Genomic DNA, 55,803 nt, shown 5'->3' with positions numbered 1-55,803 from the left:
ATGCGTTCAATCACGCCACCGACAGCGTGGAGCGCTGGCAGGCGCCACGCTGCATCGTGGCGCTGCCCGTCTTCGTGGCGGCGCGCGTGGTGCAGAACCCGCCCGCCTTCCTCACCGGGGCGGCCCAGCGTCTGTCGTGGGCGCCCTGGCTGGTGGCCAACATCCACATCCAAAGTCCGCTCACCGACCGCCCCGGCGCCGCGCCGGCCTGGGACAACGTCCTGTATGCCGACCCCACGGCGGGGGGCCTGGGCTATGTGAACGCCGGCCACCAGCGCCTGGACACCCGTGCGACGCTGGCCGGCCCCACCGTGCTCACCTACTACCAGGCGCTGGGCGACCGGGCGGACGGCCGCCAGCAGCTGGCCACCCAGCCCTGGCAGCACTGGGCCGACGCCGCCCTCGCCGCCCTGGCGGTGCCGCACCCCGACCTGCGCCAGCGCGCCACGCGCGTGGACATCACCCGCTACGGGCACGCCATGTCCATCCCCACACCGGGTTTGCAGCAGTTTTTGAGCAAAATCGGCCTGGAGCGCAGGTCTTTCATGCCTAAGGTGCTATCAAATGGTGAGCGTGCCGCCTGGCTGCCCACGCCCACCACCGCACGGCTGGCGTTTGCGCATGCCGACTGGTCGGGGTATTCGGTGTTTGAAGAAGCCTTCACGCGCGGGCACGGCGCAGGGCTGGTGGCCGCCGCCGGTTGATTCCTTGGTGCGGAGGATCCCTAGCCGCGCTGCCCGTCCCACCACATCCCCAGGCACAACGCGACGCCCACGGCGTACAGCAGCCAGGTGGCCGAGACCACGTAGGGATAAAACATCAACGCCACGCCCCACCAGCGGGTGCGCGGCTGCTGCGCACGCTTGCCGTGCCAGTACGCCGCCATGCCGATCAGGCCAAACAGGATGGCGCCCACTATGTAGGCCGGGCTGGGCAGCTCCAGGCCGAGGGATTGCAGTGCAGAGAGGGTTTCCATGGCGGGTGCGCAGGCCGTGCGGGTGGGGTGAGGCGGGTGTGACTCATGCCAGCGGCAAAAGGTCCCTGGCAAGGTCCCTGGTGTGTGCCCGATTCGGCGTTACTTGGTGGGGGGCGTTGGAGAACCGCTTTTCATGGCGGTGTCACAGGGCGGCGGCATCGTTCACGGTTTTGGCTCTCTTCCCCTTGACCACCATGTCCCGACTGTCCCAAATTGCCGCCTGCGCAGCGCTGCTGTGCGCTGCCGCCACCCCCGCCATCGCCCAGCAGGCCTACCCCGCCACCCTGGCCGGCCACGCCGTGCTGCCCGCCCTCACCGTGGTTGCCGCGCCCAAGGACGCGCCGCAAGACCTGCAGGTGGCGGGCAAGTTCACCACCCCCCGCCGTGTGGACGCCGTGGGCAGCGTGATGGGCCAGTCGGGTGGCCGCGACACAGGCGTGTCGCTGCCCTTCCAGGGCCAGCCCCTCCAGGGCCACTCGGGCATCAAGCGCATGGCCGACGGCTCGTTCTGGATCCTGACCGACAACGGCGCGGGCTCCAAGGCCAACTCGCCCGACTTCATGCTGCACCTGAGCCACTACACCGTGGACTTCAAGAGCGGCCAGTTCAACCGCCTCAAGACAGTCTTCCTGCACGACCCCGACAAGAAGGTGCCGTTTCGGATCACCCACGAAGGCACCGACAAGCGCTACCTGACGGGCGCCGACTTCGACCCCGAGAGCTTCCAGTTCGCCGGTGGCGCACTGTGGATCGGCGAAGAGTTTGGCCCCTTCCTCATCAAGGCCGACCTGAACGGCAAGGTGCTGGCCGTGTTCGAAACGCAGGTGGACGGCAAGGTCGTGCGCTCGCCCGATGCGCCCGGTGTGCTGATGCCCGGTGCCCCCGACGCCAAGCCCACGCCCTTTGAAGTCAAGCGCTCCAAGGGCTACGAAGGCATGGCCTCCAGCAAGGACGGCAGCAAGCTCTATGCACTGCTCGAAGGCCCGCTGTGGAACGACAGCGCGAAGGCGTACGAAAACGTGGGCGGCAAGCAGTACCTGCGTGTGCTCGAATTTGACGTGAAGACCGAGCAATGGACCGGCCGCCACTGGAAGTACGTGCTGGAGGCCAACCACCACGCGATTGGCGACTTCAACATGATCGACGGCACCACGGGCCTCATCATCGAGCGCGACAACGGCGAAGGCACGGCCGACAAAGCCTGCCCCGAGGGCCAGAAGCGCACGGACTGCTTCCACGACCTGGCCAAGTTCAAGCGCGTCTACAAGGTGGAGATGAGCGACGCCAACGTGGGCGGCGAGATCCGCAAGGTGGGCTACATCGACCTCATGAACATCCAGGACCCGCAGCGCCTGGCGCGCAAGCCGCTGAACAACGGCGTGCTCACCTTCCCGTTCTTCACCATCGAGAACGTGGACATCGTAGACAGCACCCACATCGTGGTGGGCAACGACAACAACCTGCCCTTCAGCAGCAGCCGCGAGCCGAACAAGGCGGATGACAACGAGCTGGTGCTGTTGGAAGTGGGTGGGCTACTGCAAGCCAAGTAACCCGGCGCCAGCGCGCGGTGGGGGCCGGGTGGCAAAATTCCCGGTTCCCGTTCCAACGTACCCGGAAGCCGCGCCACCATGTTCACAGGCATCGTCCAAGCCACGGCAGGCATTGCCGCCATCCACGACCGCGCAGGGCTGCGCACCTTCACGCTCGATTTCCCCGAGGGCTTCTGCCAGGACCTGGCCATTGGCGCCAGTGTGGCCACCGATGGCGTGTGCCTCACGGTCACCGAGATCCTGTCGCCCACGCAGGCCAACTTCGACGTGATGCTGCAGAGCCTGAACATCACCACGCTGGGCAGCTACGGCCAGGGCGACCGCGTGAACGTGGAGCGCGCGGCCAAGGACGGTGCCGAGATCGGCGGCCATCCGCTGTCGGGCCATGTGGACTTCACTGGCACGCTCATCGAGCGGCGCGAGTTTGACAACAACCTGGTGTGGCGCGTGGCCGTGCCCGAGGCGTTTCGCCGCTACATCTTTGCCAAGGGCTACATCGCCATTCACGGCGCCAGCCTCACGGTGGCCGAGGTGAACCGGCAAGAGGGCTGGTTCGAGATCTGGATGATCCCCGAGACCCGCCGCGCCACCGTGTTCGAGAACAAGCAGGTGGGCGACCGCCTGAACATCGAGATCGAGCGCAGCACCCAGGTGGTGGTGGACACCGTGCGCGAGGCCGTGCAGGAGAGCCTGGGCCGCCTGCAGCCGGTGCTGGAGGCGCTGCTGAAGGAAAAGGGCCTGTCGCTGGACGACTTCGTGCAGGCGCCCGTGCTGCCGCACTGATCGAACCAAGCTCACTCATGTCCGTGGTGGTGCGCCCGCTGGCGCTGAGCGACCTGTCCGATCTGCTGGCCGTGCAACTGGCCTGCTATGGCGAGGGGTTTGTGGAGAGCGGCGAGGTGTTTGCCCGCCGCCTCGCCAGCCCCGCCAATTGTTCGCTGGTGCTGGAGCAGGGCGGCACGGTGTGTGCCTACCTGGCGGCTTACCGCAGCGTGCGCGGCAAGGTCACCCCGCTGCATGGCGACTTTGAAGCCACTGCCCAGCCCGACACGCTGTACCTGCACGACATGGCCGTGCTGCCTGCCCATGCGGGGCAAGGCCTGGCCCACGCGCTGCTGCAGCCCCTGTGGGCGCAGGCCCGCGCCGAAGGGCTGCGGCACAGTGGACTGGTCTCGGTGCAGGGCTCGCAGGCCTACTGGCAGCGGCAGGGCTATGCGCTGCACCCCTTGCAGGACGCCACCCAGCAGGCCCGCCTGGCCAGCTATGGCGAAGGCGCGGTGTACATGGCGCGAGCGCTGTAGACCTTGTAGGCGCAGTGTCACCCGCCCTCGTCATAATGCCCGCCATGCCCCACCGCTGGAAACCCAACGTCACCGTGGCCGCCCTCATCGAGCGCGATGGCCGCTTTCTGCTGGTCGAGGAAGAAACCACCGACGGCCTCAAGCTCAACAACCCTGCCGGCCACCTGGACCCGGGCGAGTCGCCCATCCAGGCCTGCGCGCGCGAGGTGCTGGAAGAAACCGCCCACGACTTCGAGCCCACAGCGTTGATTGGCGTGTACCTCAACCGCTTCACCAAGACGCGCACGGGGGACGACATCACCTACATGCGTTTTGCGTTTGCGGGCACGCTGGGCACGCACCATGACTGGCGCACGCTCGACACCGGCATCGTGCGCACGCTGTGGCTCACGGCCGACGAGATCCGTGCCTGCCCCGAGCGCCATCGCAGCCCCCTGCTGCTGCGCTGCCTGGAGGACTACCTGGCGGGCCAGCGTTTTCCGCTGACGCTGGTGCACACTGACATTTCGGTGACGGAACCCTCTGCGCAATAGCGCCAGGCGGCAACGCGAAAAAGTTTTTGGACGGCATGTAACCCGCAGTACGCGGGGGACGAATTACCAGGCAGAGAGCGCTCAGTTGTGCAGCGTGATCTACCCGCTTCATTCATCCCTCAACGTTTACGGAGTTACTCACCATGCTGTCTACCCAAGCCAAGTCCACCGCCTCCTTTGCCCTGTCTGCCGCCCTGCTGGCACTGGCATCCACCAGCTTCGCAGCGGATCTGCCCAAGGGTGCCAAAGGCGCGGCCATTGGCGCCAACGACACCGTGCACTGCTACAACGTGCACGACTGCAAGGGCAACAGCGACTGCTCTACCGCAGAGCACAGCTGCAAAGGCCAGAACGCCTGCAAGGGCCACGGCTTCAAGGCCAAGACCGCAGCCCAGTGCCTGATGGAGAAGGGCACCATCGGCGATATCAAGGGATAAGGCAACAAGCCCCCTGAGGCGCTGCGCGCCATCCCCCCAGGGGGACACCGCCAGCGCGGCGGGGCGGCCCTTGCGCGGCGGTGCTGGCATCAGGGCGTGCCAGTCTCGGCGATCATGCCCAGTGCCCGCACTTTGATACCTTGATTTCGCCATGGCACATGACCTCATAGCTACGCGCGGCACCGGCTTTGGCCTGGGGCTGCGCACGCAGCACTACGCCGATTTCCTCGCGCGCAAGCAGCCGCTCGACTGGCTGGAAATCATCACCGACAACTACCTCATCGATGGCGGCAAGCCGCTGGCGGTGCTTGATGCCATCCGGCGCGACTACCCCGTGGCCATGCATGGCGTTGCGATGTCCATCGGTGCGTCGCAGGGCGTGGACGTGCCGTATCTGCAGCGCGTGAAGGCGCTGGCCGACCGCATCGAGCCGTTGTGGGTGTCCGACCACCTGTGCTGGACGGGCCCGGGCCCCGAGCAGTTGCACGACCTGTACCCGCTGCCTTACACCGACGAGTCTGCACGCCACGTGATCGCGCAGATCCGCCATGCGCAAGACGTGTTGGGCCGCAGGCTGGTGCTGGAGAACGTGTCGAGCTACGTCCGCTACCGGCAAGACAGCGCGAGCGAGTGGCAGTTTCTGGCCCACATTGCTGAGGAGGCCGACTGCCTGCTGCTGGTCGATGTGAACAACATCTACGTGAGCAGCGTGAACCATGGCTTTGACCCGCTGACGTACCTGCAGGCACTGCCCGCGCATCGCGTGCAGCAGATTCATCTGGCTGGGCACAGCGACAACGGCGACCACATCATCGACACGCACGACTACCCGGTAGCGCAACCGGTGTGGGATCTTTACGCCCAGGCCTGCCAGCGCTTTGGCGCCGTGGCCGCGATGATCGAGCGCGACGACCACATTCCGCCGCTGGCCGACCTGCTCGATGAGTTGGCGACGGCGCGGCGCATAGCGGCAGAGACCTTGGCCTCGCCCGAACCCGCAACTGCTGCAGTCATGCCTTTAGCCCCCGCAGTGGACCCGCTGCCACTGGCTGCTGTACAGCGCCACTTCGCCGACCAGGTGCTGGCCGGCGCGCTGCCGCAAGCCACACCCGATGACCCTGTCACCGGCCGCCTGCCCATCTACCACCATGCCTACCGCGCACGGCTGGCCGAGGTGCTGGCGGACACTTACGCCAAGACGTTTCTCTACATGGGGTCAGACAGTTTCGATGTGCATGCCCGCGCTTTTGCGGTGGCCCATCCGCCGCAGACACGCAGCCTGAATCGCTACGGTGAAGGACTGGTGGAAGCGCTGCGAGTGCAATACCCCGACAACCCCGAGCTGCATGAACTGGCCCAGCTCGACTGGGATTTGCGCACCCGCTTTGACAGTGCCGATGTGCCAACCCTGGAGACTGCGGCAGCTCAGGCATCGGTCACCTGGACCACCCGCCCCGGTGTGCTGCACCCCAGCGCCTTGCTGCGAACGATCACGACGAACGTCGTGGGCGTGTGGAAAGCCATCCACACGGATGACGACGTGCCCGAGGCCGTGGCTCTGTCCGCACCAGCCACGCTGCTGGTCTGGCGCAAAGGCCACCAGCCGCACTTTCGCACGCTCGACACGGCCGAGTCTGCCTGGGTGCAAGCGATGCACGCCGGTGCCTCGGTCCACGACGCCTGCGCGGCGCTGCTGGGCAGCGGCCTGTGGAAGGGCGACCCCACCGTGCTCGGCGGCTGGCTCGCGCAGCTGCTGGACGATGGGTTGGTGCAGGCGGATGGTGCTGTGGAGGCATCGCGCGGTGCCGGCCCTTGCTAGTCCGCCGTCAGCTTGCGTTCCTTGATGATGGTGGCCCACTGGGTCGATTCCTTTTTCATGAAGGCCGTCAGCTCGGCGCGTGTGGTGGGCTGCGGCGTGAGGCCGTGCTTGTTCAGCGCCTCTTTCACGCCCGGGTCGTTCAGCACCTTCACGATCTCCTGGTTCCAGCGGTCCAGCAGCGGCGCGGGCGTTTTGCCCGGCGCCACAAAGGCGTACCAGTTGAGCGCCTCAAAGCCCGGATAGCCCGACTCCGCCACGGTAGGGATGTTGGGCAGGTAGGCCGGACGCGTGAGGCCGGTGGTGGCCAGCGGTATGAGCTTGCCCGTCTCCACATGCGGCAGCGCAGTGGGGGGCGCGGCAAAGTACGAGGTCACGCGCTCGCCCAGCAGGTCCTGCAGCGCGGGGGCGCCGCCCTTGTAGGGCACATGGGTCATGTCGATGCCGGCTCGCTGGTTGAACAGTTCACCCGCCAGGTGCGATGCCGAGCCCGCGCCGGTGGAGGCAAAGTCCACGCTGCCGGGCTTCTTCTTGGACAGCTGCACAAACTCGGCCAGCGTCTTCACGCCCGCGCCCTTGTGCACCACCAGCACGTTCGGAAAGTTCACCCCGCCCGACACGGCGGCCAGGTCCTTGAAGGGGTCGTAGGCCACCTTCATCAGGTGGGGCGCAATGGTGAGCGGTCCCACCGACCCGAGCAGCAGCACCGAGCCATCGGCGGGCGCATTGGCCACAAACTGGTGCGCGATGTTGCCGCCTGCGCCACCCTTGTTGTCCACCACCACCGACTGGCCGATGTTCTCGCCCAGCTTCTTGGCGATGAGCCGTGCCGCCGCATCGGCCGCGCCGCCTGCGGCAAAGCCCACGACCAGCGTGACGGGCTTCTTGGGCGGAAAGTCTTGCGCCGCAGCGCCCAAGGCGAGAGGCAGGGTGGCCAGCGCCAAGGCGCAACGCAGCAGGGTTCTTTTGGGGTTCATGGGGGTCTCCTTCATTGTGGGTTGTTGGGGGGCTGGGGATCAGTCGGCGCCCAGGCCGATGGGGTTGGGCTGTCGCTTCTCCACGGCATGGCGCAGCAGCGACGCGGTGCGGAAGATGCCGTGCGCAAACTTGCCGTAGGGCATGGTGGCGAACAGCGCCATCACCGCGCCCAGGTGCAGGCACAGCAGCAGCGGCAGGCCTGCGGTGCCACGCACCGCCCACAGCGCCAGGCCGCTGGTGGCGGTGAGGAACAGCAGGGCGATGAAGGCGCGGTCCATGGGCTTTTGTGCGGCATCGCCGTGTTGCGGGTGGCGGCGCAGGTTCAGCCGCCACAGGCCGGCCGTGCCAACGGCCAGGCTGACACCGCCAATGCCGCCCAGCAGCTTGGGCAGGCTGGGCAGGTCGTACGGTGCAGGCAAGGCCAGCAGGTAGTGGTACAGCGTCGCCACGCTGGTGGCCGCAAAACACAGCATGAAGCCGTAGAACGTGAGGTGGTGCATGCGCCTGCGCGACAGGGTGTAGGCATCGTCCTCGTTGTGGCAGCCATCGCCATGGCCGCCGTCCAGGTACTTGAGGCGCAGCACGGCATCGGTGGCCTCGGCCGTGGCGGGCGCGCTCAGCGGCGCGCCGCTGGTAGCGGGCGTCACGTCGCGCCAGAAGCGGCGCACGCCGAGGCCCAGCGCCAGCACGGCGAACAGGAACACGGGCGCAAACAGGCCCACCAGCAGGTTGTGCGGGAAGATGCCGTAGAAGCCGCCCACAGGGGCCTGCCACAGCGCGGCGATGCCCTGGCCATGCAGCACCACGGCCAGCAGCAGGAACAGCGTGAGCCCGGCCACCAGTGCCAGGGCCAGGGTCAGGCCGTTGCGCTGGTACAGCTGGCCCAGCGCGGGTGGCCAGGCGTAGTCGGCATAGGTCTGGCCGCGCACCTGGGCCATGGCCTGCGGAATGTTCACCGCAAACTCGTGCGGCGGCGCGTACTGGCAGGCGTGCAGGCAGGCACCACAGTTGTGACACAGGTTGGCGATGAAGTGGATGTCGGCCTTGCCAAACTCCAGCCGCCGCGTCATGGCCGGGAACACGGCGCAAAAGCCTTCGCAGTAGCGGCAGGCGTTGCAGATCTGCAGCTGGCGCGCCACCTCGGTCTCGGGCGCAGACAGCACGATGTCGCCATTTGCCAGCGCCCGGGCGTCGCGCGTCAGGGCCTCAAGCGTTTGCATGGTTTGCTCCTTGTTTTGTAGCGTTTGAGGCATGTTCGACTAGCGCTACCGGGCGTTTGGAGGCCAAAGCTGCCTGCGTGCCCGCAATGCGGCCAAACGCAGTGCCAATGCTCATGCCCACGCCGGCGGTGTAGCCTTTGCCCAGCACGTTGCCGGCCATCATTTCGCCGGCCACAAACAGGTTGGGGCTGGGCTGGTTGTTAAAGCGCACCGCAGCCGTGTCGTCGGTGTGCAGACCCAGGTAGGTAAAGGTGACGCCAGGCTTGAGCGCATAGCCGTAGAACGGGCCGGTGTCGATGGGCCGGGCCCAGTGTGTCTTGGCGGGTGCCACGCCTTCGGTATGGCAGTCGTCCAGCGTGGTGTGGTCGAACTGGCCCACGCGGCAGGCGGCGTTGTAGGTATCGAGCGTGCGGGTGAAGGTGTCCACGGGCAGGCCGAGCTTTTGCGCCAGCTCGGGCAGCGTGTCGGCCTTTACGCCCGGGAACACGGGCGGCATGAAGCGGCCAATGGCCTTGCTGTCGATGATGGAGTAGCCGATCTGCCCCGGCTGCTGCGCCACCAGGCGGCCCCAGATGGCATAGCGCTTGGGCCAGAAGTCCTCGCCCTCGTCGTAGAAGCGTTCGCCCGCGCGGTTGACCACCACGCCCAGCGACACGCAGTCGATGCGCGTGCAGATGCCGCCGTCGTACAGCGGCGCGCGCGCGTCGATGGCCACCATGTGCGCCTGCGTGGGGTCGCCGATGCGGTCGGCGCCGTGGTCGTCGAGCAGGTGCTTGAGCAGCACGCCCTTGTTGTAGGCCGTGCCGCGGATCAGGAAGTTGTCGGCCGGCCACTCGCCGCGCTCGTTCTGGCCCCAGGCTTCGCGCAGCCATTCGCGGTTCGATTCAAAGCCGCCCGCGGCCAGCACGCAGCTCTTGGCGGCAATGCGCTCGCCGTTGGCCAGGTGGGCTGCGACGAAGCGGGGGCCCTCCATCTCGATGCGCTCCACGGGCGCTTCGTAGCGGATCTGCACGCCCAGCTGCTCCGCGCTGCGGTAGTAGGCATTGACCAGCGCCTTGCCGCCGCCCATGAAGAACGCGTTGGTGCGCGCCACATGCAGCGTGCCCGCCAGCGCGGGCTGGAAGTGCACGCCGTGGCGGCGCATCCAGGGCCGGCAGGTGCTCGACTCGCGGATCACCAGGCGCGCCAGGTGTTCGTTGGTCAGCCCGCCCGTCACCTTGAGCAGGTCTTGCCAGAACTCTTCCTCGGGGTAGGCATCGACCAGCACGTCCTGCGGCGCATCGTGCATGCAGCGCAGGTTGCGCGTGTGGGCCGAGTTGCCGCCGCGCCAGGCGCGTGGGGCGGATTCAAGCAGCAGCACGCTGGCGCCCGCCTCGCGCGCCATCAGGGCGGCGCACAGGGCAGCGTTGCCGCCACCGATGACCAGCACATCGACCACAGCATCGCCGCTCATGGCCGGTGGCTCCAGGCGGTGCGTTGCGCGCGGGGGTATGAAGAAGGGGGTGTGGGGCCCATGGGGTGTCTCCTGGCGCGGTCGCCGTGTCGTTCATCGGGGTGATGGCGACTGTAGGGAGACGCAGGCCCGCTGTGCAGCGGGTTCAGGTCATGGGGGTATCACGGATCGTGATGGCTGCGGGGTGGCCGCTCAGGCGCTGGTGTCTTGTCCGCCGATCCATGTCGTGCCAAACCACTGGCCGCTCGTTACCAATTCGCGCACGCAATCCGTCAGCACCACGCGTGCGGCCAGCGCGGCGGGCGAGAGTTCTTCGTCGGGCAGGCTGCACAGCAGGTTGACGCGGCGCGCGGGCGCGTCGGTGAGGCGCGCGCACTGAAAGCGCTCGGCCGCATCCGGGTAGCGGCCCATGGCGGCCCAGGGCTGCACGGTGGAGCCCAGGCCCGCATCCACGGCGGCCATCACCATGGCAAGCGAGTCCACCTCCAGCACCACGTGCGGTGCCACGCGGTCGCGGGCAAAGGCCGTGTCCAGGGTGCTGCGCAGGCCGTGTGGGCCGGTAGGCAGGATCAGCGGCTCCTGCCCCAGCTCGGCGACGGTGATGGTTTCCGGCAGCTGCCGGCCACAGGGGTTGCCGGGACCGCTGCGGGCACAGATGAGGAACAGGTCTTCCTCCAGCAGCGGCGCCATGTCCCAGCGACGCGCGCCCGTGGCCTGTTGCGCCTGGTGCAGGCGGGTGTCGAACAGCACGGCCAGGTCCAGCTCGCGCGCATGCAGCATGGCCGTGAGGTGGCCCGACATGCTCTCCACCATGTGCAGCCGCACGTCGGGGTAGCGTGTGCGCATGGCCTGCATCAGCGGCAGGCCCAGCACGCCCGAGGTGGTGGGCGCCAGCCCCACGGTGACGGTGCCCGACAGCCGCGCCTGCTGCGCCGCGCGCACGGCCTGGTCGGCATGGCGCAGGGTGAGCTGCGCCTCGCGAAAGAACGCCAGCCCTGCCTCGGTGGGGGTCACGCCGCGCGGCGTGCGCTGCAGCAGGCGCGTGGACAGCTCGCTCTCCAGCCGCGTGATCTGCTGGCTGAGTGCGGACTGCACCACGTCGAGGTCCAGCGCGGCGCGGCTCATAGAGCCTTGCTCCACCACGCGCACGAAATAGCGCAGTTGTCTCAGTTCCATAGCGCCCTTTTTGCCATGCGGAACTGTACCCCGGAGCGTCCGTTGCTCCCCCCGGGGGCGCGAATACACCGGTGCTGCCGCGCCGCCCTGACTCGTTGGCGACTGCGTGCTGAGCGCGCAACGCGCCACTTGCAGCAGGCTGACGCCGTTGCTCCGGGTAAACGCGCAGTCCGAGCCCCGGTGACCCGTCAATTCCCTATGGAGGCTGGGGACTTGAAATTAATTACACCGCCAGTGGACCGCATTTCAAGAGAGACACAGGCGCTTTCCCGAAGAATCCGGTGGCGAACCAGGCACTGGCGACTGCTGCGCCAGCATTTTTTCACTTCAACCCTTTCCGAACGGAGACAGGCCATGATCTGGCAACAAATCTACAACCCGGCGGGCAATATGGTTGCGTCCACCGCGCTGGCCGCGATCCCGGTGATCATCATGCTGGCCGCCCTGGGGTTCTTTCACATCAAAGCCCACATCGCTGCCGGCATGGGGCTCATCGCAGCGCTGGTGGTGGCCATATTCGCTTATGGCATGCCCGCCGAGATGGCGGGTCGCGCCGCCTTGTATGGCGGTTTTGTGGGGCTGCTGCCAATCGGCTGGATCGTGCTGAACATCATTTTTCTGCACCAGCTGACTGAGCAGAACGGTAGCTTCAAGGTGCTGCAGGACTCGCTGTCCAACATCACGGAAGACCGCCGCATCCAGCTGCTGCTGATCGCATTTTGCTTTGGCGCATTCTTTGAAGGGGCCGCCGGTTTTGGCACGCCCGTGGCAGTCACTGCCGCGATCCTGATCGGGTTGGGCTTCTCGCCACTCGCTGCCTCGGGGCTGTCGTTGATCGCCAATACCGCCCCCGTGGCGTTTGGTGCACTGGGCACGCCAGTGATCACGCTGGCCAAGGTGCACGGCTACGACCTGATGGAGGTGACGGCCATGATCGGCCGCCAGCTGCCCTTCTTCTCGGTGCTGGTGCCGTTCTGGCTGATCTGGGCGTTTGCCGGGCGCAAGGCGATGTGGGAAATCTGGCCCGCCATTCTGGTCGCCGGTGTGTCGTTTGCCATTCCGCAGTTCCTGGTCTCCAACTACATCGGCCCTGAGCTGGTGGACATCATTGCGGCCATCGTCTCCATGGCGAGCCTGATCGCGTTCCTGCGCGTGTGGCAGCCCAAGAAGATCTGGACCTCGCCCTCGATGCGCGGCCACGACCCCAGTGCCGGTGAAACCAAGCCCGCCCAGGCCCCGGTGCGCTATTCACGCGCCCAGCTGATCAATGCCTGGATGCCCTGGGTGATCCTGTCGGTGTGTGTGTTTGTCTGGGGGCTGCCATCGGTCAAGGCATGGCTCAATGGCATTTTCTCGCCAGCCTTCCCGATGGACGGGCTGCACAACCTCATCGAGAAGATGCCGCCTGTGGTGCCCAAGCCCACCAAGGAAGGTGCGGTCTACACGCTGAACCTGCTGTCGGCCACCGGCACGGGCATCTTGCTGTCTGCACTGGTCAGCGCCCTGCTCATGCGCTACAGCCCCGTCGCTATCGTTGGTACGTTCTTCCGCACCGTCTGGCTGGTGCGCTATTCGCTGCTGACCATCGTGCTCATGCTGGCACTGGGCACGCTCACCCGCTACTCGGGCACGGACACCACCCTGGGTCTGGCGTTTGCCAACACCGGTGTGCTGTACCCCTTCTTTGGCACCCTCATGGGGTGGCTGGGTGTGGCGCTGACCGGCTCGGACACGGCCTCCAACGTGCTGTTCGGGGGCATGCAGAAGGTGGCGGCCGAACAGCTGGGCCTTTCGCCCAACCTCATGGGCGCCGCCAACAGCTCGGGCGGCGTGATGGGCAAGATGATCGATGCGCAGTCGATTGTTGTGGCCTCTACCGCCACCCGCTGGTTCAACCATGAAGGGGACATCCTGCGCTTCGTCTTCTTCCACTCGATCGCGCTGGCCTGCCTGGTGGGGCTGTTGGTGAGCCTGCAGGCTTATGTGTGGCCCTTCACGTCCATGGTGGTGCGATAGCGGGTCGACAGAGTCTCCCTTCCGGCCCCCTGCGGCGGGTGTGCGCCGCGCCACCGGGGGCTTTGGGGCATAAGCCTCCAAGAGACCTGTGCCCAGCGCCCGCCGTATCGGCCTACAGGGCTCAGAACGTGTGCACCACACCGGCCGAGATGCCGGTGGCCGTGGCCTTGTTCGCCGCGCCCTGGAAGCCGTTGCGCCAGCGGGTGTTGTCCAGCTCGGCATACACCTTGGTGCGGCGCGAGAGCTTGTATTCGGCAAACGCCACCAGGCGGCCGTAGCCGTCGTCGGCGGCGCCGGTGCGCGAGCGGTCCACCTTGTAGTAGGCCGCTGTGAGGTCCACCCACGGGGTGGCCGCCCAGGTGCCACCGGCGGACAACACGCGCTGCACGGTGAAGCGGCCTGCCGCCGTTTCGGCCTTGTTGCGGCCGGCATTGGCGGCCAAGCGCACGTTGCCCCACTGGTACGCGGCGCCCAGCGTGGTGGCGTCCAGTGCGCGTTTGTTGGTGTCGTTGAAGCTCTGGTAGGCGCCGGATACCACGAAGCCATCCGCAGCCCAGGCCAGGCCCACGCCGCGTGACGACAGGGCCGAGGCCTGCGATGCGACCTCGCCAACGCCCCACATGGCACGCGCCGTGAAGCCGCCGAAGCGGCCCGTGTACTTCAGTGAATTGTCCAGCCGGTACGAGCCCGAGTTGGCGCCTGCGCTGCCGTACTCGATGCCCAGGCCATGCTGGCTCAGCGCCGTCACGCCGATGTTGGGGTTGAAGCTGGCAAAGCGCATGGCCAGCGGGTCCACGGGCGAGATGGCGTCGGCCAGCGTCGTGGTCTGGCGGCCCAGGGCCAGCGTGCCCCAGCCGCCCTGCAGGCCCACCCAGGATGCGCGGTCGAAGTATTTGGTGGCGTTGGCCGGGGCACCCGAGTCGGCGTTGAGGCCGCTCTCCAGGTTGAACAGCGCCTTGGCGCCGCCGCCCAGGTCTTCACTGCCCCGCAGGCCCCAGCGGCTGGTGGTGTGGATGCCGCTGCCCAGGCTGCGGCTGGAGCCGGCCGTGGGCGCGTTGGATGCGGTGAGGCCGCTGCCATTGCGCAGGCCCAGGTCCACCACGCCGTACAGCGTCACATCAGTGCCTTGTGCCATCGCGCAGTGGCCGACCAATGCAGCGCAGGCCGCTGCCATCTTCGTTTTCATGGGTGTCTCCTCTTGTTGAAATGCGGGCATGTGTGCCGCTGAGGGGCGGTGGCGCCCCTCTGTCTCCCAGAGCCTTCTTCGCAGGGGCTCAATCGGGTGTGAGCTGGGCCTTGACCACCACACCCTTCCACTTGGCGAGTTCCTGCTTCACCGTCAGGGCCAGTTGCTCGGGCGTGCTGGTGTCCACCACCGCGCCTTGTTCCTCGATGCGGCGCACCACGTCCTTGTCGGCCAGTGCGGTGTTCAAGGTCTTGTTGAGCAGGTCGATCACCGGGCGGGGCGTCTTGCCGGGTGCGAACAGGGCGTACCACTGGGTGATCTCCACACCCTTGATGCCTGCCTCGTCCAGCGTGGGCACATCGGGCAGCAGCGACGAGCGCTTGGGCCCGGCCAGCGCCAGGGCGCGCAGCTTGCCGCCCTTCACGTGCGGGTAGGCCGAGAACAGACTGGGAAACATCACCTGCGTCTGCCCGGCCATGGTGTCGTTCATGGCGGGGGCTGCGCCCCGGTAGGGCACATGGGCCATCTGGGCGCCACTTTCGAGCTTGAAGATTTCCGCCGAGAAGTGTGGGGCTGTGCCGTTGCCGGCCGATGCGTAGTTGAAGTCGTGGGGCTTGGCCTTGCTCAGCGCCACCAGTTCGCCCACCGTCTTGGCCGGCACCTTGGGATTCACCACCATCAGCGTGGGCGAGTAGCTCACCATGCCGATGGGCTCGAACTGCGTGATGGGGTCGTAGCGCAGCTTTTGCAGCGCGGGGCTCATGCCGTGGGTGCCGATGTAGCCAAACAAGATGGTGTGCCCGTCGGGTGCCGCACGGGCCACGTATTCGGCCGCAATGGCGCCATTGGCCCCCGCCTTGTTCTCCACGATGACCTGCTGGCCCAGCAGGGTGGAGAGCTTGATGGCCACCACACGCGCCATGCCGTCGTTGCCACCCCCGGCGGCGGTGGGCACGACCAGCGTGATGGGCTTGTCGGGATAGGCCGCATGGGCGGTGCCGGCGGCCCAGAAGGCGCTGGACGCGAGTGCCAGCGCAGCCGTGGCCAGCGCCGTGCGGCGCGTGGTGGAGTGAATGGAACGGGTCATGGTTTGTCTCCTGTCGTAATGGTTGGAATCGTTGGAAGGGCGCTGCGCAAGCGGCGCCCTGAAGAGCGCTCAGTGCGCGGGGGCGTTTTCGGGCACGAACAGCGTGCCTTCCAGAATCTTTCGGGCGGTGCGTACCAGCGCGGCCTGCACCAGCTTGAACTGGCCATCCACCTCGCTGAGCTCCACCTCCACCTGGATGCGGCCTGCCGGGTGCTGCACTTCCACGCGGCGCAGCCCGGCGGCGGGTGCATGCCGTTCGTCGGTGGCCACGGTGCCCGGCAGTACCGAGGCCGCCGCCACGCCAATCGCGCCCGTGACGGCATGCGAGCGGTGGCACTGGTGGGGGGTGAAGTAGCGCGACACCACGCTGCCTGGTGATGTGCCCGGCGACACGATCACCGGCTTGGGCAGCACGCTGTGTGTCACATCGCCCATGCCCATGCGCTGGCCTGCTTCGAGGCGCAGGGCCTCGATGCGGGTGAGCAAGGCGGTGTTGGCGTCCAGCTCGGCAGGTGTCTCGTCGCCGCGCAGGCCCAGGTCGGCGGCGCGCAATAGCACCATCACCTGCGCCGCGTCGATGCAGGTGACCTGCAGGCCCTGGATGGTGTCGATGCGCTGGCCGGTGGGAAAGATCTGCCCGGTGACGGCGCCCCAGGCGTCCAGGAAGTTCATCAGCACGGGGGCTGCCGTGCCCTGCACGCCGTCGATGCGCACATCGCCGTCGTAGTGCACCTGGCCGCCCGCCGTGCACACCTGCACGTCGATGCGGGAGCGGGTGTTGACGTTGTAGACCCGCACGGTGGTGGTCTGGCCTTCGCGGTCTGCGGGGACCAGCCCCTGCTCGATGGCAAAGGGCCCCACACCGGCCAGCATGTTGCCGCAGTTGGGGCGTGTGTCCACGCGGGCCTCCTGCACGCTGACCTGGGCAAACAGGTAGTCCACATCGCAGTCGGGCTGCGTGGAGCGCGAGACGATGGCGACCTTGCTGGTCAGCGAGTTGCCGCCGCCCAGGCCGTCGATCTGCAGCTCATGGGGCGATCCCAGGGCCGCAATCAGCGTGCGGTCGCGGGCTTCGGGGTCGCGCGGCAGCCAGTCGGCCAGGAAGAACGGCCCCCGGGAAGTGCCGCCACGCATCAGAACGCAAGGAATGTTGGTGCTCATGGGTCGGCATGGTGCGACGCCTTCGATGATCTGTGAATTGCATTGTTGGCAACGATTGATGCATGCTGTGCAATAGGCTAACGCGGCTTGTACATGCTCCAATCACGGCCGTGAATTGCAATGTTCCGATCGTTTGATGCACGGCTTGCAACGCTGAAAACACCCCGAAGCGCACTGGAAGGACGCCGCGATGAACAACAAATTCGATCTTGCCGACATCCAGGCCTTTGCGGCCGTGGCCGAGCTGCAGAGCTTTCGTGCGGCCGCCGAGGCCATCCACCTGTCGCAGCCCGCTTTCAGCCGCCGCATCGACAAGCTCGAAGAAGCCCTGGGTGTGCGTCTGCTCGACCGCACCACGCGCCGTGTCACGCTCACAGCCGTGGGGCGCGACTTTGCGCGCAAGACCCGCGTGTGGCTGGATGACCTGGACGGCATGCTCATGGGCCTGGGCGATGTGGCCGCGCGGCGCATGGGCGAGGTCACGATTGCCTGCGTGCCGTCGGCCGTGTATTACTTCCTGCCGCAGGTGGTCAAGCGCTACCACGAGCGGTTTCCGAAAATCCGCGTCAAGGTGCACGACGCCAGCGCCAACGAGGTGCTGGTGGCCGTGGCGCAGGGCGATGCGGACTTCGGCCTGAACTTCATCGGCAGCCAGGAGGCCGAGATCGAGTTCAAGCCCGTGCTGGCCGAGCGTTTTGTGGCCGCCTGCCGGCGCGACCATGTGCTGGCGCGCCGCAAGAAGGTGAGCTGGGCCGAGCTGGGCCAGCACGACTTCATGTCGGTGGGCAAGACCTCGGGCAACCGCCTGCTCATGGACCTGGCGCTCGCCAACGTGCCCGACCGCCCCCAGTGCCTGTACGAGGCCAAGCACGTGACCACGCTGCTCGGCCTTGTGGAGGCGGGCCTGGGCGTGGCGGCCGTGCCCAGCCTGGCCATGCCGGGCAAGGACCACCCCACGCTGGTCAGTATTCCGCTGGTGGAGCCCATCGTCACGCGGCAGATGGGGCTCATCAAGCGCCGGGGCAAAACCCTGTCGCCTGCCGCGCAGCAGCTGTATGACCTGCTCGTGGCTACGCGTTCTGCGCGCCCGCGCAGTGCCCCGGCGGCATCAAAAATACAATCGGGGCAATGACTTCCCCTACCAAACAGCGCGTTGTCGTCGGCCTTTCCGGCGGCGTGGACTCGGCCGTGACCGCTTACCTGCTCAAAAAGCAGGGCCATGAGGTGGTCGGCATCTTCATGAAAAACTGGGAAGACGACGACGACAGCGAGTACTGCTCGTCCAACATCGACTTTGTGGACGCCGCCGCTGTGGCCGATGTGATCGGCATCGAGATCGAGCATGTGAACTTCGCGGCCGACTACAAGGACCGGGTGTTTGCCGAGTTCCTGCGCGAGTACCAGGCCGGCCGCACACCCAACCCCGATGTGCTGTGCAACGCCGAGATCAAGTTCAAGGCCTTCTTGGACCACGCGATGCGCCTGGGTGCGGAGAAGATCGCTACCGGCCACTATGCCCGCGTGCGACACAACCTGGCCACGGGCCTGCACGAACTGCTCAAGGGCCTGGATCCGAGCAAGGACCAGAGCTACTTTCTCCACCGCCTGAACCAGGCGCAGCTGTCCAAGACATTGTTCCCCGTGGGTGAGCTGCACAAGACCGAAGTGCGCCGCATCGCCGAGGAGATCGGCCTGCCGAACGCCAAGAAGAAGGATTCCACCGGCATCTGCTTCATCGGTGAGCGGCCCTTCCGCGAGTTTCTGAACCGCTACATCAGCCATGCGCCCGGGCCCATTCTGGACGACCGGGGACGCAAGCTGGGCCAGCATGTGGGCCTGAGTTTCTACACGCTGGGCCAGCGCCAGGGCCTGGGCATTGGGGGCGTGAAGGAAAAAGGCGCCCAGCGCGGTGGCGGCGCGCACGAGCCCTGGTTCGTGGCCCGCAAGGACCTGGAGAAAAACACGCTGCGGGTGGTGCAAGGTCACGACCACCCCTGGCTGTTGTCGCACCGCCTGGTGGCGCAGGACGTGAGCTGGTGCGCTGGCCAGGCCCCGGCGCCTGGCGCCTACGCTGCCAAGACGCGCTACCGCCAGCAGGACGCAGCGTGCGCGCTGGAGACCGTGCCCGATGGCTTTGCGCTGCAGTTTCCGGACGCCCAATGGGCCGTGACGCCCGGGCAGAGCGCGGTGCTGTACGACGGTGATGTCTGCCTGGGCGGTGGCGTGATTGCTGCCGTGGAGGGGTTGCCGCAGCCCACCGGCCATGCGCCGGCGGTGCAGCCAGCCATGGCCCGTTGACACTTCAAAATTGATAGCTGTCAGGGCAATGGAATCCAGCGCTTGCACCTGATTTGTCTTGAAACTCTCTTTCCAGATGCAAAAAAGCCGGGGCGATGATCGCTCCGGCTTTTTTGTGGGGCGGTGCCCCGGCGTGTCAGTCGTCGTTCGTGGCCAGGCTGATCAGGATGCGCAGCACGTACCAGAGCATGAGCGCAATCGATGCGAACAGGTGCAGCGCTGCGCCGGCGGGGCGGTCTGCAGGGTAGTCGTGGATGATGCGCGAGGTGTCGTACAGCACACAGGCGCCCGCAAACAGCACCATGAGCCCTGAGAACCAGATGCCCAGCTTGAAGCCGAAGATGGCGCCCGCGATGATGGTGCCCAGTGCCACCAGGCCCGCCACCTTCAGGATGCCGCCCAGGAACGAAAAGTCGGTCTTGCTGCTGAACGCCGTCCAGGTGAGCGCCGCCACCAGCAGCAGCGTGATGAAGGCGGCAGCGCCGATGGCGCCGGGCACCAAAAGCTGGGCAATGCCGAACATCGGGGCAAAGATGAGCCCTTCCGCCAGCACGTAGAGGCCCAGGCCCATCAGCTGTGTCTGAGGGTTGTCCGAGTTGTCGGCCAGGTGCGATGCCAGCCAGCCCACGAGCATGAAAGCGCCCATGACCCCCAGCCACAGGAATTTGCTACCGCTGGCCATGAGCATCTTGGCCGCGGCGGTGGAAAGTCCGCTCACCATCAGCACCGCCGACAGCACGACAAAGGCCAGAATGGCCACGCCCAGGTGCTTGTAGGTGGAGACGATGAAATCGCGCCGCTCCATCGGAGCGCCCGCAGGGGTTTGTGGCGAAAGTGCGTTGGGGTTCATGGTGTGGTCCTCCGTAGTGAGCGCGCAGGTTGGCGCAAACGATGGGAGGAGCGCGCCCCGGGCGCTGCCCCTCCCTCCCTCTCTCTTTTTATGGGGTATGGCCGTCAGGCGGCGGCCAGCTGGTGTGCTTCGTCGGCGGCGCGCAGCTTGCGGTTGGACCACACGCCTGCCGCTCCCACCAGCGTGAGCAAAATGGCAAAGATCCAGGTGCCTGCACCGCTGAAGGACTGCGCGGAGGAGGCTGCTTCGGCCTGCAGCCGTTGTTTGGTGGTGTCGTAGCTGATGACGGTCGCGCCGTCTGCCGATACTTCATAGACCAGGTCGCTGTCGCTGCCATCGACCAAGGCGGTGACTTTTTCGTCGATCAGGTTGCCCACCAGCTGCTGCGGTGTGCTGTGGTCGATGCGCAGCTTGCGCGCCTCGGCACCAGCGGTGTCGGGCTGGACCGTGATTTCGTAGTACTTCTTGGTCGTACGACGCTTGCGCTTGACGGTGACTTCAGAGGCCTGCGTCACGGTACCGGACACGGTCTGCAGGCTTTCGCGCGCCACGTAGGCGTGGCCATCTTCCGCCTTCCATCCGCTGTACACCGACAGCCAGATGAGCCCCGGGCCCGCCAGCAGCAGGAGCCACGCGTAGCCAGTGACAAATATCAAAATCTTTCGGACGAACCCTGGCATCACAACCCTCTCTCTTTTCAGTTTGGAATATTGATTTTGGTAACTGCTGGCCGCCGGGTTTTGCACCTCTTTGGCGAGCCAGACCGCGATGATCTTTGATATTTCCGTATCGAATGTAAGGAATTGTTGGTTTGTCGCGGTGGTGCCGAACTGGACAAAACGGAGAAGCGGCGCCCGTGAGCGCCGTTGTAAAAGCCATCGCTCCATGGCCGCGCTGGCGCTTGTGAGTCGGGTGGGCTCCAGCACCTCCTGTTGCGAGTTGCTACGTTTTGACGCCCACAGGCGACGTTTTCCGTGGGGTCGGGCATGCCTTGCGCACAGGCAAAAAAAAGCCCACACCTTGCGGGTGCGGGCTGGGGACTGAGTCCGGTGCCAGAAGCTGTCAGAACGGAATGTCGTCGTCCATGTCGTCAAATCCGGAGGCCGCGCGCGGTGCCTGTGCCACGGGAGCGGGTGCAGGGCGCTGAGCGGGGGCTGCCATGGGGCGCGGCGCTGGCGCTGCACGGCGCGGGGCCTGGTCGTAGCCACCCTGGTCGCCACCGTAACCGTCGTCGTATCCACCGCCTTGCTGTCCGCCGCCCTGCCCGCCACCGCCCATGCCCTGGCGGCTGCCCAGCATCTGCATCTGGTCGGCGCGGATTTCGGTGCTGTACTTTTCAACGCCGCTCTGGTCGGTCCACTTGCGGGTGCGCAGGCTGCCTTCTACATACACCTGCGAGCCTTTGCGCAGGTACTGGCCGGCGATTTCGGCGAGGCGGCCGTTGAAGACCACGCGGTGCCATTCGGTGGCTTCCTTCATTTCGCCAGACTGCTTGTCTTTCCACTTGTCGGTGGTGGCAATCGTCACGTTGGCCACCTGATCGCCACTGGGGAAGGTGCGCATTTCAGGGTCGCGGCCCAGGTTGCCGACGATGATGACTTTGTTTACGGATGCCATGGTGCTGTCTTTGCCTTTAAGGGATAAAAGCGCCGGATTTGGAGAGAGATTCCAGGCGCCAAACGCGCCATTGTGCCGCAACCGGGGGGCAATGGAAGCCCTGACGGCGTGGCACGGCAATGCGTTCAGTGCCCGCCACGCCCCACGGGCCGCAGCGGCCAGGTCAGCACCAGCCACAGCGCCGTGAGCGCCGTGGTCACGGCAAACAGGCCTGGAGCCCCGGCCCATTTCACCAGCGCGCCACCCATCGCACCGCCCGCAAACAGGCCCAGAGACTGCAGGGTGTTGTAGCTGCCCAGCGCGGCGCCGCGCAGCTGGGCTGGCGCCATGCGCGACACCAGGCTGGGCTGGCTGGCCTCCAGCGCATTGAATCCGCAGAAAAAGACGAACAGCAAAGGCCCTAGCACCCACAGCGTGGCAGGCACACCGCTGGCCGCCAGCAGGCCCAGCCCCGCCTGCACCACCAGCACCAGGGCAATGGCTCCGAGCAGGGCTGCGCGCAGTCGGCCCGCACGCTCCAGCGCAAACAGCCCGCCCATGGCGGCAAACGACAGCACCACGGCGGGCAGGTACACCTGCCAGTGGTGGTCTTTGGTGAGTCCTGCCTGTACCAGCATCGCGGGCACGGCCACCCACATGGACAGCTGCACGGTGTGCAGCACAAACACGCCGAGGTTCAGGCGCAGCAGGTCAGGGTGTCCCCACACATCGGCCAGGCGGCCCCGGGTGGCGTTCCGATGCAGCGCAGGCTCGGGCGGCACCCACCACACCACCACGGCCACACCGGCCAGGGCCAGCGCACAGGTCAGGCCAAACAGCCCCGCCAGGCCGATATGGGCAGCCAACATCGGTGCCGCCACCAGCGCCACGGCAAACATCAGCCCGATACTGCCGCCCACCAGCGCCATCGCCTTGGTGCGCACGCTGTCGCGTGTCTGGTCGGCCAGCAGGGCGGTTACGGCTGCCGACACGGCCCCCGCGCCCTGCAGCGCCCGGCCCAGCAGCAGTCCGGTCAGAGAATCCGCCAGCGCGGCCATCAGACTGCCGCCTGCGAAGACGAGCAGGCCGAGCACGATCACCCGCTTGCGCCCGAAGCGGTCGGAAGCGATGCCCAGCGGCAGCTGCAGGACTGCCTGCGTCAGGCCATAGATGCCCATGGCCAGACCCACCAGTGCAGGGTCGTCGCCGCCAGGGTACTTGCGTGCCTCCAGGGCAAACACGGGCAGCACCAGGAACAGGCCCAGCATGCGCAGCGCAAAAATGAGGGCCAGGCTGACGCTGGAGCGACGCTCCAGCGCGGTCATGGGGGTGGCGGGTGCAGAGTGCTGCGGGGCAGCTGCGGCTGTCAGGGAGGAATAATCCGGCACGGTGGTGCGCTAAGGTCCGGTAAGCAAAAGCGAGATTTTCGCGCATTGGCCCTGACGGCCCATTGCAGCCGGCCCTGTGGCCCTGACTTTCAGCCGGAATCCTGCTTGGAATGCCGATCCATCCACAGTATCCGTGCGGCGAGTGCGGCCAGCAGGCCCAGTGCCCAGGGGTTGTCCACGGGGGTGGGAACGTGGGAGCCGTCGTGGGAGGTGGCGCCATGAGGGGCCCGAGGCGCTGGTGCCGCGGATTGGAGCTCCTGGGCCGCTGTGACGTCTGCGGTGCACAGCAGGGCCACGGCAGTGGTTTCGTGCGGCGTAGGTAAGGGCAGGGCTTCGGTACCGGCCTTGGCTGAGAGGGCTGTGCACAGGGCCGCTCCTGCCCAAAGCAAGTGCCGTGAGGGCGCGGTGGCACGTCGGTGGAGCTGCCCTGCGCACTGTGGCATGCCTGTCGAAGAAATGCCAAAAATCGCCTGCAGTGCTGACCTGTATTGCATCGATAGCTATCTTTTTTGATTTGTTTTGCGCCCCAATCCCACCCACAGAGGCAGCGCCAGCGCCAACACAGTCAGAGCCCAGGGCCCCAGTGCGGGTACGGAGACTGGCCCTGTCCCCCCACCCGCTCCCGCCAGCAGCACGGGCAACCCGGGGTCGGTGATGTGGCCTGGCACGGCGTCGCTGTCGCCAAGGCCACCGTCGGTCAACGTTAGCGTCACGCTACGGCGGTCGGGGGCGAACACCGCCGTGCTGCCGGGCAGCGCATACCAGTGGGGCTGGGCGCAGGCCGCTCCGTTGCAGTTCAGGCCCTGGGGGCTGGGGCCGTATTTGAGGTACACCGCACCGGCCGGAACGGGCTCGCTGTAGTGCACGGTGAATTGGGCACTGGAGCCTGCGCTGCCGCCGCTGAGCACCAGGCGCAATGCCCGGTGCTGCGTACTTGCGCCGCCAGGCAATGGTGCGGGTAGCGCGGCGTCGAGGACCGCTGTGTCCAGGCCCCAACCCTGGTTGGTGGCTGGGTCAGGCAGCGCGAGCGATGTGCGCAACCCTCCGACGCCGGACAGGGGCCAGGGCGCGCTGCATTGGCGCGAGTCGGCCCCACCGTTCTGGCCCGCGCAGGTCCAGGCAAAAGCCCATGAGGCCGCGGCCACGCTGCCTGCTGCACCTGCGCTGCACAGGCCGGCCGTGGGTGGGGTGATGCGCTCCTGCCCGTCTGCCGCACCACAGGCTCCGTCGGCGGGCGGAGAGACGAAGGCGAAGACCGCGCCGCTCAGTACGGCCGTGCCGCTCTCCGCCACCACCTGCACGGTGGCATTACCTGCCGCATGAGACGGGGTGAGCACATCGATGCGGGTGTCGTCCACTGCATTGAAACTGCTGGCGGCCACGCCGCCGAAGCTCACGCGCGTCGTACTCAGCAGCCCGCTGCCACGCAGCGTTACAGGGGTGCCGCCCGTGGTGGGCCCGGTGGTGGGGCTGGCACTGGCCAGCGCTGGCGCCGAGGCATACAGGAAGAATCCCTGGGCCGTGCCAAGGCCGGTTGTGACTTCCACGCCTGCCGATTGCAACGGCGCCGGGGGCGGAATGGCGGTCACCTGCGTGGCACTGTCTACAGTGAAGGAGAGGGCGGACTGACCAGCAAAGCGCACCGCCGTGGTCCCTGTGAGATTGGTGCCGGTCAGTACCACTGGTACCCCGCCCGCAGGGGGATTCCAGCGCGGTGCCACGCTGGTGACGGTGGGCCGCAATTCAGGCGGCACGGTGTAGGTGAAATAGCCCATGGAGTGCGGCATATGGGCGATGGGCGTGGAGATCTCGAACATCACCGTAAGGCCTGCCGGCTGGGGCGGCGCGACAGCGATGATCTGCGTGTCGCTGTCCACGGTGAAGCGGGTGGCGGGTTTGCTCCCGAACAGCACCGTCGTCGCCCCGGTGAACCCGCTGCCGGTGATGGTGACCTCGGTGCCGCCGAGCATTGAACCTTCGCCGGGGCCCCAGTTCGTGATGTTGGGCTGGGGCACATAGGTGTAGCTGCCTGCCGCCGCCGTGCCCAGGGCGGTGATTAGTTCAACTGCGACGGTGCCACGGGCATGGGCAGGCGTGGTGGCCGTGACGCGGGTGCCGCTGCCGTCGACGATGAGGTTGGTGGCATCCACGCCGTCAAAGCGAACGGCCGAGGTGCTGCCCAGGTTGGTGCCAGTAAAGACCACCTGGGTCCAGCCCATGGTCAGGCCCTCGGTGGGCGCAAAACTGGTGACGGTGGGTTGAGCACAGGCCAGCTGCGGGCTGCACAGCACGGTAGCGAGCACGGCTGCAGCCAGTTTGCGGATGAATTGCATGGGGGAGTGCGCAAGGGGGGAACAGGCGGTGACCCATGCTAGGCGTGGCCGTCACTTCGGCTTGACTGTGCGTCTCAACGTTTTTGACCGGCTGTTTCGGCGGCATGCAGGCGCCGGGCGCAGGGTTACACCTGCAGAGTGCGCACCCAGTTCGCGTATTCGACTGTGGAGGGGGCTGCCTGGCTGGCAGTACCTGCTGCGGCGGCCAAGGCGCCGCCCGCCATGGCCCGCACATCGCTGGGCGTAAGGCCGAATGCCGCACGGAAGGTCCGGCTGAAATGTGCCTCGCTGGAGAAGCCGCTGCGCGTGGCGACCTCGGCCACCCGCAGACGGCGATTGGCGGGGCTGGCCAGCGCATGGAAGGCGCGCAGCAGCCGACGCTGCTGTACATAGTGCGCCACACCGCCCAGCGGCTCGAACAGGCGGTACAGCAGGCTGCGCGAAATACCGAAGTGTTGGCACAGCAGCTCTGGGCGCAGCGGCGCTGCCAGGTTCTGCAAGATGTGTCGCTGGATGCGTTCCAGCGTCACCCTCTGCAGCTCGGCCCGCGCCTGGGCATGGGTGTGGCGGCTTGGCCGTAGGCACGCGGCCAGCATCTGGGTGGTGGCTTGCACAACGGCTGGGGCCTCTGCGAGCGTCACGTCCGGCAGGCGTTGATGCAGAGACTGAAGATAGTCGCTGAGCAGTCCGCCCAGGGCCGTACCCTGCCGCAGCACCGTGCCATGAAGGTCAGCGTCGCGCCCGCCGAAAGACTCGGCGGCGATCTCGCGCGGCACCACTAGCGACAGCACATGCGAGGGCTGGGCATAGGTGCGTTGCGTGCGCCCCAGGTCGAACACGGTGATGTCGCCCGGGCGCACCTCCATGTCCACGCCGTCATCATGCTGGCCGACAAAGCCACCGCTGCGGTACCACTGCACCAGGTAGTGGTCCACACCGTCGCGCGCTACGCGGGGCGAACCGCGTGAGAACTGCTGGCGCCCGAAGTTCAGGTCTCCCACCAAGAGCGCACCCAGGTGGCGGGCGGTGACTGAGGCCTGGAAGTCCTTGGGAGGCTCGTGCCCCACGGGAGCCACATCGAAGATCACCGAGATGCTGCAGCGCCAGGCTTCGAAGCGCTCATCACCCACCAGCTGGTCGGTAGCGAAGACGGTGGAAGGCAACGGTCCGGTGGATGGCATCGCAGTCCCGGATTTCAGCGGTGTTGGTGACGGCGCCTCAGGCCTAGCCAACCCAGGACCGCGACCAGCACTGCCAGAGCCCAGGGGTTGTTGACGGGAATGGCGGCTGCATCCGATCCGACAAAGAAGGCAGGTGCAAACGGGTCACGGATGCTACCGACAGCGTTGTCGGAGTCTCCCACACCGTTGTCCGTCACGGTATAGCTCACGGTACGCCGGTCAGGGCTGAGGGTTGCCCCCGACCAGGCGAACCAGGTAGAAGCCCCCGCACCTGCTGTGGCAGGGCCAAACTTCCAAAACTGGATGCCGGCGGGCATGGGGTCTGGATAGTTCAGCGTGATGGTGACACTCCCCGAGCAGCCGGTGGCGAGGAACTCGAACCCTCCATGGGGCAGCGTGAGGTTGCCAGGCACGCCGACGGGCGCCATGAAACTGGTGCCGCCTGGGTTCAGGGTGCAGCTCGCACCTCCGCCTGATAGCGTCGCAGTGGCCAGGCCTGCCATGCCAGGCACTGCGCCAGACACTGACAGTTGCGCATTGACGGTGAAGCTGCGGCTGACTTGCGGTGCTGGCAAAAAGACGCCATTGCCTGCTTGGTCGGCATTGATGGTGCAGCTGCCCGCCGTGACAAACGTCAGTGCCCCCCCGCTGGTGATCGTGCACACGCCGGTGGTGGACGAGGTGAACGCAACGGCCAGACCGGACGTGGCCGAGGCAGACAGCGTGGGCGTGGTGCCGAAATTCTGGCTGCCAGGATTGGCGAAGGTGATGGACTGTATGGCCTTGGGCGTGACGGAGTTGGATGCCGAAGACGCAGGCCCTGTCCCTGCAGAGTTATCCGCCGTCACGGTGAAGGTGTACGCCTGCCCGTTGGTCAGCCCCGTGACGACAATGGGTGATGCGGCCCCGTAGACAGGCGCCACGTCAGGTGGAGTGACGGTGACCGTATAGCCCGTGATGGCGGTGCCGCCGGTGTTCGCTGGTGCGGTGAAGGCCACCGAGGCCTGCGTATCACCTGCTATGGCCGTTCCAATGGTGGGAGCACCGGGCGCGATGGGGGTCACGGTAAAGCTGCGCGACACCTGGGGAGCTGCCAGGTACACACTGTTGCCAGCCTGATCGGCATTGATGGTGCAAGTCCCGGCCGTCCCGAAGGTCAGAACCCCCGCCGGGGTGATGGTGCAAACACCGAGGGCGGATGACGTGAAGGCCACGGGCAGGCCGGAGGTGGCAGAAGCACCGCCACCCAGGACAGCCAGATCAGGTGAGGTGCCATAGTTTTGGCTCCCCGGGTTGGCAAAGCTGATGGTTTGCACTGCCTTGGGTATGACGGAGTTGGACGCTGCCGACGCTGCCCCTGTGCCTGCGCTGTTGGTGGCCGTGACGGTAAAGGTATATGCAGTGCCATTGCTCAGGCCACTCACGGTGATGGGACAGGCTGCGGGCCCCGCGCAGGTGCCGGTTTTGCTGTCGGGGTTGGAGGTGGCTGTGTAGGTGGCAATGGCTGAGCCGCCATTGCTGGCGGGCGCTGTGAACGTGATGGTGGCCTGCGTGTTACCCGCAGTTGCAGTGCCGATGGTGGGCGCGCCAGGAACCATGGCATTGATGGCAAACGTTTGGGATACGGTTGTCGCGGCGTTCCAGACGTTGTCGCCTGTCTGGGCGGCGACGATCGTGCAGTTGCCTGCAGAAACCAGGGTCAATGCCCCGCTCCCAGTGACGGTGCAAATGCCTGGGGTGGTGGAACTGAAGCTCACAGGCAGGCCCGAGGTCGCAGACGCCGTGAGGGAGAGGGACGTTCCGAAGTTCTGGGCGCCAGGGTTGACAAAGGTGATGGTTTGCTCGCCTTTCGGGGTGACAGGCGCTGACGGCGATGACGCTCCACTGGAGCCGATGGCATTGGTGGCGATGACTGTGAAGGTGTAGGCGGTCCCATTCGTCAGGCCGGAGACGGTGATGGGCGAGCCGGCCGCCGAGCCGGTGAGCCCCTGCGGGCTGGACGTCACGGTGTAGCCCGTGACGGCTGAGCCTCCGTTGCTGGATGGCGCACTGAAAGACACGCTGGCCTGCCCATCCGCTGGCGTGGCCACCACACCTGTGGGGGCTCCCGGTGCCATGGCCTGCACGGTCACTGTGATAGTGCGTACGGCGCTATTGGACCCGTCGCTTACCCGCACTGCAAAACTGTCATTGCCGCTGTAGTTGGATGCGGGCGTGTACGTGATGGTGCCAGACGGCGCAATGTCGGTTCCTCCTGAGGCAGTCGCTGTACCGTTGATGGTGAGCGTTCCGTGCACCGGCGCCGTCTGAGCGGACCATGTCTCTGTCTGTCCGGTGTCGGTATCGCTCACGTGGAGCAATGACTTGATGTCTGTGGCGGCAGCGTTCGCGCTGACCGTGAGCGTTGTCGTGGCGCCAACGAAGCTGGGTGCGACGTTGGTCATGGTCGTCGTCACCTTGGTGGTGCTGTTGCTGGTGCCGACATCGGTGCCATCATCAGGGACCAAGGTGAACGTGGTGGTCACCGTGCTCCCCGTTGGGCCTTGCTGGTACGTGGGCGTGAACACCAGACCCCGCAGGTTGGTGGTCACGGTGGCTGGTGCCTGGGCTGTCAAGACGTAGCTACCAGCGCTGCCCGTGAGCCCTGTGCCCGCGAGCGTGCCATTGGCTGCTGCGTAGCTGATCTGCACCGAGACAGCATCGCCGTTCGCGTCCGAGACAGTAACGCCTGTGAACGGTGCAATCGTGGCGTTGTCGTTGACCGCACCGGAAGTCATGAAACTGCCACTCAGGCTGGGGCGGGTATTGGTTGTGACGTTGGCGCTGCTGGAATAGGCGCTATGGCCGTTCGCATTTCCGGCGGATACCCGGTAGTAGTAGGTCGTGGCTTCAGCGAGGCCCGAAACGAGGGCTGGCGAGTCGCCGACGCTGGCCGGGTTGTAGCCAGCAATGCAAGAAGTAAACCCCGCGTCTGTACATACCTGCAAGCGGTACGCGTCTGCGCCGGTGGCGGCAGCCCAGTTGGCTGTGAAACGATCGGCGCGGACATTGCTGACTGTCTGCAAGGTGGGCGCTGTGGGCACTGTGGTGGTGCTAACCGTCGCGGATGGAACACTGTCCCCGCCGCCGTTGTAGGAGCGCACTCGGAAGTAGTAGGTCGTCCCCGCGTTGCTCAAGCCAGTGACCGTGGCGCTGGTCGGGGGGGTGGGCGAGGCTGTAATTACCAGTCCGTTGTAGCCGGGGTGAAAGGTCGTAAACGCCGCGTCGGTTGCGACGTCAAGCTTGTAGCCCACTACGCCGGGCACGCCGGACCAATACACGGTCGTGCTCCCACCGGAGATATAGGGCTGTACCCCGGAATTCAGCGGTCCGATCGTAGGCGCATCAGGTGCTGGCACCGTCACGCCCTGCTGTACGTTGATCTTGCCGCAGGCCGAGTTGGTGCTGTTGTAGCCCGTACCGGCGACGGGTGTGCCGGCCGAAGAGGGTGCGTAGAACGCAATGGTGCTGTTGTTGAGGTCCGTGCTACCCAGCGAATTGCTGACGACCCAGTTATCCTGCCCAAAGATGGAGGCGCGGTACAGGTACCAGCCGCTGCCGTCATAGCGGGGCACGCCGTTGAGCGTGCCGTTTTCGTTGTAGTTCCCGACAATGGAAGGGGGCCAGGCGTTCTGACAACCGCTACCCGCGCCGCCATCCTGTATGGCGTAGTTGACGGCGTACGAAGGGCAGGCCAATAGAAGGCCCAGGGCTGCGCCCAGAATCCATTTCATTGCATTTCTCCCTGAGACCCGCTTTCGGCATCGCCGAGGTCATTGCTTCGGGCGAAATGTATCCAAGGCGTGACTGAATCTTTTTTGTGAAGGCGTGATGTTAACAATTGGCCACAGGGCTTTGGAGGGGTTGTAACAACGCGACACGACACCGCCGCCTCTCGCCATAGCGAGCAGGTCATGACCCTGGTGGTCTCGCCTATCATGGTGGGTTTTCCTGCACCGAGCCCGCCCGTGACCCCTCCCCCTGTTGCCGACGACCGATCCGCCGATGGTGTCTACCTCGCCCGCGCCCTGCGCGAGCAGCGCATCAGCATCCGGGGGGCGCGCACGCACAACCTCAAGAACATCGACCTGGACATTCCGCGCAACCAGCTGGTGGTCATCACGGGGCTGTCGGGCTCGGGCAAGTCCAGTCTGGCGTTCGACACGCTGTATGCCGAGGGTCAGCGGCGCTATGTGGAGAGTCTGTCGGCCTATGCGCGGCAGTTTCTGGGGCGGCTGGACAAGCCGGATGTGGACCTGATCGAAGGCCTGTCGCCCGCCATCAGCATTGAGCAGAAGGCGACCAGCCACAACCCGCGCTCCACTGTGGGCACGGTGACCGAGATCCACGACTACCTGCGCCTGCTGTATGCCCGCGCTGGCACACCGTTCTGCCCCGACCACGGCCTGCCGCTGGCCGCGCAGACGGTGAGCCAGATGGTGGACGCCGTGCTGGCCTTGCCCGAGGACACCAAACTCATGGTGATGGCCCCCGTGGCACGCGAGAAGAAGGGCGAGTTCACAGAGCTGTTTGCGCAGATGCAGGCGCTGGGCTACATCCGCTTTCGGGTCGATGGGCAGATCTACGAGCACGATAACCTGCCGCCGCTCAAGAAGACCGAGAAGCACGACATTGACGTGGTGATCGACCGGGTGAAGGTGCGCGCTGACCTGCAGCAGCGCCTGGCCGAGAGCATTGAGGCGGCCCTGCGCGTGGGCGGCAACGAGGGCAATGGCCGCGTGCTGGCGCTGGAGATGGACACGGGCCAGGAGCACCTGTTCAGCAGCAAGTTTGCGTGCCCGGTGTGCAGCTACTCGCTGGCCGAGCTGGAGCCGCGCCTGTTCTCGTTCAACTCGCCGATGGGCGCCTGCCCGGCGTGCGACGGCATTGGCCAGCGCGAGGTGTTCGACCCGGCGCGTGTGGTGGCCTTCCCGTCCCTCAGCCTGGCCAGCGGGGCCATCAAGGGCTGGGACCGGCGCAATGGCTACTACTTTGCGATGCTGGAGAGCCTGGCGCGGCACTACACCTTCGATATCGAGGCGCCGTTTGAGTCACTGCCCGCGCCGGTGCAGCACGCCATCCTGCACGGCTCGGGTGATGAAGAAATCGCCTTCAGCTACATCATGGACAGCGGGGCCTCCAAGGGCAAGGTGCACACCAAAAAGCACCCGTTTGAAGGCATCATCCCCAACATGGCGCGCCGCTACCGCGAGACGGATTCGGTGGTGGTGCGCGAAGACCTGGCACGCTTTCGCAGCACCCAGCCCTGCCCCGAATGCCACGGCGTGCGCCTGCGCCGCGAGGCCCGCCATGTGAAGGTGGGCGAAGGCCCACAGGCCCGTGCCATCTACGAAGTGAGCCACGCCACGCTGAGCGACGCCCATGCCTGGTTCAAGGCCCTGCAGCTTACCGGTGCCAAGGCCGAGATTGCTGACAAGGTGGTGCGCGAGATCGCCACGCGCCTGCAGTTTTTGAACGATGTGGGCCTGAGCTATTTGAGCCTGGACCGCAGCGCTGAAACGCTCAGCGGTGGGGAAGCGCAGCGCATTCGCCTGGCCTCCCAAATTGGATCGGGCCTGACGGGCGTGATGTATGTGCTCGACGAGCCCAGCATCGGCCTGCACCAGCGCGACAACGACCGGTTGATCGCCACGCTGCAGCACCTGCGCGATATCGGCAACAGCGTGATCGTGGTCGAACACGACGAAGACATGATGCGCGCCGCCGACCATGTGATCGACATGGGCCCCGGTGCGGGCGTTCACGGCGGGCGGGTGATGGCGCAGGGCACGTACGACGAAGTGCGCGCCAATGCGCAGTCGCTCACGGGCCAGTACCTGTCGGGCACGCGCACCATCGCCGTGCCCCAGCGCCGCACGCCTTGGTTGCCGGTGCTGGACCAGCCTGCGCCCGTGGTGGAGGCCAAGCCCAAGTCGCGCTTTCCGCAGACCGAGGCCAGCAAGCGCCGCGCCGAGCGCATGGCCGAGCACCATGCGCGCCAGGGCGCCGTGCAGGCGCTGCGCGTGGTGGGTGCCACGGGCAACAACCTCAAGGGGGTGACGGTGGACTTCCCGGTGGGACTGCTCACCTGCGTGACGGGCGTGTCGGGCTCCGGCAAAAGCACCTTGGTCAACGACACGCTCTATGCCGCCGTGGCGCGGCAGGTGCACCGTGCGCACGAAGAGCCGGCCGAGCACGAAGAGATCGTGGGCATCGAGTATTTCGACAAGGTCATCAACGTCGACCAAAGCCCCATTGGCCGTACGCCGCGCAGCAACCCCGCCACCTACACCGGCCTGTTCACGCCCATCCGCGAGTTGATGGCCGAGACCAACACCGCCAAGGAGCGCGGCTATGGCCCCGGGCGCTTCAGCTTCAACGTGTCGCAGTCTTCGGGCGGCGGCCGCTGCGAGGCCTGCCAGGGCGACGGCGTGGTGAAGGTGGAGATGCACTTCTTGCCCGACGTGTACGTGCCCTGCGACATTTGCCACGGCCAGCGCTACAACCGCGAGACGCTGGAGGTGTTGTGGAAGGGCAAGAACATCGCCCAGATCCTGGAACTGACGGTGGAAGACGCTGCCGCCTTCTTCAAGGACGTGCCCACCATCGCACGTAAGCTGCAGACGCTGCTGGATGTGGGCCTCTCCTATATCCGCCTGGGTCAGGCGGCCACCACGCTCTCGGGCGGCGAGGCGCAGCGCGTGAAGCTGGCGCAGGAGCTGAGCAAGCGCGACACGGGCCGCACGCTCTACATCCTGGACGAACCCACCACCGGCCTGCACTTTGCCGACATTGACCTGCTGCTCAAGGTGCTGCACCAGCTGCGCGACGCGGGCAACACCATCGTCATCATCGAGCACAACCTGGACGTGATCAAAACCGCCGACTGGCTCATCGACATGGGCCCCGAGGGCGGTGCGGGCGGTGGCACCGTGGTGGGCGTGGGCACGCCCGAGGAGCTGGCGGCCAACCCGGCCAGCCATACGGGGCGGTATCTGGCGCCTTACTTGAAAAAAACGCCCGCCTGAGCCCTGTTGCCCGTCAGGGCGTCTTGCTCACAAACGCCACGGTCAGCCCCTTGGCCGTCACGGTGATGGGCCCTGGCTGCAGGCCCAGACCGTCAAACACCGCCGTGTCTTGCGGGCGCAGTTGGTGCAAAGTAACTTCGCGCAGCGACTGTTCGGCCAGCAGCGGGCCGTAGGCATTGAGCAGCTCGGTCACCGCCGGGCGCAGGCTGGGAAACTCCATGCGTCCCAGCTGGATCTGGTGGGCGCGCAGCGTGCGGTCGGTGGCCTCATAGCGCAGCGCAAACTCCACCTCCAGGCTGCCCTGGTGGCTGCGCCGCAGCGCCGGGCCGGCCACATCCAGCGCCATGGCTGCGCCCAGCCGGTTCACTTCGGGCAGCAGGCGTAGGTGGGGCGCCTGCACGCTCAGGTTGAACAGGCCTTGTACCGGCACGTTGCGCGGAAACTTGGGGTCCACCATGGCCTGCAGTTGGGCCAGGGGCACGGTGTAGCTGGGCTGTGCCAGCGCGCCCCGCGCCACCAGCAGCACCGCGCCGCCCAGAGCGAGGCCCCGGGTGGCGTGGGTCAGGAATCGTCGGCGATGCAGCATGGGGGCTTTCCGTCAAAACCGTTGTGACACCGCGGTAGCAAAAAGGTGCCCAAGGCTTGCTGCAGGCGTTGTTACCAGAAGTTTGTGGATTTTGGGGCGATAGCGCTAGTGCTATATGCCTTGGGCGCTATCAAAATAGGTGCATTTGCGCGCGGGCTGCGGGATGGCGGTGGCGGGGCTCGGCCGCCACCGGTGCGACCAGCGCCGCGCTCAGCGCCCCACGACCGACCAGCCCGCCCGCTGGTTGTTCTTGTCGTTCTCGTACTCCCACGCGGTGCCGCAGCGGTCGCACACGTAGCGGGTGATGGTGACGGTGCCGTCCTCACGGTCTTCCTTGCGGTTGCCGCGCTGCACCAGCTCGGCATGGCCCGGCGCCTTGCGCCAGTTGCGCTGAATGCCCTGGCAGGGCTCGCACAGGGCCATGGGTTTGAGTTCGTTCTGTCGGGCCAGGTCTTTGGTCATGGGGTGGCAGCCGTCGTGGCTGGTATGTGGGTGGGTTTGTGTGTGCGGGGCGGCTACTGTAAGGCACCTGCAGGTGCAGGGGCACAGCGCTGTGGTTTCATTTCAAGCCAAATTGACCTCTGGCGCTTGATTGATAAGCGCAACCAGCTATCAAATCAGGACTGATCCCTCAGGCGGGCCGCCAAGGCCTTGGCCATGCGCGCGTTGTGCAGCACCACGCCCGCACGCTCCACCTGCTGGCGCGCTTCCACCACGAAGCCCTGGGCGGCAAAAAAGGGCTCGGCGGTCAGGCTGACGTATGCGTGCAACTGGGCAATGCCGCGCTGCGCCGCTTGTGCGTGGATGTGTGCCATCAGCGCCCGTGCCACGCCCTGTCGTGCGAACGCCGGGGCCACAAAGAACATGTCGATATAGCCGTTGGCCTGCAGGTCGGCAAACCCGGCGATAGCACCACTGCTCTGCGCCTGCGCGATGAAGGGCTGGTTGGCCCGCATGCGCTCTGCCCACTGTGGGGCGTCATGGTGCTGCGGCGCCCAGGCCGCGAGTTGTTCGGCGGTGTAGTCTTTGCAAGCTAGGCCATGCACCGAGGCATGGAAAACGGCGCGCAATGCAGGTTCGTCGCCGGGGCAGAAGTTGCGGATGGGGATGAACGGCATGGCGGGCAAGCGACACTGAAAAAGGCCGCGATGGTGCCACAGCCCTGCGCGGTTGGAGACGGCGTCAGCCCGCCGCCATGCGCAGCCTGCGCGCTGCATCTTCGTCGCGCGCGTCGTCAATCTCGCGCAGCACGGCCTGCATGTCCACATCGGGATGCGTCGGCGCATAGATGCCGGTGAGCGGCGTCTCGTTGCTCAGCAGCCCGCTCTGGTACAGGCTCCAGATTTCGGGGCCGTATTGGGTGGTGCGCAGCTCGGGGGCAAACTGGCCGAAGAAGTCGCGCAGGTTGGCCACGTCGCGCAGCAGCATGCGCTGGGCGTGGTTATTGCCCGCAGCGTCCACGGCCTGGGGCAGGTCGATGATGACGGGGCCGTCGTGGCCCACCTCTTCACCTTCTGTGCCCGGCAGGTGGGCCAGCAGGATGTTGAACTCCGACAAGTCCCCATGCACCACGCCCGCACACAGCATGCGCACCACCTCGGCCACCAGCGTGGCGTGGTGGGTGCGCGCGTCTTCGGGGGTGAAGCTCACATCGTTCAGGCGCGGGGCCGCATCGCCGTGGGCGTCGGTCACCAGCTCCATCAGCAACACGCCGTCATGAAAGTTGTAGGGCTGCGGCACACGCACGCCGGCGGCGGCCAGGCGGTAGAGCGCATCGACCTCGGCGCTTTGCCAGGCGGCCTCTTGCTCTTGCCGGCCAAATTTGCTGCCCTTGGCCATGGCACGGGCCGAGCGCGAGTTCTTGACCTTGCGGTTCTCGGTGTAATCGACGGCTTGGCGAAAGCTGCGGTTGTTCGCTTCTTTGTAGATCTTGGCGCAGCGGGTTTCGTCACCGCAGCGCACCACGTAGACCATGGCCTCCTTGCCGCTCATGAGCTGCCGGACCACGGTGTCGATCAGGCCTTCCTCGATGAGGGACTGCAGGCGGGGGGGAGCTTTCATCGGTGCATTTTGCCCGTGTCGCGCAATCCCCCGGCGGACCGTGTGCCAAAGTGCGTTTTGCTCAGCCCGTGCTGCACACCGCGCGCAGCCGCAGGTGCGTGGCATCGTCCGCAGCCACCGGCAACTGGTGCTTGGCCTGCAGGTAGTGGTGGGTGAACACGTCCAGGTATGCCTCCAGCGCCTGTGCGGCCTGCAGCTCGCCCGCCAGTTCCAGGCACAGCGCGCCGACCTCGGAGGTGCAGAAGTGGTCCATGCGGGTGGATCGGCGCAGGTGGTAGCGCGAGAGCTGCTCGGGCTGCAGGCTCAGCACGGGCAGGTGGTTGAGGTAGGGGCTCTTGCGGAACATCTTGCGCGCCTCGGGCCAAGTGGCGTCGAGCAGCACGAACAGCGGGCGTTTGCCCTCGGCCTGGGCCACCTGCGTGACCACGCGTTCGGGCGCCACGAACTCGCCGGGGAACACCACATACGGCTGCCACTGCGGGTCGGCCAGCAGCGCCAGCAGGTCGGGGTTTACCTCGGTGCGCGCCCAGCCAAACGCATAGGTGTCGGCCACCACATCGGCGATCAGCCAGCCGGTGTTGCTGGGCTTGAGGGGCTCGATGTCCGCCATCAGCAGGCACATGCCTGCACGCGTGGGCAGCACGGGCCGCAGCGCGCAGATGCAGTGGCTGGGCACCAGGCGGCAGCCTGCGCAGCGCTCGCCCTTGGGGCCGCCCCGGGCCAGAAAGGGCTTGGCACTGCGGGCCAGGCGCTCGGCGCGCAGGCGTGCCACCGCATGTGGTGGGGCAGGTGGTGTGACGGACGGCGTGTCGGTGGTGGCCACGTTGGTCGCCGAGGGGGCTGCGGGCTGTGTCACCGGCCGCCCGCACGTTCCAGCGCAAACAGCGGCAGCTCTGCCAGCGGGCTCAGCCACACGCCACCACCCAGCTCGGTAAAGCCCTCGCCCAGCGTGCGGCGGTACAGCTGTGCGGGGTGGCGGAACATGCGCGGGTCGGTCACCTGCTCGTCCACCACATCCTGCTCCCAGTCCTCGCGCGCGACGGCCTCCACATACAGGGCGCCCCGGCTCAGGCGCGCCAGGTTGCGCATGGCCTTTTGCACGTCCGCCTCGCTCAGGTAGGGCAGCACGCCCTGGCAGATGACCAGGTCGTAGGGCGTGCGGGCCTTGTAGTCCACCACCGAGCCGCGCTCCCACCCAAACCGCTGGCACAGGTATTCGCTGAACTCCACGCCGTGGAACTGCGCCTGCGGAAAATGCCGTGCGATCACATCGCGCCACAGGCCAATGCCGCAGCCCACATCCAGCACCCGCCGCACGGGCACGCGCAGGTACTGCAGGTAGCTGCACACAAACGCGCCCAGGCGCTCGGTGTGCGCCGGGTCCACCACGCTGGTCTTCTTGTCGAAGTAAAAGCGCTGGTAGTACGCCTCGTCAAAAATGGCCGCGTCTGCGCTGCCGGTCACTGGTTTCACTGCTGCTTCCTTTTGCCGCGAACCGCCTGCGGGGGCAGCCGCACGATGGCGATTCGAGGTGGCTGTTCGAGGCGGCGAGTATCGCCCACGGGCGTATGGACCTCTGGCGGTGTAGTCTGCGGCCATGGATTCGCTGATCTCCGCATCCGCCCGCGCACTGGCCGCCGGGGACCCGCTGGGCGCCCTCAAGCGCGTGGCCCTGCGCGACGACCCACCCGCCCTGGCCTTGCGCGGCATTGCCATGGCGCAGCTGGGCGAACACCCCCGTGCGCGCGACCTGCTGCGGCAGGCTGCGCGCGCCTTTGGCACCCACGAAGCACAGGCGCGCGCCCGCTGCGTGGTGGCCGAGGCGGAGGTGGCGTTGGCCATGCGCGACCTGGGCGGGTCACCCCGCCCGCTGCTGGAGGCGGCCGACACGCTGCAAGCCCACGGCGACACCGCCAACGCCACACAGGCGCGGCTGATTGCGGCGCGGCGGCTGCTGCGCATGGGCCGCCTGGACGAAGCCGCAGCGGCCATGGACGCTATGGCGACCGCCCCCACAGCGGGCGACCTGCCCCCCGCCCTGCGGGCCATGGCCGACCTGACCCTGGCCGAGCTGGCGCTGCGCTCGCTGCACATCGCCTCCGCCAGCGCGGCGCTGGACCTTGCGCAGGGGGCCGCTGAGCAAGCCCATGTACCGGCCCTGCTGGCTGAGGTGGCGCAGGCGCGCGCCGTGCTGGATCAACCCGCAGCGCGGCGCGTGGGGGCGGGGGTGGACCAGCCGCTGCGCCTTTCCGATGTGGCAGACCTGCTGGCATCGGGCGCGCTGGTGGTGGATGCATGTCGGCGCTGCGTGGGGGTGGGCGGTGGCCCCCCCATCACAGGCGCCGGCGTGTGGCAACTGCTGGCACGCCGGCCCATCCTGTTCACGCTGGTGTGTGCGCTGGCGCAAGCCTGGCCCGGCGATGCCGAGCGCGAGGCGTTGATTGCGCAGGTCTTTCGCACCCGCCACCCGGACGACACCCACCGTGCGCGGCTGCGGGTGGAGGTGGGGCGCCTGCGCGCGCTTCTGCGGCCACTGGCGCGTATCGAGGCCACAGCGCGCGGCTTTGCGCTGCAGCCCTTGGACGCACGGCCCGTGGTGGTGCTGGCGCCGCCCATCGATGGCGAGCAGGCGGCGCTGCTGGCTCTGCTGTCGGACGGTGCGGCCTGGTCTACCTCGGCGCTCGCGTTGGCCACGGATGCCAGCCAGCGCACCGTGCAGCGCGCGTTGGCCGAGCTGGAAGAACAAGGCCGTGTGCGCTCCATCGGCCGCGCGCGTGCGCAGCGCTGGCTGGCGCCGCCGCTGTCCGGATTCACGACGATCTTGTTACTCCCTGCTGCGCTGCCGATTGCATAAAGTGGACGCCAAGCCCCCACCGGGCTACCCCACAGGAGCCAACCATGACCGCATGCACCCACAGCGACCCGACACCCGCCACCCTCCGCCACCACCCTTCCCAACCCGCCGAGATCGTGCGCGAATACGGCCCCTTTGCGGGCGCGGACAGCGTGCACGGCGTGACCCACGACGGCCAGCATGTCTGGGCGGCCACGGGGGCGCACCTGGTGGCCTTCGATGCCGCCACGGGCGAGACCCTGCGCACGCTGGCCGTGGCCAGCGATGCCGGCACTGCGTTTGACGGCAGGCACCTGTACCAGATCACCGAGGCGCGCATCGACAAGATCGACCCCGCCACCGGCCGGGTGGTGGCCTCCATTCCTGCACCCGGCAACGGCAACGACTCGGGCCTCACCTGGGCCGAGGGCAGCCTGTGGGTGGGCCAGTACCGCGACCGCAAGATCCACCAGATCGACCCCGCCACCGGCGCCATCCGGCGCACCATCGAGTCCGACCGCTTTGTGACCGGCGTGACCTGGGTGGACGGCGAGATGTGGCACGGTACCTGGGAGGGTGACGAGAGCACGCTGCGCCACATCGACCCCGCCACCGGCGCCGTGCTGCAGCAGCTCGACATGCCTCCAGGCGTGGGCGTGAGCGGCCTCGAATCAGACGGTGCCGACCTCTTCTACTGCGGGGGCGGCGGCAGCGGCAAGGTCCGCGCTGTGCGCCGGCCCAAGGCGGCCCGCACCTGAGCCCCTGACACCTTCAGCCCTTGAGCGACGCGGCGCCCCGCCGCAACCACCACCCGTTGCCACCACAGGCCCTGCGTGCATCACGCGATGTCGCAGTCCGGGGACAGGTGCGCCTGCCAGCGCCTCCCTCCCCACGCAATTCTCCGTCCCGCAACGTCATCCACCACCCATCAGGAGCACCCCCATGAACGCACCCACTTCCCACCCCGTGGTTTCTGCCGACGAATGGCTGGCCCAGCGCCACGCGCTGCTGGCCCGCGAAAAGGCCCTGACCCGCCTGCATGACGAGGTCGCCGCGCAGCGCCGCGCACTGCCCCGGACCCGCGTGGACAAGCGCTACACGCTGGACACGCTGCAGGGTCCGCGCGCCTTGGCCGACCTGTTCGATGGCCGCAGCCAGCTGCTGGTGCAGCACTTCATGTTTGGCCCGGGGTGGGAGCAGGGCTGCCCCAGCTGCTCTTTCATGGCCGACCACATGGGCGGCATGGAGCTGCACCTGCAGCACCGCGACGTGTCGGTGCTCGCCGTCTCGCGCGCGCCGCTGGCCGAGATCGAGCGCTTTCGCCAGCGCATGGGCTGGCAGTTTCGCTGGGCGTCATCGCACGGCAGCGACTTCAACCACGACTTTGCCGTGAGCTTCACGCCTGAGCAGCGCGCACGCGGCAACGGCGAGGTGTTCTACAACTACGGCATGCAGCCGTTCCCCGCCGATGAGGCGCCGGGCATCAGCGTGTTTGTGCGCAGCGATGCAGGCGAGGTGTTCCACGCCTACTCCACCTTCGGGCGCGGCGTGGAGGCCATGATGGGCACCTACCAGCTGCTGGACCTCACGCCCCAAGGCCGCCACGAGACCAACCCCGCCTACCCCATGGACTGGGTGCGCCACCACGACCGGTATGCACCTTTCCTGCCAGCGGCTGGGTCTGCGGCGGCACCAGCTGAACAGGCGCCACAGCCTTCACCGGCCCACACGGCGCCGGGCGGGTGCTGCTCCACACGGGGCTGAGCCACACACGGTTGAGACCGCGACCATGGACGCCACCCTCTGGTCCTGGCTGGCCATCGCCGCCATGGGGGCGCTGCACGGGCTCAACCCCCTCACGGGCTGGGGGCTGGCCACCGCCTGCAGCCTGCACGCCAACGACCGCAGCATGCCGCTGCGCGCACTGCTGCCCATGGCCTGCGGGCACCTGGCCGCCGTGGCATTGACGGCGGCTGCGGTGGTGTGGAGGCTATCGTTATCGCCATCCGCGCTGCTGGCGGTAGCGGGCGGCCTGGCTGGGGTGGTGGTGCTCGCTCGCGCGCATTTGCCGGCGGCGGTGTGGCATCGCCTGCGCAAGCCGGCCGGGCCCGTGGGCATGGCGCTCTGGTCCTTTGGGGTGGCCACGGTGCACGGTGCCGGGCTGGCGCTGGTGCCTGCGCTGGCGCCGCTGTGCGGGGGCGATGTCGCTGCAGGTGGGGTGGCCTCTGGGGGCGACCGGCTCTCCACCCCCTTGCTGTTCGCGCTGGCCACGCTGGGGGTTCACACCCTGGCCATGCTGGCCGTCACCGGGGCCATGGCCGCTGCGGCCTGCCGCGGTGTGCAGGGCGCCCAGCGCTGGCTGCAACGCTACCGGGGTTGCAGCGGGGGGCCTGCCCGTTGATCAGGCCTTGGCCGGGCGGTGCAGGGCGCAGATCTTGTTGCCGTCCGGGTCGCGCAGGTACGCCAGGTACAGCTTGCCGCCGGGGCCTTCGCGCCAGCCGGGTGGGTCTTCGCAGGTGATGCCACCGTTCGCTACACCGGCGGCGTGGAAGGCATCGGCCTGCTCGGGCGACTGCATGGCAAAACCGATGGTGCCGCCATTGGCAAAGGTGGCGGGCTCGCCGTTGATGGGGGTGGTGATGCCAAAGGTACCAGTGGGGCCGCGATAGAAGTAGCGGTTCTTGTTGGCCACCCCGGGCGGTACGCCCAGCGCCCCCAGCAGCGCGTCATAGAACTTCTTGGACCGCTCCAAGTCGTTCACACCGACCATCACATGACTGAACATTCATCGTCTCCTGTAGGCCCCTCAGGGGGCGGGTTGTGGCCAACGGTTGGCGTTGGCATGTTAGCGGGTGGCTATCGCCATCACCGGCGCGGGCCACAAGCCCCTGTGCGGCACTCAGGGGCGGGGGCATTGGGCGGGCTGTACCGCTGGCCCCAGAGCGCCCCCACAGGCTTCATGGAAGCCGTTTTGAGGCAAAAATGCGCCATGGCGCTAGTGCAATATGCCTGAATAGCTATTTGATTGATAGCAAATGTCAGCAGCGCCCACAGGCTCCACGCACAGCCCCATCCCCTGGTATTGCCCTTTGAACACACCCTCACCCCCATGCTGCCCACTGCCTCCCACCCCCACTTCACCCCGGTGCCCCTCGACAAGGCCTATCGCCTGCTCAACCACGGCCCCGTCGTGCTGGTGTCGGCCGCCCATGCGGGTCAGCACAACGTCATGGCGGCATCGTGGGCCTGCGCACTGGACTTTGCACCGCCCAAGGTCACGGTGGTGCTCGACAAGGCCACGCGCACGCGCGAGCTGGTGGAGGCCAGCGGCTTCTTTGCACTGCAGTTGCCCACCGTGCCGCAGGCCGCGCTGACCGTAGCGCTGGGTACCGATAGCGCCAAGACCACGCCCGACAAGCTGCAGCGCCATGGCGTGGCGTTGTTTGAAGCACCGGGCCAGTCCGCGCAGACCATGCCCCCGCTGGTGCAAGGCTGCGCCGCCTGGCTGCTGTGCCGCGTGATCCCCGAGCCGCACAACCAGCAGGCCTATGACCTGTTCATCGGCGAAGTGGTGGCCGCCTGGGCTGACGACCGCGTGTTCCGCAACGGGCACTGGGAGTTCGACACCGCGCCCGACGAACTGCGCACGCTGCACTATGTGGCGGGCGGGCAGTTTTATGCGACGGGGGCGTCGGTGCGCGGCTAGTGCCGCCCAACGTGCATGCCACCCATGGGGACGGAGCAGCGGCAGACCGGTTGTGCCCGCCCTGTTTGCAAGGCCCCGTCCGCCGGTCGCCTCACCCCGCCCCGTATCACTCCTCGTCCGAAATCCCCAACTGCTTGAGTTCCGCAAATTTGGCCGCCATCGTCGGGTTGCCGCGGGTCAGCTTCTTGATCGTGAGGTCTTCGGCCTTGTCGTTGGCCAGGCGCAGGTTGTTGGCCGACTTGTGCAGCGCCTCCTTGGTCTTCTCCAGGTCCTTGATGGCCTCGTCAATGCGCTTGATGGCTTCCTCAAACCCGTCCGATGCCAGCCGCCAGTTGCGCCCAAACGCGCCCTTGAACTCTTCCAGCTGCGATTCGAACTTGGTGATGTCCAGGTTCTGCGCCTTCACCAGCGCCAGCTCCGACTTGTACTGCAGCGACTTCATCGCAGCGTTGCGCAGCAGCGTGATGATGGGGATGAAGAACTGCGGCCGCACCACATACATCTTGGGATAGCGGTAGAACATGTCCACGATGCCGGTGTTGTACAGCTCGCTCTCGGGCTCCAGCAGTGACACCAGCACCGCGTACTCGCAGCCCTTTTCGTTGCGGTCCTTGTCCAGCTCTTTCAAGAAGTCTTCGTTGCGCTTCTTCGTGGCCGTCTCGTCGCTCTCGTTCTTCATCTCGAACATGATCGAGACGATCTCGTTGCCCGCCTCGTCCAGGTCGCGAAAGATGTAGTCGCCCTTGCTGCCGCTGCGCGCGTCGTTGTCCTTTTCAAAGTAGGCGCGGGGAAACGCCGTGGCGCGGATGCGGTTGAACTCCGTCTCGCAGTGCTGCTCCAGCGTCTCGCCCACCATCTTGGTGGACAGGCGCGCCTTCATGTCCCGCAGCCGCGCAATCTCGCCGTCCCGGTCGCGCAGTTGTAGGGCGTACTGCTCCTTGATGGCGGCCTCCTCCAGCTGCTTTTTCACTACCACCAGGTTCAGGTTGTTTTGGAGCTCGTCGCGCTCCCGCGCCACCACCGTGACTGCCTCGGTCACCGCCAGCCTGCGCGCCACCTCGGCAGCGTCCAGTTGTGATTTGAGCTGCTGTATCTCGGCGTCCTTTTGGGCGGCCACGCCCTGCAGCTGCTGCGCCAGCCGTGCTTGTGCCAACTGGTCCGCTGCCTGCTGCGCCTGCCGCGCACGCTCCAGCTCATTGGCCAGCGCGTCGCGCTGCTTCTCCACCGCGCCCAGGGCCTGCGCCACCGCCAGGTCGCGCTCCACCGCGCCCGCGCCCAGCTGCGCCTTCAGGGCCTGAATCTCGGCATCTTTGGCCGCCGCCGACTTCTGCAGCTCATTGGCCACCTGGGCCTGCGCCAGCGCCACCGCATTGCGCTTGTCCTGCTCGGCCAGCTCCAGCCGCTCGTGCAACTGCGCGGCGAAATCCGCGTCCCGCACCTGCTTGAGGATGTCGGCATACCCGGTCTCGTCAATCTTGAACGCCTTGTTGCAGTGGGGGCAGATGATGTCGTGCATGGCGGTCACCGTGTGGGTTGTTTGTGTTTCGTTGGGTGGGGAGCATAGCGGTCAGGAGTGTGAGCAGACGGAGCCTTGCGAAGCCTCGTGCAGTGCGCTGACAGACCCAGCGTGAACGGCACCCGTGGATTCATACCGCGTCAGTCATCAGTCATCAGTCATCGCCCTGGGGTGGCAGCTCCTGCATCGCACCCATCTTGCTGATGACCAGCTCAATGAAAGCCGACACCGCCAAGGGCAGGTAGCGCCTGCTGGGGTAGACCATGTGCACGCCATGCCCCTGCCGGTGGTATCCAGGAAGCATGGGCACCAGCAGGCCAGCGCGCAGATCGCGTTGCGTCAGCGTGGAGGGCAGCAGCGCAATGCCCAAGCCCGCCAGCGCGGCCTTGCGCAAGGCCTGTGCCGTGTTGCCACTGAAGCGGCCCGCCACCTGCACCTCGGCCGGTGCGCCCTCTGGCCCCGTCACGCGCCAGGTGGCCTTGCCGCTGGGGTGGCTGAACGCCAGGCAGTCGTGGTCCACCAGGTCTTGCAGCGTGGCCGGAACACCCCGGCGGGCAATGTAGGCCGGGCTGGCCACCAGGCCGTCGCTGCCCGCGTCCAGCACCTTGCGGGCAAACAGGCCCGAGTCCTCCAGAATGCCGCCCCGAAACGCCACATCGATCCGGTCTGCAATCAGGTCCGCGCGGCCGTCGCTCAGCACAAAGTCCACCCGCACCTTGGGGTGCGCGACCAGGAACTCGGTCAGCCACTCCATCGCAAAGAAATCAAAAAAATCAGCCGGGGCCGCCACCCGCACCAGGCCGCTGGGCTCCTGGTTCACTGCCAGCAGTTCGTCACCCGCATCCATAAGCCCCTCTACCGCGCCGCTGCAACGCTCCAGAAAGACCTGGCCCGCGCTGGTGAGCGTGAGGTGGCGGGTCGAGCGCTGCATCAGCCGGGTGCCCAGGTGTGCTTCGAGCTGCTGCACCCGGCGGCTCAGGGTGTTGGGCGGCACGCCCAGGCGGCGCGAGGCCTCGGCAAAGCTGCCGCAGCGCACCACCTGCACAAAGATGGCCACGTCGTTCAGATCCAGCATGGTCACGCTCATTCATTCGATTAATGGACGAGTGCAATCATATTGCGCTATCTAGTCAATCAATCGATGAATTTTTAAGCTACAGGCATCAGTTCAACACCTCCGAGGTTCTCTTGATGTCTGCACCCGCCACCGCCCCACGCGCCATCACCCACCGCACCCGTGGCACCACGCACGGCCCCATCACCCGCCTCATGAGCCCCGGGGACCTGGGCCAGGTGCTCAAGCCCTTCATCTTTTTGGATCAGGTGCACTTTCAGCCCAGCGCAGCGCAGCAGGGCTTTGGCATGCACCCCCACTCGGGCATCGCCACGGTCACGTTCTTGTCGGAAGGCGATGTGCGCTACGAAGACAGCACCGGCCAAGCGGGCCTGCTGCCTGCGGGTGGCGTCGAATGGATGCGTGCTGGCAACGGCGTGTGGCACACCGGTGCCCCCGTGGGCGACACGCCGGGCCGGGGCTTTCAGCTGTGGGTGGCCCTGCCCGCCGCGCTGGAAAACGCCCCCGCCCACAGCCAGTACCTCGCCCCCGAACTGGTGCCTCAGGTGGGCCCGGTGCGGGTGCTGCTGGGCGAGTACGGCGCAGTGCACAGCCCCGTGGCAGCGCCCGAGGGCATGACCTATCTGGCCGTGCAGTTGGCCCAGGGCGAACGCTGGACCTACACCCCGCCCCCCGGCCACACCGTGGCGTGGGCGGCAGTGGCCACCGGCGCACTGACGGCGGGCGAACCCATTGCGGCAGGCGAGCTGGTGGCGTTTGAGCCCACCCACCAAAGCATCGACTTTGTGGCCACCGAAGCCACCCGCTTCGTGCTGGGCTCTTCCGTGCCGCACCCGCATGAGCTGGTCATGGGGACTTACTCCGTGCATACCAGCCAGGCAGCACTGCGGCAGGGCACCACAGAAATCCGGCGCATTGCAGGGCAACTGCGCCAAGCCGGGCGGCTGGGTTAATCCCTTTCACATCCCCCTCCACATTCGACTTTTCACTGTTCCCTTTCCCTCCACCCACTTCACTCATTGACCAAGGAAATCACCATGAACATCGGCATCATCGGCTCAGGCGCACTCGGCTCTAACGTGGCGCGCGCATTGGCCAGCAAAGGCCTGTCGGCCACCCTCTCCACCCGGCGCGGGCCGGAATCACTGGCCGCGCTGGTGGCCGAACTGGGCCCCACCATCAAGGCGGGCACCGTGGCAGAGGCTGCCGCCGCAGACATCGTGCTCATCGCCGTGCGCTGGGAAGACCTGGGCCAGGCCCTGGGTGGCCTGCCTGCGTGGAACGGCCGCATCGTCATCGACGGCACCAACCCCGTGGAGTTTCTGGATCCCAACTCGCCCGCCGCAAAAGACCCCAGCAACCCGCTGGCGGCCTACGGCATCAAGGCCATCGACCTGGGCGGGCGCTCGTCCAGCGAAGTGTTCAGCGAATTCGTACCCGGCGCCCGCGTGGTCAAGGCGTTCAACCACCTGGACGTGAACGTTCTGGCCCAGCCCCAAGTCTCCGGCGGCCAGCGCGCCATGTTCTACGCAGGCGACGACGCCGCAGCCAAGGCCGAAGTGCGCAAGGTGCTGGACGCCATCGGCTACTTCCCGGTGGACCTGGGCACGCTGGCGGTGGGCGGGCGTTTGTCGGAGTTGCCGTTTGGTGCGTTGTCGGCCGCCCAGTTCATCAAGATCTGAGAAGGGGTATCTGCCCTGGCACTTTCAGACTGCAGGTAGCTCGATCAACGCGTGTTGCCTGGGGTCTGTGGCAGTGACCCTGCCCCACCACCCGCGGCACCTCCAGGGTGTGCGGTCAGCCCGTGCGAACAGCTAAAAAATCACACCAATCGATGCGCCGCATCCTTGCACTCAGCGAGCCATGACGCCGCCCTGCAAGTCCCTGCAGCGCTGTGGGGTAAATTGCCCCGCATGCCGAACACCTCTTCGCCCCCCTCTGCGGCCGCCCCCGCATCCCTCATCGACTCCCGCCAGGCCGCGTGGCGCCTGCTGACCACGCTGGGCCTGGTGGTGCTGGGCAACAGCAGCATGTATGTGGTGTCGGTGGTGCTGCCCGCCGTGCAGGCCGAGTTTGGCGTGGGCCGCGCCGATGCGTCGCTGCCCTACACGCTGATGATGGTGTGCCTGGGACTGGGCGGAATCTGGACCGGTCGCATGGCCGACCGGCATGGGCTGATGCCGGTGCTGTGCGTGGGCGCGGTGGCCGTGTGTGGCGGGTTTGTGTGGGCGGGGCTGTCGGGCAGTATCTGGGGGTTTGGGCTGGCGCACGGGCTGATGGGGCTGATTGGCAGCTCGGCCACGTTTGCGCCGCTGATGGCAGACACCGCGCTGTGGTGGAACAAGCGGCGGGGCATTGCGGTGGCGATCTGCGCCAGCGGCAACTACATTGCGGGCGCGCTGTGGCCGCCCATCGTGCAGCACGGCATTGAGCTGATCGGCTGGCGCCACACCTATGTGCTGCTGGGCATTGTGTGTGGGGTGGGCATGCTGCTGCTGGCACTGCGCATGCGCCAGCGCGCGCCGGTGGCGCAGATGGATGCAGCATCGGCAGCGGTGGCACCGGCCGCGTCGGGTGCAGCGCCCTCGCCGTTGCCGCTCGACCGCAGCCGCCCGTTCGGTCTGCGCCCGCTGCATGCACAGCTATTGCTGTGTGTGGCGGGCGTCGCGTGCTGCGTGGCCATGGCGATGCCGCAGGTGCACATCGTGGCCTATTGCACCGACCTGGGTTTTGGCGCGGCGCGCGGGGCCGAGATGCTGTCGCTGATGCTGGCCTGCGGCATCGTCAGCCGCCTGGTGTCGGGCGTGATCTGCGACCGCATTGGCGGCGTGCGCACGCTGCTGCTGGGGTCTGCGTTGCAGGGTGTGGGGCTGGCGCTGTTTTTGCCGTTTGACGGGCTGGTGCCGCTGTATGTCATCTCGGCGATGTTCGGGCTGTTCCAGGGCGGCATCGTGCCCGCCTACGCCATCATCATCCGCGAGTATTTCGCCCCACAGGAGGCCGGTGCGCGGGTGGGTGCGGTGATCATGGCCACGCTGATCGGCATGGCGCTGGGGGGCTGGATGTCGGGCTGGATTTTTGACCTGACGGGCAGCTACCGCGCCGCGTTCCTGAACGGCATGGCGTGGAATCTGCTGAACCTGTCGATCGTGGGCTGGCTGTTCTGGCGCGTGCGCCAACAGCGCGCTGTGACAGCGCGGCCTCAGCACAGCCCAGGGTAAGCCTGGTAGGCGCCGCCAGCGGGCACCATCGGCGGCTCAGGCTGCCTGCAGGTAGCGCCCGGCCAGTTCTTTCTGCGCTGCGGCGTCGACGCCCAGCACGTCCACCAGATACAGCTGCAGGCCGCCATAGTCGTTGTCCACCATGTGCAGGGCGGCGTCCAGAAACTCCTCTTGCACACGCCACAGCACGCGCAGCACTTCCTCTGGCGCGTGACTGCCCATGCCGGGCGGGCGCTGGTAGAGCGTGTTGGTGAGCAGGTAGTCGTGCATGACCACATCGCGCGGCACGCCCAGGGTCAGCAGGATGAGGGCGGCGGCAAAGCCGGTGCGGTCTTTGCCTGCGGTGCAATGGAACACGGTGGGCGCGTCGCTGGCGAGCAGCAGGCGGAACAGCTCGGCAAAACGTGGGGCGTTGTCGTGCACAAAACCCCGGTAGGTGTCCTGCATCAGGCCCACGGCGTCTTGCGCCGTGAGCTGGCGGCCGGTGCGTTGCAGCTCCAGCGCGCGCTGCACCACGGTGGGTTCGATGTGCAGTGGGTGGTAGGCCACGCCGGGCAGTGCGTAGGCATACGCGGCGCTTTCGGCCTGGCCGCGAAAGTCCACAGCGCGGGCCACGCCCAGGTCTGCCAGCAGGGCCTGGTCCTCGGGCGTCAGGCCCGCCAGGTGGTCAGAGCGGAAGATGCGGCGCCATTTCACCGGGCGGCCACCGTGGCCGGTGTAGCCGCCGAGGTCGCGGAAGTTGGTAGCGCCTGCGAGGGGGACGGACCGGGTGGGGGCTTGCTCTTGCTGCATGGTGCTTGGCACGGTTGAGTGGTGGGTGGGGATACGAAAGCAACAAGGATAGTCGGGCACTGCGGCAGCTGCATGTCGCACGGGTGGCTGGAGAACGTCGAGTACGACGGCTGACTGGCTGACCAACCACCCCGAAAGCCGCCATCTGCGCCACGTCGATATGCAGAATGCGGGTATGCAGCGCTTGGTGCCCGTCCCCTCCGATTTGCAGCCTTGGCTGATTGCCGCCGTGGTGGTCAATGCCCCGGCGGCGCTGGCGCAATCGCATTTCCCGGCCATGGTGTCGAGCATGCTGGTGGTGCGGCTGGCCGGGCAGGTGGTGTGCCGGGGCGCGCCCGTGCCGCAGTCAGCCTGGATGAGCGCAAGCACCATGGCCACGGCGTATGAACACAGCGGGCCGGTGCAGGCCGTGGGGCTGGTGCTGCAGCCTTCGGCAGCGGCGGCGCTGTTCGCCAGTGCGCGTGGAGTGGTGAACACGCTGCGGCCGCTGGCAGACCTGGTGGGCCCCGGGTGGGCCGAGGTGGAACACGCGGTGCGCTCGGCGGCGGACGATGGTGCGCGCCTGCAGGTGCTGTGCGACTTCATCCGGCAGTGGGTTGCGCCGCCGTCGCCTTGCGAGGCGCGGCGGCAACAGGCGCTGGCCTTGCTGCATGCAGCCACTGAAAACGCCACGGATACGGTACAGCGTCTGGGTCTGAGCCAGCGGCAGTTTGAGCGGCGCTTTGTGGCGCATTGGGGCATGGCGCCCAAGCAGTTTCAGGTGATTGCACGGCTGAACAGCACGCTGGGCAACGCCCTGGCTGCGCCCGGCGACCTGGTGGTGGGCCTGGCGGTGGACCAGGGCTACTACGACCAGTCGCACATGGCGCGTGATGTGCGCAGGCTGGCGGGCCAGCCGCTGCAGGCCCTCGTGCAGGGCAGCCGCAGCCCGGTCACCGAACACTGGCCCCTGCAGGTGGGCGCACAGGCGCAGCCGGGTCAGCCGCCGGAGGGATCAGCGTCCCTGCGCAGGCGTTGAGCCAGGTACAGCGGCATCACAAACGCGAGCCCGATACCAAAGCAGGCCGCGATGCAGGCCCAGCGCCACGCGCCCAGGCGGCGGTCGGCCGCCACCCAGGCCGAGAACGCCACGGCGGCCAGGTACACGTCGCAGGTGATGCCGGTGGTGAGCGCGTTGGCAAAGGCGTCGCGCCAGAAAACATCGGGCATCACGCTGCCACCGGCCAGAAAGTACACGGTGTTGAAGTACCAGGGGATGGCCAGGCCCAGGGCGGCCAGCAGAAAAAGAAAAACGCGCAGGGGTTGGTGGTGGTGCATCGGTGCATGCGGCCCCCAAAGAAAGAGAGAGGCCTGGGGTAGTGAATCAATGCACCGATTGAATCTGTGCAGCCCCCTCGCCGGCTAGGAAAAAAACGACATGCCCACCACAGGCCTGCACGCCATCAACAGCTGGCCGCCAGCCGCTTACTGTGCAGGCGGCAGCGACGTGACTGCGCCATCCACCGGTAGCTCCTGGCTGCCCTGGGGGCAGGGCTGGTCGGTGTAGGTGGTGCGGCCGTCCCGCACGCATTTGCGCGGCTGCGGCGCCACGGGCTGGGACGCGCCCGCCGGCGCCGGGCGGGCCTGCGCAGCAGCGGGGCGCTTGTCGGGTGGCAGGGACTCGGGCCCGGGGCGGGTGATCTTTTTCCAGGCCTGTTCGGTCCAGGGTCCGGCCTGGGGCAGCCACTGGTCGGCGGTCCACCACGCCGCTGCTGCGGCGGCCAGCAGCAGTGCGGCCAGAAGGGACCAGAGGGCTCGTTCGCGGGGGCTGCGCATGGGGTGGGCCTGTGATGGGGTGGGTGACTGCTGAGCTTAAAACATCACAGTGCCCCACCCCACACGGTCACTGCTGCTTGCCTTGGGCCGCAGGGCGCCCGTAGCGCGCGGTGAGTGTGGCCTTGCCCAGGCTGTTGGCGTTGATCATGTAGCCCGCCAGCGCAGCGGTGGCGTCGGCAGGCAGGTCCAGGCGTGGCACCTTGAGTGCGTGCACGGTGAAGATGTAGCGGTGCGGCGCATCCCCCTCGGGCGGGCACGCCCCGCCCCAGGCGGCGACGCCGTAGTCGATGCGCACATGGCTGGCGCCTGCAGGCAGCTTGGCGCCGCCAGCAGCACCGGCGTCGGGCTGCAGCACGGTGACGCTGGCGGGGATGTTCACCACCGACCAGTGCCACCAGCCCGAGCCTGTGGGAGCGTCAGGGTCATACGCGGTGACGGCAAAGCTCTGCGTGCCTGCAGGCACACCGTTCCAGCGCAGCGCGGGCGACTGGTTCTCACCTGCGCAGCCGAAGCCCTTGAACTCGAAACGCTGGGGCAAGGTGCCATCCGCCGCAAAGTCGGGGCTGCTGAGCGTGAACGCCTGGGCGTGGGCAGCCAATGCCAGGCCGCTGGTGGCAAGCGCCGCGATGGAGGTAAAAGCGCGGCGGGGGCGTGAAAGTGGGTGGCTCATCCAAAAAGCTCCTTGCAGTAGCGGTGTGAAACAAGGACTTGATGGTGCGGTGTGCCACGCCTTCGCACTGGCCCGGCGGCATCAAAGGCTGTGCGCTGTGCGTCAGCCGCAGTAATCAGGGCCTCAGTTGCGAGGGCGGAAAGCCAAAACGCTCGCGGAAGGCCGCGCTGAAGCGGCTGTGCGACTCGTAGCCGCAGCGCGCTGCGATTTCGGACACTTGCAGCGTGGAGCTTTGCAGCAGAACCAGCCCCGTCTCCAGCCGCACATCGCGCAGGCACTGGCTTACGGTTTCGCCCTCTTGTGCCAGGCGGCGCTGCAGGGTGCTGGCGCTGGTGGCAAAGGCGGCGGCGATACGCTCCACCGTCCAGTCAGCCTGCGGGCTGGGGCCCACCAGGCGGCGCACCCGGTCGGCCCAGCCCAGCTCGCCGGGCGGGGCGAAGACGATGCCTGCCTCGGCCAGCATCAGCAGCACCTCGAGCGCGCGGTGTTCGCGCAGCGCCTGCGAGCTGGCATCGCTCTCCAGCGCGGCCAGGGCACGCCGGTAACTGTCTTCAAATGCCGCATCGGCCGCCAGGCCCGCACAGCCCTGCACTGCAGGCACGGCCGCAAACTGGCCGAACTGGCGGTGAAACTGCTCCACCAGTTCGGGCGCAAAACACAGCAGTCGCGCCACATAGCGGCCTTGCGGGGCGGGGTCGTTGACCACCTCCCACTGCGCGCCACGCGGCAGCACAAACACCCGCCCGCTGGGATAGCGGTGCGCCCCGCCCGGTGTGACCAGGTGCTTGGTGCCAGAGACCACCCAGCCCACCGAATCCATGCGCACCGTGACAGTGTGGATGCGGTGGTGCACCGTGGTGGCAATCTGCAACGACAGTGCGGGTTCGACCATCAATCTCTCCCTTGCGGCTCACGTTCCATCATCCGCCCGGCCCCGTGCTGGTTGAAGACGGGCTGCGCGCGGTGGCAGCTTGCAGTCAGCGGGTGCGCTCCCGCGTCACGTTCACGTCGATATCGCCAAACACGGTCACGCCGCTCGCGCCCTGGGGCTGCTGCTGGCTGGCCGGGTCGCTGGAGCGCGCAGAGCCTGTGGTGGTGCAACCCCCCAGCGCAGCGGCAACCGCGAGTGCCACCAGCGCGGTGCGGCAGACGCTGCCCGCCATCGACGCGATAGGCACCATGTTCAGCGGCTTCATCATTCACCGCCCAGGTGGTTGCCCAGGATGCCCGCCAGCTCAAACATGCCCGCGCTGTCCTTGCCGAACACGGCGCGCAGCTTGTCGTCAGCGACGATGGTGCGCTTGTCCTTGGGGTCTTGCAGGTTGTGGGCCTTGATGTATTCCCACATCTTCTTCACGGCCTCGGGGCGCGCCACCGGCTCGTTGCCGATCACGGCGGCCAGGGCTGCGCTGGGGGCCTTGCCTGCGGCGGCCTTGCGCGGGGCTTTGGCAGCCGTCGTTTTGGCTGCGGCCTTCTTTGCAGGGGCTTTTTTGGCGGCGGCGCTAGTGGGTTTTGCCTTGGTTGCTATTGTTTTTGAAGCGGCGCCCGGGCGGGGTGGGAACTTGCTGGGCGCGAATTCAAAGTTGACCTTGCCCGCCTCCTTGTCCCACGCCAGGTGGGCCTTGAAGTTGCGGCGCGTGCGCATGCTCACGAACTTGTCGAGCAGGTCGGTCTTGCCGGTCTCCAGCAGCTTGTGCATCTGCTCGCGCTCCACAGGCTGCTGCAGGATGATCTTGCCGCTCTTGAAGGTGCAGCTGGGCGTGGGCTGCGCCGCGGTAGGCACGGCCTTGCTGCACACATAGTTGCTGCCGTGTTCGTGCACTTCCGATCCGCAGATGGGGCAAGGGCCGAGCGCGGCGTCTTCAAACTCCACGATCTCGCCGGACTCTTCGCCCTTCTTGTCGTCGCCAAAGTCGAATTCGAGCTTGTAGTTGTGCGCCTCGTCGTCGTACTTGATGATGATCTCGGACGTGAAGGGCCAGCCCGCCTTGGAGCGGAAGCCCTCCAGCGGGCCGATCTTCTTGTCGCGCAGCAGGGTGTTGGCCTCGGCCGTCTCAAACGTGCGGCCTGCGGGCGACTTGCCGAAGCTGAAGCCGCAGCCTTCCGCACCGGGCTTGCCCACACAGGCAAAGCGGCGGTAGTTTTCCTTCACCACGCCACCGCAGTTAGGACAGGGTGATTCCAGCGTGGCGTAGTCGCCGGGGATGGTGTCGCGGTCATATTCCTTGGCCTTCTTGACCATGCGCTCGGTCATGGCGGCGATCTCGGCCATGAAGGCTTCGCGGCTCAGTTGGCCCTTTTCCATTTGCGAGAGCTTGTACTCCCACTCGCCGGTCAGGTCGGCACGGCAGAGTTCTTCCACTTCCAGACCGCGCAGCAGCGTCATGAGCTGGAAGGCCTTGGCCGTGGGGATGATTTCGCGGCCTTCGCGCAGCATGTACTTTTCGGTCAGCAGGCCTTCGATGATCGCCGCGCGCGTGGCAGGCGTGCCCAGGCCTTTTTCCTGCATGGCTTCGCGCAGTTCGTCGTCGTCGATCTGCTTGCCCGCGCTTTCCATGGCGCCCAGCAGCGTGGCTTCGGAGTAGCGGGCGGGGGGCTTGGTCTTGAGGCCCTTGGGGTCGGCGGCCAGGGTGTTGACGCTCTCGCCGGGCTTCACCGGCACCAGGTTCTGGCCCTTGTCGCCATCCTTGCCGCCTTCCACTTCGTCGGCGGCTTCCTTGCCGTAGATGGCCAGCCAGCCGGGCTTGACCAGCACCTTGCCTTCGGTCTTGAAGCTGTGGGGCGCCACGGTGCTGATGCGTGTGGTCACCGTGTATTCAGCGCTCGGAAAGAAAACGGCCATGAAGCGGCGCACGACCAGGTCGTACAGCTTTTGCTCGGCCTCGCTCAGGCCGCTCGGTGCCTGCAGCGTGGGGATGATGGCAAAGTGATCGCTCACCTTGCTGTTGTCAAAGATGCGCTTGGACGGGCGGATGTAGTTGTTGTTCAGCGCCGTGAGCGCGTGGGGCGCCAGGTGGCGCATACCGCTGTCGGCCAGCATCTCAAACGTCTGCTTGGCCACGGGCAGATAGTCTTCCGGCAGCGCGCGCGAGTCGGTACGCGGGTAGGTCAGGGCCTTGTGACGCTCGTACAGGCTTTGCGCCAGGGCCAGCGTGGTCTTGGCCGAGAAGCCGAACTTGCCGTTGGCCTCGCGCTGCAGGCTGGTCAGGTCGAACAGCAGGGGCGACGCCTGGGTGGTGGGCTTGCTCTCTTCGGTGACTGTGGCCTGCTTGCCGCGCACGGCGTTGGCAATGGCCGTGGCCTCGGCGGCGGACCACACACGGTCCGCGCGCATTTCCACATCCTCGCCCTTCTTCCACTTGGGGTCGAACCACTTGGCGGGGTACTCGCCGGCTTCCGCGCCAAAGGTGGCGTGGATTTCCCAATAGTCGCGGCTGATGAACTTGCGGATCTTTTCCTCGCGCTCCACCACCAGCGACAGCGTGGGCGTCTGCACCCGGCCCACGGTGGTCAGGAAGAACCCACCATCGCGCGAGTTGAACGCCGTCATGGCCCGCGTGCCATTGATGCCCACCAGCCAGTCGGCCTCGGAGCGGCTGCGGGCCGCGCTGGCCAGGCCCGCCATCTGCTGCTCGGTGCGCAGCGCATCAAAGCCGTCGCGGATGGCCTGGGGCGTCATGGACTGCAGCCACAGGCGCTTGACCGGTTTGCCCAGAGGCTTGGCGCCACCGGCGTACTGTTCGATCAGGCGGAAGATCAGCTCTCCCTCGCGGCCCGCGTCGCAGGCGTTGATGAGCTGTGTCACGTCCTTGCGCTTGGCCTGCTTGACCACCGCGTTCAGGCGGCTCTTGGTCTTGTCCACGGGCTTCAGGTCAAAGTACGGCGGGATCACAGGCAGGTGCGCAAAGCTCCACTTGCCGCGCTT

The 55,803-nt window shown here is 66.9% G+C and carries 51 protein-coding genes (2 of these 51 running past the window's edge); 20 read left to right on the top strand and 31 right to left on the bottom strand.

Annotated elements, in window-relative coordinates; genetic code table 11:
- Positions 1–704: the final stretch of an NAD(P)-binding protein gene (locus ASC83_RS00530; protein ID WP_200938866.1), read on the top strand. 1,015 nt of this gene lie to the left of the window's left edge; 704 of the gene's 1,719 nt are visible here — the last part of the coding sequence; its start codon lies off the left edge, out of view; the stop codon is at positions 702–704.
- A 20-nt stretch (positions 705–724) separates the two neighbouring features.
- Here ASC83_RS00530 and ASC83_RS00525 read toward each other — a convergent pair whose 3' ends face one another.
- Positions 725–976, bottom strand: a complete 252-nt coding sequence (locus ASC83_RS00525) for a hypothetical protein (protein ID WP_056056709.1) — start codon at positions 974–976, stop codon at positions 725–727.
- Between the two features lie 194 nt (positions 977–1,170).
- Between ASC83_RS00525 and ASC83_RS00520 the strand changes: the two genes are divergently transcribed.
- From ASC83_RS00520 to ASC83_RS24490, 6 genes are all read left to right on the top strand, one after another.
- Positions 1,171–2,526 (top strand): esterase-like activity of phytase family protein, encoded by a 1,356-nt coding sequence (locus ASC83_RS00520; RefSeq protein ID WP_056056707.1) that lies wholly within the window; start codon positions 1,171–1,173, stop codon positions 2,524–2,526.
- Positions 2,527–2,604: 78 nt separating this feature from the next.
- Positions 2,605–3,309, top strand: coding sequence for a riboflavin synthase (locus ASC83_RS00515; RefSeq protein WP_056056705.1), 705 nt, complete (start codon positions 2,605–2,607; stop codon positions 3,307–3,309).
- A 17-nt stretch (positions 3,310–3,326) separates the two neighbouring features.
- Positions 3,327–3,827 carry a GNAT family N-acetyltransferase gene (locus tag ASC83_RS00510; RefSeq protein ID WP_056056703.1) on the top strand — a complete coding sequence of 167 codons (501 nt, stop codon included), beginning with the start codon at positions 3,327–3,329 and terminating at the stop codon, positions 3,825–3,827.
- A 44-nt stretch (positions 3,828–3,871) separates the two neighbouring features.
- On the top strand, positions 3,872–4,360 hold the full coding sequence (locus ASC83_RS00505) for an NUDIX hydrolase (protein WP_056057615.1): 489 nt from the start codon (positions 3,872–3,874) through the stop codon (positions 4,358–4,360).
- A gap of 143 nt (positions 4,361–4,503) precedes the next feature.
- On the top strand, positions 4,504–4,797 hold the full coding sequence (locus ASC83_RS00500; protein WP_082522271.1) for a hypothetical protein: 294 nt from the start codon (positions 4,504–4,506) through the stop codon (positions 4,795–4,797).
- Between the two features lie 151 nt (positions 4,798–4,948).
- Positions 4,949–6,616: a DUF692 family multinuclear iron-containing protein gene (locus ASC83_RS24490; protein ID WP_082522270.1), complete on the top strand. Its 1,668-nt coding sequence runs from the start codon at positions 4,949–4,951 to the stop codon at positions 6,614–6,616.
- Here the strand turns inward: ASC83_RS24490 and ASC83_RS00490 are convergent.
- The 4 genes from ASC83_RS00490 to ASC83_RS00475 form a co-directional block, all read right to left on the bottom strand.
- Positions 6,613–7,590 (bottom strand): tripartite tricarboxylate transporter substrate binding protein, encoded by a 978-nt coding sequence (locus ASC83_RS00490; RefSeq protein WP_056056701.1) that lies wholly within the window; start codon positions 7,588–7,590, stop codon positions 6,613–6,615. The two genes, ASC83_RS24490 and ASC83_RS00490, sit on opposite strands and share 4 nt — an antisense overlap.
- Positions 7,591–7,629: 39 nt before the next feature.
- Entirely contained in the window at positions 7,630–8,811 is a 1,182-nt protein-coding gene (tcuB, locus tag ASC83_RS00485) for a tricarballylate utilization 4Fe-4S protein TcuB (protein ID WP_056056699.1), read from the bottom strand.
- Entirely contained in the window at positions 8,798–10,264 is a 1,467-nt protein-coding gene (gene tcuA / locus ASC83_RS00480) for an FAD-dependent tricarballylate dehydrogenase TcuA (protein ID WP_056056697.1), read from the bottom strand. The genes tcuB and tcuA overlap by 14 nt, the downstream gene beginning before the upstream one ends.
- A 192-nt stretch (positions 10,265–10,456) precedes the next feature.
- The gene (locus tag ASC83_RS00475) at positions 10,457–11,440 is read right to left on the bottom strand and encodes a LysR substrate-binding domain-containing protein (protein WP_056056696.1); all 984 of its coding nucleotides are present in this window, start codon (positions 11,438–11,440) and stop codon (positions 10,457–10,459) included.
- A gap of 354 nt (positions 11,441–11,794) precedes the next feature.
- On the opposite strand from ASC83_RS00475, the gene ASC83_RS00470 reads away from it, so the two are divergent.
- Complete coding sequence (locus ASC83_RS00470) at positions 11,795–13,456, top strand: L-lactate permease (protein WP_056056694.1); 1,662 nt, start codon at positions 11,795–11,797, stop codon at positions 13,454–13,456.
- A 121-nt stretch (positions 13,457–13,577) separates the two neighbouring features.
- Here the strand turns inward: ASC83_RS00470 and ASC83_RS00465 are convergent, their stop codons facing one another.
- From ASC83_RS00465 to ASC83_RS00455, 3 genes are all read right to left on the bottom strand, one after another.
- A complete protein-coding gene (locus ASC83_RS00465; RefSeq protein WP_056056692.1) occupies positions 13,578–14,642 on the bottom strand; it encodes a porin in 1,065 nt (354 codons plus the stop codon).
- Between the two features lie 88 nt (positions 14,643–14,730).
- A complete protein-coding gene (locus ASC83_RS00460) occupies positions 14,731–15,729 on the bottom strand; it encodes a tripartite tricarboxylate transporter substrate binding protein (protein ID WP_056056690.1) in 999 nt (332 codons plus the stop codon).
- Positions 15,730–15,798: 69 nt separating this feature from the next.
- Positions 15,799–16,890 carry a 4-oxalomesaconate tautomerase gene (locus tag ASC83_RS00455; RefSeq protein ID WP_056056688.1) on the bottom strand — a complete coding sequence of 364 codons (1,092 nt, stop codon included), beginning with the start codon at positions 16,888–16,890 and terminating at the stop codon, positions 15,799–15,801.
- Positions 16,891–17,080: 190 nt separating this feature from the next.
- Here ASC83_RS00455 and ASC83_RS00450 point away from each other — a divergent pair, with 190 nt between their 5' ends.
- Positions 17,081–18,022, top strand: coding sequence for a LysR family transcriptional regulator (locus tag ASC83_RS00450; protein ID WP_056056686.1), 942 nt, complete (start codon positions 17,081–17,083; stop codon positions 18,020–18,022).
- Positions 18,019–19,188 (top strand): tRNA 2-thiouridine(34) synthase MnmA, encoded by a 1,170-nt coding sequence (gene mnmA, locus ASC83_RS00445; protein ID WP_056056683.1) that lies wholly within the window; start codon positions 18,019–18,021, stop codon positions 19,186–19,188. The genes ASC83_RS00450 and mnmA overlap by 4 nt, the downstream gene beginning before the upstream one ends.
- Before the next feature lie 136 nt (positions 19,189–19,324).
- Here the strand turns inward: mnmA and ASC83_RS00440 are convergent, their stop codons facing one another.
- The 7 genes from ASC83_RS00440 to ASC83_RS00410 form a co-directional block, all read right to left on the bottom strand.
- A complete protein-coding gene (locus ASC83_RS00440) occupies positions 19,325–20,038 on the bottom strand; it encodes a Bax inhibitor-1 family protein (protein WP_056056682.1) in 714 nt (237 codons plus the stop codon).
- Positions 20,039–20,142: 104 nt separating this feature from the next.
- Entirely contained in the window at positions 20,143–20,718 is a 576-nt protein-coding gene (locus ASC83_RS00435; RefSeq protein WP_056056680.1) for a hypothetical protein, read from the bottom strand.
- A 382-nt stretch (positions 20,719–21,100) separates the two neighbouring features.
- Complete coding sequence (gene ssb, locus ASC83_RS00430) at positions 21,101–21,655, bottom strand: single-stranded DNA-binding protein (protein WP_056056677.1); 555 nt, start codon at positions 21,653–21,655, stop codon at positions 21,101–21,103.
- Positions 21,656–21,780: 125 nt separating this feature from the next.
- Positions 21,781–22,959, bottom strand: coding sequence for an MFS transporter (locus tag ASC83_RS00425; RefSeq protein ID WP_056056675.1), 1,179 nt, complete (start codon positions 22,957–22,959; stop codon positions 21,781–21,783).
- Positions 22,960–23,522: 563 nt separating this feature from the next.
- Positions 23,523–25,355, bottom strand: coding sequence for an IPT/TIG domain-containing protein (locus ASC83_RS00420; protein ID WP_056056673.1), 1,833 nt, complete (start codon positions 25,353–25,355; stop codon positions 23,523–23,525).
- Between the two features lie 125 nt (positions 25,356–25,480).
- Positions 25,481–26,536, bottom strand: a complete 1,056-nt coding sequence (locus tag ASC83_RS00415; protein ID WP_056056671.1) for a helix-turn-helix domain-containing protein — start codon at positions 26,534–26,536, stop codon at positions 25,481–25,483.
- 14 nt (positions 26,537–26,550) lie between these two features.
- Positions 26,551–30,309, bottom strand: a complete 3,759-nt coding sequence (locus ASC83_RS00410) for a fibronectin type III domain-containing protein (RefSeq protein ID WP_082522269.1) — start codon at positions 30,307–30,309, stop codon at positions 26,551–26,553.
- Positions 30,310–30,513: 204 nt separating this feature from the next.
- Between ASC83_RS00410 and uvrA the strand changes: the two genes are divergently transcribed.
- Positions 30,514–33,603: an excinuclease ABC subunit UvrA gene (gene uvrA / locus ASC83_RS00405; RefSeq protein ID WP_056057610.1), complete on the top strand. Its 3,090-nt coding sequence runs from the start codon at positions 30,514–30,516 to the stop codon at positions 33,601–33,603.
- A 13-nt stretch (positions 33,604–33,616) separates the two neighbouring features.
- On the opposite strand, the gene ASC83_RS00400 is transcribed toward uvrA, so the two are convergent.
- The 6 genes from ASC83_RS00400 to ASC83_RS00375 form a co-directional block, all read right to left on the bottom strand.
- Complete coding sequence (locus ASC83_RS00400) at positions 33,617–34,189, bottom strand: hypothetical protein (RefSeq protein WP_056056668.1); 573 nt, start codon at positions 34,187–34,189, stop codon at positions 33,617–33,619.
- 210 nt (positions 34,190–34,399) lie between these two features.
- Positions 34,400–34,651, bottom strand: coding sequence for a hypothetical protein (locus tag ASC83_RS00395; protein WP_056056666.1), 252 nt, complete (start codon positions 34,649–34,651; stop codon positions 34,400–34,402).
- Between the two features lie 155 nt (positions 34,652–34,806).
- Complete coding sequence (locus ASC83_RS00390; RefSeq protein WP_082522268.1) at positions 34,807–35,307, bottom strand: GNAT family N-acetyltransferase; 501 nt, start codon at positions 35,305–35,307, stop codon at positions 34,807–34,809.
- 64 nt (positions 35,308–35,371) lie between these two features.
- Positions 35,372–36,250 carry a PA4780 family RIO1-like protein kinase gene (locus ASC83_RS00385; protein WP_056056664.1) on the bottom strand — a complete coding sequence of 293 codons (879 nt, stop codon included), beginning with the start codon at positions 36,248–36,250 and terminating at the stop codon, positions 35,372–35,374.
- 61 nt (positions 36,251–36,311) lie between these two features.
- Positions 36,312–37,073, bottom strand: coding sequence for a tRNA-uridine aminocarboxypropyltransferase (locus tag ASC83_RS00380; protein WP_056057603.1), 762 nt, complete (start codon positions 37,071–37,073; stop codon positions 36,312–36,314).
- A 29-nt stretch (positions 37,074–37,102) separates the two neighbouring features.
- On the bottom strand, positions 37,103–37,723 hold the full coding sequence (locus ASC83_RS00375; RefSeq protein WP_192419261.1) for a trans-aconitate 2-methyltransferase: 621 nt from the start codon (positions 37,721–37,723) through the stop codon (positions 37,103–37,105).
- 124 nt (positions 37,724–37,847) lie between these two features.
- Here ASC83_RS00375 and ASC83_RS00370 point away from each other — a divergent pair, with 124 nt between their 5' ends.
- The 4 genes from ASC83_RS00370 to ASC83_RS00355 all read left to right on the top strand — a co-directional run bounded on the left by ASC83_RS00370 (position 37,848) and on the right by ASC83_RS00355 (position 41,484).
- Positions 37,848–39,104 (top strand): hypothetical protein, encoded by a 1,257-nt coding sequence (locus ASC83_RS00370; protein WP_056056661.1) that lies wholly within the window; start codon positions 37,848–37,850, stop codon positions 39,102–39,104.
- A gap of 44 nt (positions 39,105–39,148) precedes the next feature.
- Positions 39,149–39,841 (top strand): PQQ-binding-like beta-propeller repeat protein, encoded by a 693-nt coding sequence (locus ASC83_RS00365; RefSeq protein ID WP_082522267.1) that lies wholly within the window; start codon positions 39,149–39,151, stop codon positions 39,839–39,841.
- A gap of 184 nt (positions 39,842–40,025) precedes the next feature.
- Entirely contained in the window at positions 40,026–40,847 is an 822-nt protein-coding gene (locus ASC83_RS00360; RefSeq protein ID WP_082522266.1) for a DUF899 domain-containing protein, read from the top strand.
- A gap of 25 nt (positions 40,848–40,872) precedes the next feature.
- The gene (locus ASC83_RS00355; protein WP_056056659.1) at positions 40,873–41,484 is read left to right on the top strand and encodes a hypothetical protein; all 612 of its coding nucleotides are present in this window, start codon (positions 40,873–40,875) and stop codon (positions 41,482–41,484) included.
- Here the strand turns inward: ASC83_RS00355 and ASC83_RS00350 are convergent, their stop codons facing one another.
- On the bottom strand, positions 41,485–41,868 hold the full coding sequence (locus tag ASC83_RS00350; RefSeq protein WP_056056657.1) for a VOC family protein: 384 nt from the start codon (positions 41,866–41,868) through the stop codon (positions 41,485–41,487).
- 324 nt (positions 41,869–42,192) lie between these two features.
- Between ASC83_RS00350 and ASC83_RS00345 the strand changes: the two genes are divergently transcribed.
- Positions 42,193–42,789, top strand: coding sequence for a flavin reductase family protein (locus ASC83_RS00345; RefSeq protein ID WP_056056654.1), 597 nt, complete (start codon positions 42,193–42,195; stop codon positions 42,787–42,789).
- 106 nt (positions 42,790–42,895) lie between these two features.
- Here ASC83_RS00345 and ASC83_RS00340 read toward each other — a convergent pair whose 3' ends face one another.
- On the bottom strand, positions 42,896–44,305 hold the full coding sequence (locus tag ASC83_RS00340; protein WP_056057597.1) for a DUF2130 domain-containing protein: 1,410 nt from the start codon (positions 44,303–44,305) through the stop codon (positions 42,896–42,898).
- Between the two features lie 154 nt (positions 44,306–44,459).
- Positions 44,460–45,380, bottom strand: a complete 921-nt coding sequence (locus ASC83_RS00335) for a LysR family transcriptional regulator (protein WP_056057594.1) — start codon at positions 45,378–45,380, stop codon at positions 44,460–44,462.
- A 116-nt stretch (positions 45,381–45,496) separates the two neighbouring features.
- Between ASC83_RS00335 and ASC83_RS00330 the strand changes: the two genes are divergently transcribed.
- The 3 genes from ASC83_RS00330 to ASC83_RS00320 all read left to right on the top strand — a co-directional run bounded on the left by ASC83_RS00330 (position 45,497) and on the right by ASC83_RS00320 (position 48,601).
- Positions 45,497–46,333: a pirin family protein gene (locus tag ASC83_RS00330; RefSeq protein ID WP_056056653.1), complete on the top strand. Its 837-nt coding sequence runs from the start codon at positions 45,497–45,499 to the stop codon at positions 46,331–46,333.
- Between the two features lie 84 nt (positions 46,334–46,417).
- Positions 46,418–47,062, top strand: a complete 645-nt coding sequence (locus ASC83_RS00325; protein WP_056056651.1) for an NADPH-dependent F420 reductase — start codon at positions 46,418–46,420, stop codon at positions 47,060–47,062.
- A gap of 231 nt (positions 47,063–47,293) precedes the next feature.
- Positions 47,294–48,601, top strand: coding sequence for an MFS transporter (locus ASC83_RS00320; protein WP_056056649.1), 1,308 nt, complete (start codon positions 47,294–47,296; stop codon positions 48,599–48,601).
- Positions 48,602–48,637: 36 nt separating this feature from the next.
- Here the strand turns inward: ASC83_RS00320 and ASC83_RS00315 are convergent, their stop codons facing one another.
- Entirely contained in the window at positions 48,638–49,393 is a 756-nt protein-coding gene (locus ASC83_RS00315; protein ID WP_056056647.1) for a tyrosine-protein phosphatase, read from the bottom strand.
- A gap of 175 nt (positions 49,394–49,568) precedes the next feature.
- Between ASC83_RS00315 and ASC83_RS00310 the strand changes: the two genes are divergently transcribed.
- Positions 49,569–50,411, top strand: coding sequence for a helix-turn-helix domain-containing protein (locus ASC83_RS00310; protein ID WP_056056645.1), 843 nt, complete (start codon positions 49,569–49,571; stop codon positions 50,409–50,411).
- Here ASC83_RS00310 and ASC83_RS00305 read toward each other — a convergent pair.
- From ASC83_RS00305 to ASC83_RS00280, 6 genes are all read right to left on the bottom strand, one after another.
- Positions 50,372–50,710, bottom strand: coding sequence for a DUF2834 domain-containing protein (locus tag ASC83_RS00305; protein ID WP_056056644.1), 339 nt, complete (start codon positions 50,708–50,710; stop codon positions 50,372–50,374). The genes ASC83_RS00310 and ASC83_RS00305 overlap by 40 nt on opposite strands.
- A gap of 147 nt (positions 50,711–50,857) precedes the next feature.
- Positions 50,858–51,208, bottom strand: coding sequence for a DUF4124 domain-containing protein (locus ASC83_RS00300; protein ID WP_056056643.1), 351 nt, complete (start codon positions 51,206–51,208; stop codon positions 50,858–50,860).
- A 67-nt stretch (positions 51,209–51,275) separates the two neighbouring features.
- On the bottom strand, positions 51,276–51,878 hold the full coding sequence (locus ASC83_RS00295; RefSeq protein ID WP_082522265.1) for a YbhB/YbcL family Raf kinase inhibitor-like protein: 603 nt from the start codon (positions 51,876–51,878) through the stop codon (positions 51,276–51,278).
- 115 nt (positions 51,879–51,993) lie between these two features.
- Positions 51,994–52,770: a helix-turn-helix transcriptional regulator gene (locus tag ASC83_RS00290; protein WP_116748341.1), complete on the bottom strand. Its 777-nt coding sequence runs from the start codon at positions 52,768–52,770 to the stop codon at positions 51,994–51,996.
- A gap of 85 nt (positions 52,771–52,855) precedes the next feature.
- A complete protein-coding gene (locus ASC83_RS00285) occupies positions 52,856–53,074 on the bottom strand; it encodes a hypothetical protein (protein ID WP_056057588.1) in 219 nt (72 codons plus the stop codon).
- A protein-coding gene (locus ASC83_RS00280) for a DNA topoisomerase III (RefSeq protein WP_056056638.1) crosses the window boundary here: on the bottom strand, positions 53,074–55,803 show its 3' portion. Its footprint extends 180 nt past the window's final position; the window shows 2,730 of its 2,910 coding nt (coding positions 181–2,910); its start codon lies beyond the right edge, outside the window; it ends in the stop codon at positions 53,074–53,076. Before ASC83_RS00280 ends, ASC83_RS00285 begins: the two co-directional genes overlap by 1 nt.

It is taken from the genome of Acidovorax sp. Root402 (genome assembly GCF_001425125.1).
GTDB classification, from domain to species: Bacteria; Pseudomonadota; Gammaproteobacteria; order Burkholderiales; family Burkholderiaceae_C; genus Acidovorax; species Acidovorax delafieldii.
This window is presented reverse-complemented; position numbering and strand designations above follow the sequence as displayed.

What these genes read in the sequence shown, in the direction of transcription:
- ASC83_RS00285 (WP_056057588.1), bottom strand. Translation starts at nt 53,074, where the DNA reads ATGAAGCCGCTGAACATGGTGCCTATCGCGTCGATGGCGGGCAGCGTC.
- tcuA (WP_056056697.1), bottom strand. Translation starts at nt 10,264, where the DNA reads ATGAGCGGCGATGCTGTGGTCGATGTGCTGGTCATCGGTGGCGGCAAC.
- ASC83_RS00290 (WP_116748341.1), bottom strand. Translation starts at nt 52,770, where the DNA reads ATGGTCGAACCCGCACTGTCGTTGCAGATTGCCACCACGGTGCACCAC.
- ASC83_RS00450 (WP_056056686.1), top strand. Translation starts at nt 17,081, where the DNA reads ATGAACAACAAATTCGATCTTGCCGACATCCAGGCCTTTGCGGCCGTG.
- ASC83_RS00425 (WP_056056675.1), bottom strand. Translation starts at nt 22,959, where the DNA reads ATGACCGCGCTGGAGCGTCGCTCCAGCGTCAGCCTGGCCCTCATTTTT.
- ASC83_RS00400 (WP_056056668.1), bottom strand. Translation starts at nt 34,189, where the DNA reads ATGCTGCATCGCCGACGATTCCTGACCCACGCCACCCGGGGCCTCGCT.
- ASC83_RS00390 (WP_082522268.1), bottom strand. Translation starts at nt 35,307, where the DNA reads ATGCCGTTCATCCCCATCCGCAACTTCTGCCCCGGCGACGAACCTGCA.
- ASC83_RS00385 (WP_056056664.1), bottom strand. Translation starts at nt 36,250, where the DNA reads ATGAAAGCTCCCCCCCGCCTGCAGTCCCTCATCGAGGAAGGCCTGATC.
- ASC83_RS00510 (WP_056056703.1), top strand. Translation starts at nt 3,327, where the DNA reads ATGTCCGTGGTGGTGCGCCCGCTGGCGCTGAGCGACCTGTCCGATCTG.
- ASC83_RS00465 (WP_056056692.1), bottom strand. Translation starts at nt 14,642, where the DNA reads ATGAAAACGAAGATGGCAGCGGCCTGCGCTGCATTGGTCGGCCACTGC.
- ASC83_RS00395 (WP_056056666.1), bottom strand. Translation starts at nt 34,651, where the DNA reads ATGACCAAAGACCTGGCCCGACAGAACGAACTCAAACCCATGGCCCTG.
- ASC83_RS00460 (WP_056056690.1), bottom strand. Translation starts at nt 15,729, where the DNA reads ATGACCCGTTCCATTCACTCCACCACGCGCCGCACGGCGCTGGCCACG.
- uvrA (WP_056057610.1), top strand. Translation starts at nt 30,514, where the DNA reads ATGGTGGGTTTTCCTGCACCGAGCCCGCCCGTGACCCCTCCCCCTGTT.
- ASC83_RS00350 (WP_056056657.1), bottom strand. Translation starts at nt 41,868, where the DNA reads ATGTTCAGTCATGTGATGGTCGGTGTGAACGACTTGGAGCGGTCCAAG.
- ASC83_RS00410 (WP_082522269.1), bottom strand. Translation starts at nt 30,309, where the DNA reads ATGAAATGGATTCTGGGCGCAGCCCTGGGCCTTCTATTGGCCTGCCCT.
- ASC83_RS00300 (WP_056056643.1), bottom strand. Translation starts at nt 51,208, where the DNA reads ATGCGCAGCCCCCGCGAACGAGCCCTCTGGTCCCTTCTGGCCGCACTG.
- ASC83_RS00335 (WP_056057594.1), bottom strand. Translation starts at nt 45,380, where the DNA reads ATGCTGGATCTGAACGACGTGGCCATCTTTGTGCAGGTGGTGCGCTGC.
- ASC83_RS00330 (WP_056056653.1), top strand. Translation starts at nt 45,497, where the DNA reads ATGTCTGCACCCGCCACCGCCCCACGCGCCATCACCCACCGCACCCGT.
- ASC83_RS00470 (WP_056056694.1), top strand. Translation starts at nt 11,795, where the DNA reads ATGATCTGGCAACAAATCTACAACCCGGCGGGCAATATGGTTGCGTCC.
- ASC83_RS00370 (WP_056056661.1), top strand. Translation starts at nt 37,848, where the DNA reads ATGGATTCGCTGATCTCCGCATCCGCCCGCGCACTGGCCGCCGGGGAC.
- ASC83_RS00525 (WP_056056709.1), bottom strand. Translation starts at nt 976, where the DNA reads ATGGAAACCCTCTCTGCACTGCAATCCCTCGGCCTGGAGCTGCCCAGC.
- ASC83_RS00520 (WP_056056707.1), top strand. Translation starts at nt 1,171, where the DNA reads ATGTCCCGACTGTCCCAAATTGCCGCCTGCGCAGCGCTGCTGTGCGCT.
- ssb (WP_056056677.1), bottom strand. Translation starts at nt 21,655, where the DNA reads ATGGCATCCGTAAACAAAGTCATCATCGTCGGCAACCTGGGCCGCGAC.
- ASC83_RS00305 (WP_056056644.1), bottom strand. Translation starts at nt 50,710, where the DNA reads ATGCACCACCACCAACCCCTGCGCGTTTTTCTTTTTCTGCTGGCCGCC.
- ASC83_RS00325 (WP_056056651.1), top strand. Translation starts at nt 46,418, where the DNA reads ATGAACATCGGCATCATCGGCTCAGGCGCACTCGGCTCTAACGTGGCG.
- ASC83_RS00505 (WP_056057615.1), top strand. Translation starts at nt 3,872, where the DNA reads ATGCCCCACCGCTGGAAACCCAACGTCACCGTGGCCGCCCTCATCGAG.
- ASC83_RS00455 (WP_056056688.1), bottom strand. Translation starts at nt 16,890, where the DNA reads ATGAGCACCAACATTCCTTGCGTTCTGATGCGTGGCGGCACTTCCCGG.
- ASC83_RS24490 (WP_082522270.1), top strand. Translation starts at nt 4,949, where the DNA reads ATGGCACATGACCTCATAGCTACGCGCGGCACCGGCTTTGGCCTGGGG.
- ASC83_RS00310 (WP_056056645.1), top strand. Translation starts at nt 49,569, where the DNA reads ATGCAGCGCTTGGTGCCCGTCCCCTCCGATTTGCAGCCTTGGCTGATT.
- ASC83_RS00440 (WP_056056682.1), bottom strand. Translation starts at nt 20,038, where the DNA reads ATGAACCCCAACGCACTTTCGCCACAAACCCCTGCGGGCGCTCCGATG.
- ASC83_RS00435 (WP_056056680.1), bottom strand. Translation starts at nt 20,718, where the DNA reads ATGCCAGGGTTCGTCCGAAAGATTTTGATATTTGTCACTGGCTACGCG.
- ASC83_RS00500 (WP_082522271.1), top strand. Translation starts at nt 4,504, where the DNA reads ATGCTGTCTACCCAAGCCAAGTCCACCGCCTCCTTTGCCCTGTCTGCC.
- mnmA (WP_056056683.1), top strand. Translation starts at nt 18,019, where the DNA reads ATGACTTCCCCTACCAAACAGCGCGTTGTCGTCGGCCTTTCCGGCGGC.
- tcuB (WP_056056699.1), bottom strand. Translation starts at nt 8,811, where the DNA reads ATGCAAACGCTTGAGGCCCTGACGCGCGACGCCCGGGCGCTGGCAAAT.
- ASC83_RS00315 (WP_056056647.1), bottom strand. Translation starts at nt 49,393, where the DNA reads ATGCAGCAAGAGCAAGCCCCCACCCGGTCCGTCCCCCTCGCAGGCGCT.
- ASC83_RS00365 (WP_082522267.1), top strand. Translation starts at nt 39,149, where the DNA reads ATGACCGCATGCACCCACAGCGACCCGACACCCGCCACCCTCCGCCAC.
- ASC83_RS00515 (WP_056056705.1), top strand. Translation starts at nt 2,605, where the DNA reads ATGTTCACAGGCATCGTCCAAGCCACGGCAGGCATTGCCGCCATCCAC.
- ASC83_RS00355 (WP_056056659.1), top strand. Translation starts at nt 40,873, where the DNA reads ATGGACGCCACCCTCTGGTCCTGGCTGGCCATCGCCGCCATGGGGGCG.
- ASC83_RS00295 (WP_082522265.1), bottom strand. Translation starts at nt 51,878, where the DNA reads ATGAGCCACCCACTTTCACGCCCCCGCCGCGCTTTTACCTCCATCGCG.
- ASC83_RS00320 (WP_056056649.1), top strand. Translation starts at nt 47,294, where the DNA reads ATGCCGAACACCTCTTCGCCCCCCTCTGCGGCCGCCCCCGCATCCCTC.
- ASC83_RS00475 (WP_056056696.1), bottom strand. Translation starts at nt 11,440, where the DNA reads ATGGAACTGAGACAACTGCGCTATTTCGTGCGCGTGGTGGAGCAAGGC.
- ASC83_RS00420 (WP_056056673.1), bottom strand. Translation starts at nt 25,355, where the DNA reads ATGCAATTCATCCGCAAACTGGCTGCAGCCGTGCTCGCTACCGTGCTG.
- ASC83_RS00340 (WP_056057597.1), bottom strand. Translation starts at nt 44,305, where the DNA reads ATGCACGACATCATCTGCCCCCACTGCAACAAGGCGTTCAAGATTGAC.
- ASC83_RS00415 (WP_056056671.1), bottom strand. Translation starts at nt 26,536, where the DNA reads ATGCCATCCACCGGACCGTTGCCTTCCACCGTCTTCGCTACCGACCAG.
- ASC83_RS00345 (WP_056056654.1), top strand. Translation starts at nt 42,193, where the DNA reads ATGCTGCCCACTGCCTCCCACCCCCACTTCACCCCGGTGCCCCTCGAC.
- ASC83_RS00490 (WP_056056701.1), bottom strand. Translation starts at nt 7,590, where the DNA reads ATGAACCCCAAAAGAACCCTGCTGCGTTGCGCCTTGGCGCTGGCCACC.
- ASC83_RS00360 (WP_082522266.1), top strand. Translation starts at nt 40,026, where the DNA reads ATGAACGCACCCACTTCCCACCCCGTGGTTTCTGCCGACGAATGGCTG.